The following is a 57,671-nucleotide window of genomic DNA, read 5'->3' as shown; positions in this document are numbered from 1 at the left end:
CGTTATGCAGACGGCCTTCTGTTTCCTCGGCTCCCGACGCAATAGGCTTGATGCCCAGCGTGCGTGCGCCGCTTTGGCTTAGCAAATGAAGTAAGGCGGAACTGACCAGTGTTTTGCCAATCTCCGTGTCCGTGCCAGTCACAAAGCAGGCTTTCATGCGTATTCCCTCAACAACTGACCCAAGCCATTCAGGCAATGCTCCACCTCTTGCGTGCCCCATAAATAGCCGGGCATCAGGTATACCGTATTGCCGATAGGGCGCAGCATGAGTCCTTGCTGCAGGGCAGAGCGGTAAAAGCGTCGGGCAAAGCCCTGGTGATCGTAACGAGCCGGGCCTGTGTCCAGGTCAAAGGCCCAGATCACCCCGCAGCGGCGCAGATGCTGCATCTTGGGAGAGTGCAGTTTCAGCGTGTGCAAGCCTTCATCAAGTGCTTGAGCCAGTGTTTTTTGCAGTTCGTAAACGGGGTATTGCTGGAACAGATCCAGGGTTGCCAACGCAGCGCGGCAGGCCAAGGGATTGCCGGTGTAGGAATGGGAGTGTAAAAACCCGCGGCGCAAATCCGAGTCATAAAACCCTTGATAAATCATGGGGCTGGAGAGCACCACGGACAAGGGCAGCGTGCCGCCGGTAATTCCCTTGGACAAGCACAGCAAATCAGGCCAGATGCCAGCCTGCTCGCAGGCAAAGAAGGTGCCGGTACGCCCGCAACCCACGGCAATCTCGTCCAGAATCAAATGCACCTGATAGCGGTCGCACAGCTCACGCACCCCGCGCAGATAGTCGGGGGAGTGCATCTGCATGCCAGCCGCGCATTGCACCAGCGGCTCCAGAATCACGGCGGCAATGTCGTGATGACTCTCCAGAATCTGTTCCAACGATTGCAGTGCCTTTGCGGTAACCGGGTGGTGTTCGTCCGGGCTATGGGCCTGGCGCAGATCGGGACTGGCTGCCGTGTAGTGCTGGCCCAGTTGCGCACCGTAATTTTCCCGGAACAAAGGCACATCGGTGACGGCCAGCGCGCCCAGCGTTTCGCCGTGGTATCCCTGCGCGATGCCGACAAAACGGTGCTTGTGTTCCTGCCCCTGGTTACGCCAGTAATGCACGCTCAGTTTCAGAGCAATTTCCACGGCAGAAGCGCCGTCGCTGGCATAAAAAGCATGCCCCAGACGATGGCTGCTCAAGGCGGCCAATCGTTCGGAAAGCTGCACAACCGGCTCATGAGTCAGGCCACAGAGCATGATGTGATCCAGTTGCTGAGCCTGATCGCTAATTGCCTGCACCAGATGCGGGTGGCTATGTCCAAACAGATTCACCCACCAGGAGCTGATGGCGTCCAGATAGGCATTGCCGTCGACATCATATAGCCAGGCACCCGAGGCGCGTTTGATTGCCAGCAGCGGCACACCGTGATCGTGATGCTGCATTTGCGTGCAAGGATGCCAGACAGTCTGCAAACTGCGTTGAGCCAAAGGGGGAAAAGAGTTTGAATTCATGACAAATCACCGTAAAGAGTGGGCGGCTTCATGTAATGCCTGAACCAGTTTTTCAATATCGTGCTGCCGGTGGGCAGCAGACAGGGAAATACGTAAGCGGGCTTGATGGCGGGGGACGGTGGGTGGCCGTATGGCCGGTGCCCAAATCCCTTTTTTCAGGAGGCCGTCGGACAGCTGTAAAGCAGGTTCCACCTCGCCCATCAGCAGGCTTTGCACGGGCGTGTCGGACGGCGTCAGACGCCAGGGCAGATCCTGGCTCAAGCTTTGCAGCGTTTGAATGTGTTCTTTCAGCAAAGCCCGCTGGGGCTGGGCTTGTTTGATCAGTTGCAGGCAAGCCAGCAAGGATGCGCAATGTGCCGGAGCTAGCCCGGTGCTATACACATAGCTGCGGGCGGATTGAGTGAGCCAGTCAGCCACGTTGTGGGAGCAGGCAATAAAAGCGCCGCCTTGCCCGGCTGCCTTGCCAAAAGTCCCCAGATAAATCAGGCGCTGACGTTGCGTGCTATTGAGCAGGAAATGCTCTGGCGCGCCGCGCCCGGTTTCGCCCAATACCCCCAGACCATGCGCATCGTCCAGATACAACAGGGCATCGTGGCGTTCGCATAAGGTGATCAGCTCATCGACCGGGGCAACAGTTCCGTCCATACTGAACAGGCTGTCCGAGATCACCAGCTTGAACCCTGTCCTTGGACGACTGAGCAAACCATCCAGACGTGCCATGTCTCTATGGGGATACACGCGTAAACGGGCGCCGGACAGACGGCTGGCATCAATCAGGCTGGCGTGGTTCAGCCTGTCACAGAAGATGGTGTCGCCCGTGCCGACCAGCGCCGGAATCACGCCCAGGCTGGCTTGATAACCACTGACAAAAAGACGGCTGGCCTCAAAGCCGCTCCAGTCTGCCAGCTCTTGCTCCAGTCGCTGAGCCAGCGCATGATGCCCACAAATCAGTGGGGAGGCCGTGGCTCCGGCTACATCTTGTGCTGCCAGCAGTTTGAGTTGCGGGTGCTGGCTAAGGCCCAGATAGTCATTGCCTGCGAAACTCAGCAAGACCTGACCATTGCGCTCGATATGCGCGTCCGGCAAGGGGTGGCAGATTGCTCTTTGTCGCCACAGCTTCCGGGCCTTCAAGGCCTCTAGTTGCTGATCCAGGTGAGCGATAAAAGCACTCATGACGGCATGGCCCGGTAGTGAACCAGCAGGCGGTTCCAGCCCCTGTAGGCGGGAAGCTGAATACGCTCTCTTTGAGCCAATTGCAGGCGAGGCAGCAAAGGCAGGAACTGCTCAAGTACCAATTTGGCCTCCAACTGCACCAAACCCGCACCCAGGCAATGATGAATCCCGTAACCCATGGACAATTCGGCCTGATTGTTGCGGCTGAAGTCCAGGTCGTCGGGATGGGCAAAAACTTCCGGGTCCCGGTTGGCAGCACCCAAGAGCAACAGCAGTAGTTGACCTTTGCGCAAATGCTGACCGTGCCAGTGTTGGTCCTGCATCAAGCGTCTTGCCGTGTATTGAATCGGGCTGTCGTAACGCAGCAGCTCTTTGATCGCTGCGGGAATTTTCTGCGGATTCGACAGCAGGTCCTGCAGCTTGCTGGCGTCGTCAAGCAGCGTTTGAAACAGGGAGCTCAGCAGATGCCGGGAGGTTTCATAGCCTGCAAAGAGCAACATACAGGACTGTGCCAAACGCTCGCGCCTGCCTTGAAGGGAGAGCTGTTCGTCATGCAAAAGTCGCCAGGCCAGCCCACCTTCTTGCAGCTTGGCGCTGTTCCCCAGAAAGTCAGCCATATCCAGCAAGGCGTCCTGCGTATCCATTAACAAAGGTAGGTCCGGCGTGGCTTGCCCAATGAAACGTGCCAGTTGCTCTGACCAGGATTGAAAAACAGCTAAAGGCAGTTGCTGCAAACCGAGCAGATCCATCATGACCAAGGCCGGAAGCGGTCGGCAGACCTGCTCAACCAGATCTGCTGGGCCGTGGCGCAGCTGGTTTGTAAAAGCGCTATGAAGGTGCGTCACGCGATTTTCAATGCTGCGGTCTATGTCCCGCAACGCCTGCGGGCTGAAGGCAGCATTTACAACCCGCCTGACGCGGGTATGACGGGGGCGATCCAGGAAAACCAGCGTCCTGGCCATCAAACCCTTGAAAGCCTGTAGACGAGGGGAGGGAGGGGCTCCTGCCTGAGATACCCACCCGCCAACACGGCGCACACTGAGATCGGGATGGCGCAGAGCGGCCTGCACATCCTGATGTCTGTGAACCAGCCAGGCTCCGCCACAGAAATTCGCATCCCACACCAAGGGCGGACCCTGGCGAAGGCGGGCATAAGCCGCATAGGGAGACGCAAGATTGAAATCGCCAAACATGACACCGTATTCCTGAATACCAAAGCCAGCGCAGGCTAGCATTTGAGCGGGAAAGAGGCAGTCAGGAGATTGTGTCTATTAATTCTTTCAGGGTGTTTTGGGTGAATTAGAAGTCTGTTTGCTGTTGATGGGTGGAATTGCTTTAGCTTGTGTGACTATTTTTTACAATAAACTTGGTCGGTGAGTTCGGGATGATTATCCTCTGCTTGCAGAACCCTTTTTTATTGATTTTGAGATTTTATTTAAAATCAGATGCTTGTGAACTGGGCTGGGAAAAGGGTTTCGGTGGCAGAAAAAGCCATAAGGTAGAACCTGTTTGGCGTTTAGGGATAAACGCTCTAGTTTGCTGCCGTGTAGGCAGCTTAGAAAATCAGGTACAGGGCCCGCACGGCACTTGCAATGTTTGCTGCCTAAGCAGCTTTGAAAAGCTTGTGGGTCACTATCATGCACATGCAAGGTTTTCTGCTATATAAGTCGCTGAAAAGTTTTTTAATTTCAGCAGCTTAGCTGGCTTTGAATAATTGGCTATCAAATGTCCAATTGCTAAGCCGTTGCTGGCGGCGGCCCTGTCGCAAATGCAGGTTAAGACCACAGCCCTAGCCTGCATTCATTCCAATTAGTCACCGAGCATCAGAAGCCGCGGGGACTCCTTCAGTAGCCAGCTTTTCCGTTTTACGCTGCGGCAACGTCCCATTCAAAATGAAGTACGCCAGCAGGCCAATCACCAGTCCCCAGAATGCTCCGCCAATCCCGAACAGGGTGATATTGGCCGCTGAAGCTAAAAAGGTGATCAAGGCTGCTTCACGTGATTTGATATCGGCCATGGCCCCCGCCAGGCTGCCACCTATGGTGCCCAACAGCGCTAATCCCGCCAGCGTGGTGATAAAGGTCGCGGGGAAGGTCATGAATACAGCGGCCAGCGTTAGCCCAAACACACCTACCAGAATGTAGAACACTCCGGCTGCCATGCCGGCTACCCAGCGTTTGGATGGGTCCTGGTGTGCTTCCGGGCCCGTGCAGATGGCCGCGGTAATAGCGGCTACGTTCATGGCGTGGGAGCCGAAGGGGGCCATGATGAGCGAGCCTAGGCCGGTGACCCACACAATTGGGTTGGCGCTGGTACGAAAGCCATCGTTGCGCAAGACCAGCATGCCGGGCATGTATTGGCCGGTCAGCGTGATCAGAAACAAGGGTAAGGCTACGCTCAGCAAGGCATTTAGCGTGAACACCGGCATGCTGAACACGGGCGCGGCCAGCTCCAGTTTCAGGCCGCTCAGGTCGACGCGCTGCTCCAGGAGTAGAAATGTCAGGCCCAGAATCAGAATGCCGACTACGGCATAGCGGGCCGAGAATCGCTTGATGACCAGATAGGCCAGAATCAGCAGACCTGCCAGTTTCGGGTCCAGTGTCATGCTGCCAAATGCGCCAATGCCAAATTGCAGCAGAATGCCAGCCAGCAGACCGGCAGCGATGCCGTTGGGGATCAGACGGATCAGGCGCTCGAAGTAGGAGGACAGGCCCAGGACGACAAACGCCGCTGCCGAGATCAGGTAGGCGCCGATTGCTTCCTGATACGGCGTGCTGGCCAGCGCCGTGACCAGAAAGGCGGCGGCCGGAGTGGACCAGGCGGTGATGATGGGCTCGCGCGAGACCCAACTCAGGAGCAGACCTGTCACGCCCACACCAATAGAAATTGACCAGACCCAGGAGGCAGTCAGCTCGGGGCTGAGGCCGGCGACTTTGGCGGCCTGGAAAACCAGAATAAAAGTGCCGCCGTAGTTGACGATGACCGAGATCAGACCGGCCACAATGGGCGGGATCAAATCGCTGACTAAATAGGATGAGGATGATCGTGAGGTAGACATAGTGCTCTGCGCTTTCCAAAAGGAGAGATGACAAACGAGCACTATTTATAGCGATTAAATGGACTGTTCAGATAGGACGCTTTTTGGTTGTATGGCAGACCGCTTTTGAAGTAGGTGGGTGCCTGACTATACGGACTGGAGTGGCTACGTGATTTTTGGGTGTGGCCCGAGCTGGATTGAAGCTGGGCTGCAAAGCCACTAATGGGGGCTTTATGACGAGTTGCTCGTCTTGTGAATCGCGTTTTTCATAATAGTACTTTTTCTTGTTGTGGGGCGTGAATAATGTTGCCGCAACCGCAACCGCAACCGCAACCGCAACCGCAACCGCAACCGCAACCGCAACCGCAAATAGTGGGCTTTCGATTCTTTGGTGGCTAGAAATAAAAAAGCGAGGCAGCCTGCAAGCTGCCCCGCTTTTTTGCTGAGTTCGCCAGAGCTAGTGGCTCGGTGCTCAGTTTTCCTTGAACTGCAGCCAGCCGTCGTCCAGCCAGGCATTCAGCATTTCCAGTTCGTCCTCATCCAGCTCTGCAAAAGCATCGCCAGAAGTGGGGAGCTCACGCTGATCAGCCAACAATTTCAGCGCTGGGCTGGCAGGACAGGGGGCGACTTCACCGTTGATATACAGCTCATCGCCGCGGTACATCATGCGCGAGCAGCGGTCCAAAGCCAAGCGGCCTTCAGGCAGCGTGGGATCGTGCAGATCCACCGGGTCTTCGGCAATGTCAAACCAGCTATTACTGGGCAATTCGGTCAGCCAGACGCCCAGGAACCGTGAGGCCAGCGATTCATCAAAACGAATGGCGTTCAATGCATCCAGCGACTTTTGAATCAGGTTTTCCGGCAAGGCGGCAGGGGTGGTGCTGGCCTGTGCATCCGGGTCGGTGTAGCGCTGCTGCATGGCCTCGGGCATGGGCATCGGTGGGTCGGCGTACAGGCCAAAGCCTTCGCCGCTGGCAGCGGCTAGTTGATCCGATGCGGCATCCATCAAGCCACGGGCCAGCGTTGCCTGAGTAGGCGAGCGAAAGCCGATGGAAATCGTCATGCAGTCGCCAATCGCAATCCCGTCATGTGCTACGTGCGGGGGCAGATACAGCATATCGCCGGGTTCCAGGGTGAACTCTTCTTCTACCTGGAAATTGCGCAAAATCTTCAAGGGCAGGTCAGGCACCAGGCTTAGGTCTTTTTGCTGGCTGATGCGCCAGTGACGCTTGCCGTGGGCTTGCAGCAGGAACACGTCGTAGCTGTCGAAATGCGGGCCTACGCCACCGCCATCAGAGGCGATGCTGATCATGGCATCGTCCAGACGAGCATCACCGATGAAGCGGAACTGTCGCATCAGCGCGGCAGTATTGTCATCGTGCAAATCCACGCTTTGGGCCAGCGCAGTCCAGTTGGGTTGGGAGGCAGGCGGCAGCTCGTCAAATGGTCCGGTTTCCATTTCCCAGTCCTCACCGTCATGGATAATCAGACGGGACTCGACTTCTTCGCGTGTCACCAGTTCACGGATATTGTCGATGCTCAGCGAGTGCTTGAAATTAGGGATGGCGCCGCGTATCAATAAGGGTTTACGTTGCCAGTAGGTTTGCATGAACTCATGCGCGCTGATGCCGCCCAAAAGGGTCAATGGCTGGTCGATATTCATGGACTGCCCGAACAAGAATTAAGTAAGTCCGTAGCTTAACTGATCCGGTCTGTCCCGGTGTATGGCTAGCCTGCGTATCAGGCGTATCCAGCGCAAAGAATCCAGAGAAATACTCACAAAATAGAGTGATTGATTCACGGTGGGGAGGCTAAGAATGATTGATTGTCGATCTGCTCGCCAACGGCCCTCGGAAAACTGCATAAAAAAGGGAGCTTCTTGGGCTCCCTTCTGGACTGTTTAACCAGCCGCCTTCATCTCTTTTTTCCAGCGATACAGCAGATCCAGGGCATCGCGTGCGCTCAGGTCATCGACATCCAGTTGCTTGAACTGATCGAGCAAGTCCAGTGCTTTTTCTGTAGTCGGGTCAGGCTCGGCGACCGTGGCTTCCGGAGCGCTGCCCGCATTGAACAAATCCAGTTGTGCACTAGGATCGTTTTGCGCTTCCAGGCGGCTTAGCTCGCGGCTGGCCTGGCGTATAACTGCAGAGGGAATGCCAGCACGCTGTGCAACCTGAATCCCGTAGCTGCGGCTGGCCGGTCCTTCCTGGACCTCATGCAAGAACACGATGCCGGAAGCGGATTCCGCGGCGGCCAAGTGCACGTTGGCAGCGGCAGGCAGCTCGTTGGGCAGGCGGGTAATCTCGAAATAGTGCGTGGCAAACAGGGTCAGCGCCTGGTTGTGGCTGAGCAGGCGATGCGCGATGGACCAAGCCAGGGCTAGTCCGTCATAGGTGGAAGTGCCTCGACCAATTTCATCCATCAGCACCAGGCTGTGGGGGGTGGCGCCAGCCAGAATCGCGGCCGCTTCCGTCATCTCCATCATGAAGGTGGAACGGCCGCCGGCCAGATCGTCGGCGGCACCGATACGGGTGAAGATGCGGTCTATCTGGCCGATACGGGCGCGGCTTGCCGGGACAAAGCTGCCGATGCGGGCCAGCAGGGCAATCAGGGCAACCTGACGCATATAGGTGGACTTGCCCCCCATGTTCGGGCCGGTAATCAAAAGCATGCGGCGTTGCGCATGCATTTCGCAATGATTGGGCGTGAAGCGTTCGATGCTGTGCTCCACCACAGGGTGACGGCCTGCTTCAATCCAGATGCCAGCCTGCTCGGTCAGCTCGGGAGCGACCCAATTATTGTCCAGTGCGTGCAAGGCCAGGGAGGACAGGGTATCCAGTTCGGCCAGGGCGCTGGAGCACAAGGCCAAGGGGCCTGCGTAGCTTTGCAGCTTGTCCAGCAACTCATCGAACAGGAACTTCTCGCGGCTCAGGCTGCGGTCCTTGGCGGACAGGACTTTGTCCTCCCACTCTTTCAATTCAGGCGTGATGAAGCGCTCGGCGTTTTTCAGTGTCTGGCGGCGGCGGTAGTCGTCGGGTACCTTGTCGGCCTGACCGCGACTGACTTCAATAAAGAAGCCATGCACACGGTTATATTCGACGCGCAAGGTAGCAATGCCGGTGCGTTCGCGTTCGCGGGCCTCGATCTTCACCAGCACATCGCCGCTATCGCTGGCCAGGCTGCGCAGCTCGTCCAGGTCAGGATCATAGCCATCCGCAATGACCCCACCATCGCGTATCAGCAAAGCGGGCTCGGCGGCGATAGCGGCCTGCAGCAGACGGGCCAGTTCCGGGTCCAGGGCCAGGCTGAGCAAATGTCGATGCAAGTGCTCGGACTGGGCAAAATTGTGTTCCAGCTCCTGACGCAGCTCGGGCAGCGTGGCCAGTGCATCCCGCAGGCTGGCCAGTTCTCGGGGACGTACGCTACGTAGCGATATACGGGTCGCAATCCGCTCCAGGTCAGGGAAGCGACGCAGTGCCTGGCGCAAGGCGCCCAAGGGGTCGCCCGCATTCAGACTGGCGCTTTGCTGGGTCTGGAAAAATAGGGACACCACGTCCTGGCGTTGTTGAACCGTCTGGTTCAAACGCAAGGGGTGATGCAGCCAACGGCGCAGCAAGCGACTGCCCATGGGAGTCTGACAATGATCCAGCGTCGAGAAGAGAGTGGGGCTGGTTTCGCCGCTGATGGTTTCGGTGATTTCCAGATTTTTGCGGGTGATCGCGTCCAGTACCAGAAAGTCCGAGCTGTGCTGCACGCGGATAGCCGTGATATGCACCAGGGACTGGGATTGTGTGCTGCCGACATAGCGTAGCAATGCACCGGCGGCAGCTGTCGCCGCAGGCAGATCGTCCAGGCCAAAACTGGCCAGAGAGTCCAGATCAAAATGATCGAGCAAGGTCTCGCGCGAGCCGTCGGCGGCAAAATGCCAGTCGGGCAAAGTATGGCAACTGGCCTGGGGAAGTTCGGGAGCAGGACGCTGGGACTCGGGATAGACCAGCTCAACGGGGCCGATACGGTTGAGCTCGGTGTCCAGCATATCGGGCTCACACTGGCTGACCAGAAATTCGCCGCTGGCCAGATTCATCCAGGCCAGCCCCACCATTTCCTGACGTTGCACCTTCATGCGAATGCAAGCGGCGATCAGGCGGTCTGCCTTGGGGGGCAGCAAGGCATCGTCCGTCAGTGTTCCGGGCGTGACAACACGCATGATCTTGCGCTCGACGGGGCCTTTGCTGGTGGCCGGATCGCCTACTTGCTCACAAATCGCGACCGACTCACCCAATGCCACCAAACGCGCCAGATAACCTTCCATGGCGTGAAAAGGCACGCCAGCCATGGGAATCGGTTCGCCGTTGGAGGAACCCCGCTTGGTCAGCGTCAGATTCAGCAAACGCGCGCCGCGCTCGGCATCGGCGTAGAACATCTCATAGAAGTCTCCCATCCGGTAGAACAACAGATGTGAACCAGCCTCCGCTTTGAGCTGAAGGTATTGGCGCATCATGGGCGTGTGGGCGGACAGATCGGCAGCAGAAGTCATAGCGCAGTACAGGTCAGGGAATTCAACAACAAGGCCGCCCAGAAGGCGGCTGAGTGGATATTGTAGCGAGGGCGGTCAAGAGGGGGGGAGGGAGCGTGCTGAATTAGTCCCGCGTACTGACACCTACGCTTGCCAATAGTTCGAAAACGGTAATAGAATTCATTCTCATTCAAAATAATAGTCTCCATTTCTGCAGTCAGTGACCGGTCTGTTTGTGTTCGTTGCGTGCTGGGGGATGGTTTTCAACGTTCGATGGACGCACGGCATTATTCCGAGTTGGTCAATTTCTTTGCCCGCTTTCTCAATGACCGGGAGGCGGCACGAGAGGTGGTGCAGGAAAGCTATGCCCGTGTGTTTGCCGGGGTGTCGCCAGCGCGCCCAGCCCGCAATTTGCGTGCTTTGCTGTTTCGTGCTGGCAAGAATATTGTGATTGATGGCGCCAGGCGTCGGCAGGCGGAACAGGTCATGCTCGATACCTTGACCATGATGACGGCCAGGGAGGCTCCCAGCACGGAGTATCTGGTGCAGGTGCGCCAGCAGCTCCAGGCCCTATTGTCTCGATTGGGGGTCATGCCCCGCAAACGGCGCGAGGTATTCGTTCTGGTGCGCATTTATGGTTTTAGCCATCAGGAGGCGGCCAGCCATTTGGGCCTGTCTTTGGCGTCAATTGAAAAACATGTGGTACGGGCGGTGATGGACTGTCTGGACCTGGCCAACGCGTAGTGAGATTTTTTCATGGCGGCACCGGATCGAATCGCGCGAGCGCGCCTGGAGCAAGCCCTGCTATTGCTGGCTCGCCAGCACGGGGGTGATGAGGCCACGGCGCACGCGGCCAAGACGCAGTTTGAGCGGTGGCGTACGCTCAGTGCCGATCATGCAGCCGCTGCAGATCTGGCCCTGCGAGCGTGGGAGAGCACGCAGGGCCAGGGCCTGCAAGACCGGGTGGCTCTGCCCGGCCCATACCGGCAGAGCAAGCCTGCACGGCGGCGGGTATTGGCCATGCTAGGCGTGCTCGGCATTGGCCTGGCGGCAGGTACAGGAGCCCAGTGGTATTGGCAGCAGGCGTTGCAAGTATTGGCGTTGCAGACCGGCCATGGCGAGCAGCGTGAATACGATCTGCATGATGGCTCCCGCCTGTCTCTGGCTCCCCACACCCGACTGGAAGTGCGCATGATGCGTACAGTACGCCAAGTGCAGTTAATGGAAGGGATGATGTATGTGTCGGTGAGTAAAGACCCCACACGCCCCTTTTGGGTAGAGACCCCTCAAGGGCGGGTACGCGTCGTGGGCACGGCGTTTTCTGTCCGGGTCAGTCCTCATGCGTTGCAGGTGGCCGTGGCACGCGGGCAGGTGACGTTTTTCCCCCATCGTGAGCGTGACCAACGAATCGATCTGCAGGCTGGCCAGGCCTTGCGTCTGGATGCTGATACACCCGCGACAAGAGTGGCAGTCAATCCGAAGCAGGTCGGCGCCTGGCGTCTGGGCTGGCTGGTTTTTGATCAGACCCCACTGGACAAGGTGGCTGCTCAGTGGAACGACTATTTGTCCCCGGCGCTCAATCTGGCTGATGATCCGCGCCTGCATGAACTGCGGGTGACTGGCAGTTTCCGTTTGCGCGATCCGCGGGCTTTTCTGGATAGTTTGCCGGGAATATTGCCGGTGCAGGTCCAGCGTGATGCAAAAGGGGCTTGGCAGGTGTCCCTGAAAAAATAATTGTCCGGTAAAGAGGCTCTCGCTCGTCTACACATGCAAAGCCTCTACAAGGACCTCTTGCCATGAAATCCCTTTTACGCCGTTGCGGCGACTGTGTTCGTTCTGTTTATGTGGCCGCTGGCCTGGCCGGGATGGCCTTAAGTGCTCCGGGGACCCCCGTGTGGGCGCAGGCTCGCGGGGCGGCGGCCATCATGCTGGACAGTCGTACACTAGCCGTGCCTGCCCAGCCCTTGAGCGCCACCATCAATACCCTGGCGCATCAGTGGGACGTGGCGATTTTATTGGATGCCACGTTGGCTGCCGGGCGGGCGGCGCCTGCCTTGCAAGGCAGGGTCTCCTTGAATGAAGCACTGGAGCAAGCGCTGGCAGGCACTGGCCTGCTGGCATCGCCCAGTGGCTCGGCTGTAATTATCAGTGTCACGCCTTTGCCACCGACCACCAGCAACAGCGAACAGGCCCAGGAGCTGGCCGCTATTCGGGTACAGGGCAAACGATTGGCGCCCGGGGTCACTGAAGGTTCTGAATCTTACCTGGCCGATTCCAATAGCACGTCTACCCGCCTGAACCTGTCTTTGCGCGAAACTCCACAGTCCGTCAGTGTGATGACTCGACAGCGCATGGATGATCAAGGGCTTACCCAGTTGGCTGATGTGGCAGCCCAGACCCCGGGGCTGGTTTATGTCGCAGGCGGTAACTCTGGCTCGGACAGCAGCATGATTTACGCGCGTGGCTTTGTGGTTGAGAACTACATGGTCGATGGCATGGGCCAGACCTACAGTGGCTATCGTTCGCTGTTTCAAAGCAATGACATGGTGCTCTATGACCGGGTCGAAGTTCTGCGCGGGGCCAGTGGCTTGATGAATGGTGTGGGTGAGCCGGGCGCTACCCTGAACATGATGCGCAAGCGTCCGACGCAGGATTTTCAGTTCAGGGCCAAACTGGAAGGGGGGGCCTGGGATTACTACCGGGGCGAAGCGGATCTGTCCACTCCCTTAAATGAGTCCGGCAGCATGCGTTTGCGTACCGTGGCTGCCTGGCAGGATAACCATTCCTTTATTGATCGTCTGCACGAAAAAAAGCAGATCTTTTACGGTATTTTTGAGGCGGATCTGACGCCATCGACCTTGTTCAGTCTGGGATACACCTTTCAGAAGCACAAGAGTACGAATCATGCCGGACGAGGCCTGCCTCTTTTCTATTCTGATGGAGGGCTGATCGACTGGGACCGTTCTACATCCGGCGCAGCCAGATGGGCCTATTCGTCGCGTCGCAATCAACGCTTGTTTGCTTCCTTGGAGCATCGTTTTGATAATGACTGGACCTTAAAAGGCGTCCTGGATCGCTCCGAGACGCGCTACGACGAGGTACTGGGCTATGCCTCGCAGGGCTTTCCAGATCGTTATACGGGAGCGGGTGTTGGCTTGTGGGCGGGGCGCTGGTCGGGTGAACCCGTGCAGACCAGTCTGGATATCAGTGCCAGCGGGCCGTTCCAATTGCTCGGGCGCGAGCATGAGGCCGTGGTCGGGCTGACCAGCTCACGTACCCGGGATCTGGCGCCAAGCTATACCCTGTGGTGGCACAGGGACTGGAATGCCAGCGTTCAGGATATTTTTAACTGGGACGGTCGCTTCCCCTCGGAACCCGCCAATCCCGCCACCGGCCAGACGCGTTCGGTGGAAAAGATCAACAGCGCTTATGCCACCGTCCGTTTCAAGCCCAGCGACAATCTGGCCGTCTTGCTCGGTGGCCGCATGACCAGTTGGTCGCTCTACAAGAACTCCTTGTCTTACGCCAGTGGCAAACGCACCGAGACAGTGCGTACCGCCAACGACCAGTTCACCCCCTACCTTGGGCTGGTCTATGACTTGTCCGATCACTGGTCGGTGTATGGCAGCTACACCAATATTTTCAAGCCCCAGGAGTATCGCGACGCGGATGGCAATTATCTGGACCCGCGCACTGGCAACAGCATGGAAGTAGGGCTTAAGGGAAGTTATCTGGATGAACAACTGAGTCTGGGCCTGGCCTTGTTCCGTACTCGTCAGGAAAACTTTGCCGTGGTGATTCCCGGCGTATATGGGCCCAGTGGAGATGCCGCCTATGAAGCGGTATCGGGCGCTTTGACCCGGGGGGTGGAGTTGGAGGCCACCGGGCAGCTCAGCCCGCAATGGCAAGCATCGGCCAGTTTTACCCGTGTTCTTGCTCAGGACCGCGATGGCAAGGCATTGCTAACCGGTGTGCCGCAAAACACCTTCAAGTTGTACACCACGTATCACCTGCCCTCGGTGGGACAGGGCCTGACGGTAGGGGGCGGACTGCGTTGGCAAAGTGGTGTGTATGAGGAACAGGCAGGTCCCTTGAAGCAACGTCTGGACCTTCCCAGTGTGGCGGTGTTTGACTTGATGGCCCGCTACACGGTGAACAAGCAGGTCAGCGCCTATCTGAATGTGAACAATGTCTTTGACAAGCATTATCTGACGACCGTCAATACCGCTGTTTACGGTTCGCCACGCGCGATCCGGGCCGGTCTGGATCTCCGGTTTTAAAGGGGACGGTGATGAAGTCCAAAGCAGTGAGGCGCCGCTGGGCGTTCGCCCTGGTGGCGCTGCTGGCGCTCGGTGCGCTGGCAGCGCAGGCGGGGCGTTCGTCAGCGCGGTTTGAAACGGTGTCTGTGAAACAAGGTGATATTCGTGCCACCGTCGCGGCGGTGGGCACCTTAAAGCCCCGTCGCTATGTGGATGTCGGTGCGCAGGTCTCGGGTCAGATTACCGTATTGCCGGTGGCTCCGGGCGATCAGGTTGAGCAGGGCCAGTTGCTGGTGGAAATTGACCCCAGCGTACAGCAGGCTACAGTCGATGCAGGCCGCGCTTCGTTGGCGGCATTTCGCGCCCAGTTGGCTGAGCAACAGGCCCAGCTTTTGTTGGCACGCCAGCAGTTGACACGTCAGCGTCAGCTGGAGCGTCAGCAGGCCAGCCGTCAGGAAGATATACAGATTGCTCAGGCGAACCTGGCAAGCGCGCAGGCCCGTGTGGCTCATGTGCGGGCGCAGATGGAGCAGACCCAGGCCACGCTGAAAGCCGACGAGGCGCGATTGGGCTACACGCGCATTTACGCGCCCATGAGTGGCACCGTGATTGGTGTGCAGGCCCGTGAAGGCCAGACCTTGAACGCCACGTATCAGACTCCCACCATCCTACGCATCGCTGATTTGAGCACGATGACAGTCTGGACCAGCGTGTCCGAGGCGGATATACGCCGTATCAAACCTGGTATGGCGGTTACGTTCACCACCTTGGGCGAACAGAGTGAGCCCCAGGTGCGCCATTGGCAGGCCACTGTGCGCCAGATCATGCCAGCGCCTGAAGGCAGCACCCAGGAAGAAACGACGGCGGCCACGCCTGCCGCGACGCAGGCCATCATGTATACAGTGGTGTTTGATGTGGACAATGCGGACGGCGAATTGATGCCACAGATGACGGCGCAGGTGCTGTTTGAAATTGCTCGTGCCGACCAGGCTTTGCTGGTGCCCGTGGCGGCCTTGCGGCCTGACCTGCAGCGTGGTCCAGACGCCTTTACAGTGCCTGTGCTGGAGCAGGGCAAGCTGCAGGAAAAGCCGGTCAGCCTGGGGGTGCGCAATCGACATCAGGTGCAGGTTCTGGAGGGGCTGGCCCAAGGTGAGCAGATTGTGTTGGCCGTGGTCGCGGCCGAGCGTGGCTGGCGGTGGTTGCAATGGTAGAGGCCGCACCTGCCTTGATTGAGTTGCGCGATATCTGCCGTATTTACGGTGGCTCTCCCAGCACCAAACCGGCTGTGCAGGTTCTGTTCGATGTCAGCTTTCGCATTGAACCAGGCGACTTTGTGGCGATTGTCGGTGCTTCGGGCTCGGGCAAGTCGACCCTGATGAATCTGCTTGGTTGCCTGGACAAACCCAGCAGCGGCACGTATCTGTTTGAGGGCCGGAATGTGGCGCAGCTAGGCCCGGACGAACTGGCCGCCTTGCGACGGGAAACCTTTGGATTTGTGTTTCAGGGCTATCACCTGATCCCGACCGAAACGGCCTGTGAAAATGTGCAGATGCCCGCAATTTATGCGGGTATGGACAAGGCCAGCCGCGCTGAACGTGCCGCGCGTTTGTTGAGCAGTCTGGGCTTGGTGGACAAGCTGGATAACCGGCCTAACCAGTTGTCCGGCGGTCAGCAGCAGCGCGTCTCCATCGCTCGTGCCCTGATGAATGGCGGCCGGGTCATTCTGGCTGACGAGCCTACGGGTGCGCTGGACTCGGCTAGCGGTGCGGAGGTAATGGCACTGTTGCGTGAGCTGTCCGATTCCGGGCATACCATCATTCTGATTACGCACGACCAGAAAGTGGCCGCGATGGCGGACCGGGTCATCGAGATCCGTGATGGTCGTATCCTGTCTGATAGTCGCCCCGATGCAGCGGCCCCCTCGAAGGCCAGGCAGTCTTTAAGGGAGCCGCAACATCGCCGCTCACCCTGGCTCTCGGAAATCAAGGACGCTGCACGCAGTGCCTTGCGTAGCATGTTCCTTAACCGGCATCGCACTGCTCTGACTTTACTGGGTGTGATTATTGGGGTGGCCTCGGTCATTGTCATGCTGGCGGTGGGCGAGGGTGCACGTCAAAGGGTGATGGATCAGATGGGGACGATGGGCACCACCATCATGTACCTGAGCAGTTCCTCTCCACCCCATGGGCTGCCCAAAGGGCAACTGACGCAGGAGGATCTGGAAGCGATTGGAGAGCTGCCTCTGATACGACGCGTGATGCCGGTGATCGGGGACCCGATTACCGTGCGGCGTGGCAGTGTGGACCGGCAAGTGTATGTGTTTGCCGCCAATGAAACCATGCCGGCCATTCACCGTTGGGAACTGGCCCAGGGCCGTTACTACACCGATGCCGAGGACCGTGATCTGGCGCCTCTGGTGGTGTTGGGGCATCGCGCGGCCCAGCAATTTTTTCCCCATGTCAAACACCCTTTAGGTCAGCAGTTGCTGATCGGCAATTCGCCTTTTGAGGTGATCGGTGTGATGCAGGAGCGCGGGGCGGATTCGGGGGCGCAGGACTATGACGATATGGTTTTTGTACCTTATCAGGCGGCCCGGGCACGAGTGTATCAGGCCCAGACGCAGCCTGATTATGTGGTGATTGATGCCCAGGACAGTTCCACTGTTCTGGAAGCGGAACAGAGCATGCGTCAACTGCTGATCCAACGTCATGGCGGGCGAGAAGACTTTTCGATTGGCAATGCAGCTGCGCGGTTGCAGGCCGAGGCTTCCACGCGGCAGGCCATGAGCATGATGCTGGGTTTGATTGCCGCGGTGTCTTTGTTGGTGGGCGGCATTGGTGTCATGAACGTGATGCTGATGACGGTGCGTGAGCGTACGCGGGAAATTGGTATACGTATGGCAACGGGTGCGCGACAAAGCGACATCCTGCGCCAGTTCTTGACCGAGGCGGTTCTGTTGACGATTACAGGCGGTTGCCTGGGCGTGCTGGCAGGTGCAGTTGTGGGCATTGGCTTGATCGTTGGAGGGGGGGATGTGGTGTTTTCCTTGCGGGCGGCCTTGGGCGCCTTTGGCTGCGCCGTGGTGACGGGCATGGTGTTTGGTTATATGCCAGCACGCACGGCGGCAGCGCTGGACCCCGTGCAGGCTTTGGCTGGAGAGTAGACATGGCTCATTACCGATGGATAGCAGGGGTCATGAGCACGCTTGTGCTGCAGGCTTGCAGCTCCTTGTCCTCCGACCTGGACAAAGCCCCACCGACGCTGCCCCAGGCGTATCAACAGCAGGCCAAGGCGACACCCAGCCCTGTACCGGCTCAGGTAGAGCTGCAGTGGTGGCGTGCCTATAACAGCCCCGCCTTGAACAGCCTGATGCAGGAAGCCTTGAAGGATGTGGCGCTGCTGCGTCGGGCCCAGGCCCGGATCTTGCAGGCGCAGGCCCAGGCACGCATTACCGGAGCCAGTTTGCTGCCGGAATTGCAGGGCAATCTGTCTGCGCAACGAGAGGCGCCGGTTTCTTCGTCTCATGGTGAGTCCCGCTCGCACTATGTGACTGGTGTATTCATGAGTTATGAGCTCGATGTGTGGGGGCGCCATCGGGCCCAGGCCGACAGCGCTGTATTCCTGGCTCAGGCGGCGAACTACGAGCTGGATGTGCTGCGTGTCAGCGTGCAGGCGCAGGTGGTGCATTTAAGCCTGCAAGCCTTGGGTGATAAACAGCGGGTGGCAATTGCGCGACAAAACCTGGCTGTTGCACAACGCTTGCTGCGTTTGCTGGAAGCCCGCTTGCAGGCAGGGGCGGCATCTCCTTTGGAGCTGGCACAGCAGCGTCAGTTGCTGGCTGTGCAACAGCGCAAATGGTTGGTGATTGAAGAACAGGCGATTCGCACGCGGGTGGAGTTGGCGACTTTGTTGGGTCGTACTGAAATCCTGCCCGAGCCGCAGGAAGACATTGCCAATTTGCAGGTGCCAGAGCTGGAGGCGGGTTTGCCTTCACAGTTGCTATCGCAACGCCCAGATATTGCGCGCATGGAGGCCCAGTTGTCGGCGGCTCATGCCGATGTGCAGGTGGCTCGCGCTGCCATGTTCCCCAGCCTGACCTTGGGGGCCCGGGCAGGAGCATCGGCTAATCATTGGGAAGAAAGCGTGCGCCATCCGGTCTACAGTCTGATCAGCGGGCTGGTGGCTCCCATCTTCAATGCGGGTCGACTGCAGGCAGACAAGGATTTGAACGAGGCCCGTTTACAGGAATGGCTGGCACAGTATCGCCAGACCATTGTGCAGGCCTATATGGAGGTCGAGGGTGTGCTGGCACAGCTGCAGAGCCTGGATGCCCAGGCACAGACCATGGAACGGGAGTGGGAGCAAGCCAAGCTGGCGTTTCAACTGGCCGAAGCACGTTATCGCTCCGGCTCGGAAACCTTGCTGTCTTTACTGGATGCGCAGCGTACCTTGTACGCCGCTCAGGATGTGCGCGTCAGCTTGCTGCAATCGCGTTTGCAGTCCCGCGCCGCGCTCTTTCGAGCGCTGGGCGGGGGTTGGCAAGCTGGCTCAGGCGGCCTGGCTGATCAGGGGACGGTGGCACAGGCTGGGGTCTAACAGGCTGGCTGCCGCCTCGTCGAGCAGGATATGGGTGTTGGCGTGTTGCTTCAAGGCGGTGAAAGGCAGTTCGGGTGTGATGCCGCCTTGCTGGTAATTGAGCATGGTGCGCGCCTTGTGCTCGCCCGTCACTACCAGGGCAATTTCACGGGCGCTCAGAATATCGGCAATCCCCATGGTGATGGCCGAGGCCGGCACTTCGTCCATGGAGTCAAAAAAACGGCTGTTGTCGATACGGGTCCGCTCGGACAGGGCCACCACATGGGTGTGGCTGTCAAACGGCGTGCCCGGCTCGTTAAAACCGATATGACCGTTGGTGCCTACGCCCAGCAGTTGCAAGGCAACGCCGCCGCTGGCAGCAATCGCTGCGGAGTATTGCTGGCAGTGCTGTTCCAGTTCGGTGGCCAGGCCATTGGGCAGATGCAGACGTGTCGCATCAAAAGGCAGTTGGTCAAACAGGTGCTGGCGCATGTAGTAAGCGTAGCTTTGCTCGTGCGTCGCAGACAGGCCTACATATTCATCCAGATTGAAGCTGCTGATACCCGACACATCCAGCCCGTTGGTGCGTACATCCTGTACGAAACGTGCATAAATGGGCTCCATCGTTCCCCCGGTGGCCAGACCCAGCGTCGCTTGCGGGTCCTGACGGATAATATCCTGAAGGCGGGTGCTCAGGTGTGCTGCAATTGCTGCCGAATCGGGGAAGACTAAAAACATAATCTTGTTCTTCGTAGGGGCGGATTAAGTTGAAAAAAAACTTCGCCGCAAGTACGGCGAAGTTTGATATTCCGAAATTCTAATGGGACAACGATGTAACGTCAGTTTTTTTTTTGCAAGCAAGTGACACCTTTTAATCATCCTGCTGGCGACTCTCCCCCAGAAACCCTCCGCTTTGATGTGTCCACAAACGAGCGTACAGGCCTCCCTTTTGCAGCAGCTCCTGGTGGCTGCCCTGTTCGATGATGCGACCCTGATCCAGCACGATCAGTCGGTCCAGCGCCGCAATGGTAGACAGGCGGTGGGCAATGGCGATCACCGTCTTGCCGTGCATCAGGGTATTGAGGCTTTCCTGAATCGCCGCTTCTACCTCGGAATCCAGGGCGCTGGTGGCTTCATCCAGTAACAGGATGGGTGCGTCTTTGAGCATGACCCGGGCAATGGCGACGCGCTGCCGCTGGCCACCGGACAGTTTCACACCGCGTTCGCCTACATGGGCGTCCAGACCCTGACGACCTTCACGGTCATGCAGCTGCGAGATGAAGTCGGCCGCGGCTGCACGTTCTACCGCCTTGTGCAGGAGCTCGTCGCTGGCCTCAGGGCGGCCATACAAAATGTTGTCGCGCATGGAACGGTGCAGCAGGGAAGTGTCCTGCGTGACCATGCCAATGGCGGCCCGCAGGCTGTCTTGCGTGACGTGGGCGATGTCCTGGCCGTCAATGCGGATGGTGCCGCTGTCCACATCATGAAACCGTAATAGCAGATTGACCAGGGTGGATTTGCCTGCGCCAGAACGCCCGATCAGGCCTACCCGTTCGCCTGGCTGGATCACCAGATTGAGCTTGTCAATCACCTGGCGGCTTTTATCGCGGTAGGCAAAGCTGACATCCTGAAACTCGATTCGGCCTTGCCCGATCCGCAAGGGCTTGGCATCGGGCGCATCTACCACCGTGGGCTTTTGCGTCAAGGTATTGATGCCGTCCTGAATCGTGCCCACGTTCTCGAACAGGTTGGTCAGCTCCCACATGAGCCAGTGTGAATGCCCCGAAAGGCGCAAAGCCATGGCGATGACAGCCGCCACCACACCCGCGCTGGACTGGTCTATCGACCACAGGTAAAGGGCCAGGCCCGCCGAGCTGATCAGCAAGAGGGTGGCCAGCACATGGTTGCTCACCTCAAACAGGCTGATCAGGCGCATCTGGGCGTGGCCGGTTTCCTGGAAACGACGCATCGCGTTTTTGGCATGGTCCGCTTCGCGGCGCGTATGGGCAAACAGCTTGACGGTGTTGATGTTGGTGTAGGCGTCGGTGATGCGTCCTGTCATCAGCGCTCGGGCATCAGCCTGCTCGGCGCCCACTTTACCCAGGCGGGGTACAAAAAACACACAGGCCAGTGCATAGCCCACCAGCCAGAACAGGAAGGGCAGAATCAGCAGACGGTCAAAACTGCCGGCCAGAATCAAAATGCCGATCAGGTAGGCGCTCATGCCCACGACCACTTCCACAGCCATGAACAGGGTCTCACGCACTGCCAGAGCGGTTTGCATGATTTTGGTCGTGATGCGACCTGCAAATTCGTCCGCGTAAAAGGACATGCTCTGGTTAAGCATCAGCTTATGAAACAGCCAGCGCAGGCGCATGGGAAAGTTGATGGCCAGCACCTGATGCATGACTACGGTATGCAGACTGATCAGGACCACGCTGCTCAGCAGGATGGCGGCAATGCCCAGAAGCGTGCTGCCGTGCTGGTTCCAGAACTGGGCCGGTTCGATGGAGGGCAGCCAGTCCACGATATAGCTGAGCAGGGCAAACAGCATGGCCTCGTAGGCCGATAAGCCGATCGAGGTCAGCGTCATCAAGCCAATCCAGGCGCGGGAATGTTTCGTGCAGGCCCAGATGAAGGGGAAAAATCCTTTTGGGGGCGGGGCGACCTGCTGTTCGGGATAGGGATTTAATCGACGTTCAAAAAATGACAGCACCGAAGGGGCTCCAGCGGACGGCTTCAGGGATGACAAGCCGTTTGGACAGATGAAAAGCCGCCCTTTGGGTAAGAGGGCGGCGATTTTTTGATGGTACAGCAGTCATTCTGTGTCACGGATGAAAACCTGATAAAAACACAGTTTTTGTGTCCGGGGGGTGTCAGATCTTGACCACGGTGTACGTTTTTCTGATGGGTGGTGCGTGAGCCCGCTTGGGTAGTGAGTGGCTGCTTGCCGAGCCTTGCGGGGTGTTGTGGGAGGCCGAAGGGATAGGGTCTTGACGCAGGTAGCCCTGCTCCGGTCTGCGGTTTGACGAATGAGAGACGAAGACCAAGCGGGGTTTGGGGTCTGAATAAGATCATCCAGACCCCAATCAGAGAGCGGTTGCGCGCTCTGGCAGGGAGGTGGACTTAGTAGGCCACCACCTGGCCGTCTTTACGCGGGTCGGAGCCGCCCACGTAGTGATTGCCCTGACGCAGAATCAACTGCGCACCGCCAAAGGCAAAGACACCACTGCCTGGTTCGACCAGCACCTCATGACCACGTTCACGCAGAGCTTGAACCAAAGCGGGATCGAATGTGGGTTCCACCGCCACGCCTCGCCCACCGGTGACGCGCCAGCGAGGCGCATCGGCTGCGGCTTGCGGATTCTGGCCGTACAGCAAGACCCGTAAGGCCATTTGCATGTGGCCTTGGGACTGGAAGGGGCCGCCCATCACGCCAAAGGACATTTGTGGCGTGCCGTCGGCATTCATGGCAAAGGCTGGAATGATGGTGTGCGAGGGGCGCTTGCCACCGGCAACCTGATTCACGTGTCCAGGGCGCAGGCTAAACCCATGGCCTCGGTTCTGCAGGCTGATGCCGGTACCTGGCACGACTACGCCGGACCCAAAACCCATGTAGTTGGACTGGATCAGGGAGACCATCATGCCGCTGGAGTCCGCGGCGGTGACATAGACTGTGCCAGAGGGACCGGGCAGGCCATGCTTGGGGTCCCCTGCCCGGTCCATTTGAATCAGGGCAGCACGCTCGCGCAGATAGGCCGGGTCCAGCAAATGCTCTGGATGATGAATCATGTGCTCCAGATCTGCGTGGTGTTCGTATAGATCGGCAAAGGCCAGTTTCATGGCCTCAATGCTCAAATGCACCGTGTCAATGTGATCCAGTGGCTGCTGACCGATGCCTGCCTGCTCCATGATGCCCAGCGCCATCAGCGCGGCAAGGCCTTGGCCGTTCGGTGGAATTTCATGAATGACGGATTGCGCAAACGGATGGCTGATGGTGCCGCACCAGTGGGCACGGTGCTCGGCCAGATCCTGTTCGTCCATGGCGCCGCCATGCTGGCGGGAAAAGTCGGCAATGCGTTTGGCCAGCTCGCCGGTATAGAAGTCCCGACCCTGGGTGGCGGCAATACGCTCCAGCGTGTTGGCCTGGTCCGGATTCTGGTACCACTGTCCGGCAACGGGGGCTTTGCCATCGCGTAAAAAAGCCTCGGCAAAACCGGGCTGATCGCCCAGGCGTTGACGGCCCAGTTCCCACAAGCGGGCAATCACGGGTGAGACAGGAAAGCCGTCACGGGCATAATGAATCGCCGGGGCGGCAACCTGCTCCAGGCTCAGGCGCCCTAGCTTGCTGGACAGCTCGGCCCAGGCAGAGACGGCACCGGGCACGGAGACGCTTTCCCAGCCTTTGTCGGGCATGGCCGTGTGGTCTTTGAATCGATCCGGCGACCAGCCTCGGGGCGAACGTCCGGAAGCGTTCAGGCCATGCAGTTCTTTGCCGTCCCAGACGATGGCAAAGGCGTCACTGCCTATGCCACAACCAGTGGGTTCCACCACGGTCAGGGTAATGGCGGCAGCCAGAGCCGCATCGACCGCGTTGCCCCCGGCTTGCAACATGCGCAGTCCTGCTTGCGCAGCCAGGGGATGGGAGGTGCTGACCATGTTCTGGCCAAGTACGGCAGAGCGGGCGGACGGGTAAGGGTTGTGCCAGTCCATGCCTTTGTCAGTGGTATTCATTGAATCTGTATTCCAGTCAATTTAATCAGGCTTTGCCAGCGTGCGCTGTCTTCGCGTACCAGGGCAATAAAATCTTCCCGGCTGGTGCTGCGAGGTTGGTCCACGCCTAGGGTTTGCAGGCGCGAGCGCACGTTGGGGTCCTGAATGGCATGTGCAAAAGCTTGATAGGCTTTATCACGGATGTCGTCGGGCAGGCCTGCCGGTGCATACAGCCCGAACCAGGTTACCGACTCGTAGCCCGGCAGCCCCGACTCCTGAAAGGTGGGTAAATCGGGAGCCAGCGGCGAGCGCTGTGGACCGGTGACGGCCAGAGCGCGCAACTGACCACTTTTCACATAGGGCATCCCCGTGGGGATCGCATCCAGTAAAACATGGATGGAGCCACCCAGCATATCGTTAATGCCCTGACCGGTGCCACGGTAAGGAACGTGGGACATGACGATATTGGCCTGATTCAAGAAGGCTTCGGTGCCCAGATGCACAATCGTGCCGTTGCCGCTGCTGGCGTAGTTCAACTCATCAGGATGGGCGCGGGCGTAATCAATCAGCTCTGGCAGCGTTTGTGCGGGTACGGACGGGTTCACCAATAAGACGCTGGCGGCATCGCCCAAGTGGGCGATGGGCGTGAAGTCTTTCTCTGCATCGTAGGGCAGGGACTTGTACAGGTGCGGAGCAATCGCGTGGGTGCTGCTGGTGGTGAACAAGAGGGTGTAGCCATCGGGCTTGCTGCGGGCTACCTCGCCAGAGCCAATGGTCCCGCCTGCGCCCGTTCGATTGTCCACCACAATGTTGGTGTTCAGCTCTTTGGCGGCGCTCTCGGCAATCAGGCGGCTGATGACATCGGTGGCGCCCCCCGTGGGGAAAGGCACAATCAGGCGAATGGGGCGCTCGGGCCAATCACTGGCGTGCGCGACCAGGGCGCTGCTCGCCAACAGGGCGCCTGCAAAAGACTGGACAAGCCGCCGCCAGGAACGGCGCGGCGCGGGTAAGGGTTCGGTGCTGGGTCGGGTCATGGCTATCTCCTCAATCAAGAGATGATAGGAAAGGCGATGATGCCGAACCAGCAACAAATAAGCAGGCCAGCGTTGCTGTTTCGGCAAGCCTTAGGGCGCGATTTCAAGCTGTGGCAGCAACTCATCCAGAAAGCGGCGAACAATAGAGGGCAAGCGGCGGCCAGCCAGGGCCTGCACTTCAATTTGACGGTTCAGCAAGCCGCGTTCATGGATGAAACTGGCTTGCAGCAAACCTTGCTCAATCAGGTGACGCGCCGAGAGCAAAGCCGACACGGTCACGCCTGCGCCGGACAAGGCAAATTGATGCAGAGACTGCATGTGGTTGCTGCTGAATACGGGGTCCAGGCTGAGGTTTTGCGCGCTGCATGCCACGTCCATCATTTGCCGCACTGTGGTGTCGGGCCCGGGCAAGGCCAAAGGGTGGGCCAGAAGGCTTTTCAGACTGATGCGTTCTGTCCGGGTGACCGGGTGCCCGGGAACGGCCAGGGCCATGACAGGGGCATCGCGTCGAAACAGCGTTTTAATATCTTTCTCGGCCGTCTGCGTAAATTTGATGCCGATATCAATTTGCCCGCTCAGGAGCAGCATGGTGATACGTTGTGGGGGCAACACGTCCAGCTGAAAACGTATGCCTTGATGCTTTTCACGGAATTGCGCGATGCATTGAGGCAGGAGCTGAGCGGCCAGTCCTTCAGAGGACGCAATCCGTATCAGGCCGGTTTGCAGGCCTTGCAGGGCGGCAATATCGTGCAGGGTACGCTCGGCGTCCAGAGCACTGCGGCGGGCATGAGCCAGCAAAAGCTCGCCCGCCGCTGTCAGGCTCATGCCACGGGCATGGCGTTCGAACAGGGCCATGCCCAGGTTTGTTTCCAGCCCGCTGATCTGACGGCTGATGGCCGAGGTGGCGACATACAGATTGCTGGCCGCCTGCGAGATAGAGCCACAGCGCGCCACTTCCTGAAAGTAGCGCAGTGCGGTCTCTTGGAGATGACGTGGGTTCATCCCAGACTGCCGCGCAACTGGGCGGCAATCTCGTAGGAGCGCAAGCGCTTGTTGTGGTCAAAGATATTGGCGTTGATCATCAGCTCGTTGGCGCCCGTCAGTTCGATGAAACCTTTCATCTGTTCAAGCACTTGCGCTGGATTGCCAATGGCCGTACAGCTGAGCAGGGAGTCCAGAAGATGCTGTGCGGGTGGGCTGCATTGCTCGTAGTAGTCACGCACGGGCGGCGGCAACTGGCCCGGACGACCGCTGCGCAGGTTCACAAAAGACTGCTGCCAGGAGGAGGCCAGCAACTTGGCTTCGTCTTCGGTGTCGGCGGCAAAGACGTTGTAGCCCAGCATGATGTACGGTTTCTCCAGATGGATCGACGGCTGGAACTGACGGCGGTAAACCTCAATAGCATCCATCAACTGGGCAGGTGCAAAATGCGACGCAAAGGCATAGGGCAAACCCAGCGCGGCCGCCAACTGAGCACCAAACAGGCTGGAGCCCAGAATCCAGACCGGCACGTTCAGGCCACGACCGGGCACGGCCATGATGCGGTTGCGGGGCTCGTCAGACATGTAGTCCATCAGCTCGAGCACATCGCGAGGGAACTGGTCCGGGTCGCTGCTCAGATTGCGGCGCAAGGCGCGAGCGGTTTCGGGGTCTGAGCCGGGCGCGCGGCCCAGGCCCAGATCAATCCGGCCCGGGTACAGGCTGGCCAAGGTCCCAAACTGTTCGGCGATCACCAGCGGAGAGTGATTGGGCAACATGATGCCGCCAGCCCCGACCCGAATGCGGCTGGTCTGGCCGGCAATATGGCCGATCAGTACCGCCGTAGCGGCGCTGGCGATACCGGGCATGCCGTGGTGTTCAGCCAGCCAGTAACGGTGATAGCCCCACTGCTCGGCATGGCGGGCAAGATCGGCAGAACTGCGGAAAGACTGCGCTGCAGTGGAGCCCTGCACAATAGGGGACAGGTCTAGGACGGAGAGCGGATAGCTTGGCTTCATGGCATCAGATTCAAATTGGACTCAGGATATAGTCGATCCATCGTTAGGTAGCGTCAAGTAAACCCATAACACAGGCAAGGATGTTCAGATGAAAGAGACCAGTCGTCGCACCGTCAATCATTATCAGGACCATGCGCAGGCGTACCGTGATGGCACCTGGGACCATGATGTCAGCCAGAACCGGGACGCTTTGCTGGCCGCCATCGGCGCAGCCGGGCCGGTGGATATTCTGGATCTGGGTTGTGGACCCGGCCGTGATCTGGTGGCATTTCAGGCCATGGGTCACCGACCTGTGGGACTGGATGGGTGCGCCGCCTTTGTCGAGATGGCGCGCCAGCAAACCGGTCTGACGGTACTGCATCAGGATATCCTGGATTTGAAATTGCCCGCCGCCGCGTTTGACGGCGTGTTTGCCAATGCCGTGTTATTTCACATACCCAGTGCGCAGCTACCGGCTGTGCTGACAAGCTTGCGGCACAGTCTGCGACCCGGTGGCGTGCTGTTTTCTTCCAATCCGCGCGGTCAGGGGCAAGAAGGCTGGAATGGACAGCGCTATGGGTGTTACTACAGTTGGGAGCAGTGGGCGCAGCGCCTGGAGCATGCAGGTTTTGAGTATATCCATCACTTTTACCGCCCCACGGACAAGCCGCCTCAGGAGCAACATTGGCTGGCGTCTTTGTGGCGCGTGCCGGTCTCCTAAGCAGCCAAATGGTGAATCCCTGACCTGGCTACCTATCTTTTTGTTTTGTAATGGGTTTTTTGGCTAATACAGGGGTTTTCCCTATTTTTATGCACATCTTTTGTGGATAAGCCGATCGATAGCATGAAGGACCAGGTCCGGGGAAAAAAATGGTAAAGAATTGTCGATTCTCTGATCGGGTTTGTTAAGCTGTTGAAATTATTGAAATAAATGCACTGATTCACGGTTTATCCTGTGACTTGTCCACATTTTATGGGGATAAGATTGCGGGTGTTGAGGCATTTGGCCGTTTTCTGCTCGCCCGTTTTAAGTGGCTGATACTACGAACGGTTTTTCTGATTTGCCCAGTTTTTCCTATGAGCTATCCACAGTTTTCGTGGATAAGATCACGCGTTTGAGCAGCTTGGGTTCCCCTCAGTCTCAAGGCTATGATGCACACGAGCAATGTTGACCTTTAGCGGCCAGTCCCTTCGGTTCTTTGCCATTTTCTTCAGGAGAGTGAAACGTGGAAAAATTGCAAGTCTGGATGACAGAATTTCCCGCTGTGGTCGCGATTGGGCTTAACGTCGTGATCGCGTTGTTGATTCTGATTATTGGCTGGTGGCTGTCAGCCGTTGCCGGCCGGGCCATCAAGCGAATGGCAGCCAGCTCCCCCCGTGTGGACCCCACCATCGTGCCTATGGCCCAGTCGGTCACGGTCTGGACGATCCGTATTTTTGTACTGATTGCGGTGCTGGCACGCTTTGGCGTCCAGACAGCCAGCATTATTGCGGTGCTGGGTGCGGCTGGCCTGGCAGTGGGTTTGGCCCTGCAGAACACCCTGCAAAACATTGCCGCTGGCATCATGTTGTTGATGCTGCGCCCTTTGCGTGCGGGTGAGTTCGTGTCGGTTGTGGGCAAAGGGGATGGTACGGTACAGGAAGTGGGCTTGTTCTTGACCCGCTTCGAGCAGGTCGATGGCATTCAGTTTACGTTGCCCAACAGTCTGATCTGGGGCAATCCCATCATCAATTACAGCCGCAATACGACTCGTCGTCTGGATTTTGGTGTGGGTGTCCGGTACGGTGACGACCTGGATCTGGCCTTGAAGTTGCTGCAAAACCTGCTGGACGAAAACGACAAGGTTTTGAAGGACCCGGCCCCTCAAGTGATGGTTATGGAGTACAAGGATAGCGTCATTACGGTCAATCTGCGTGCTTGGATCAGTGCCGCTGACTTCTGGGATACCCGCTTTCACTTGTTCCGTCGCGCGATTCAAGTGCTGAATGAAGCTGGTTTGCAAACCCCGGTTCCCGTACGGGAAATCGTGCAATCGGGCGGCGATAAAAAAGCGGCCTGAGCCGGATGGCCGCCGAGGCCGGATATCGAGCCGTTTCAGTGGTCAGGATAGCCACGTCTAGTGTGGTTGCAGATAGCAGCAAAAATGCCCCAAGCCTTGCGATCAGCAGCTTGGGGTTTTTTTTTCGGGTTAGCCTGCATTGGAGGCAGAGAGCGCTTCCTCCATACTGTACGCTTTGCCTGAACGCCACCCCTATCGCTCCCCCACGATGTTTCTGATCGACGAAAAAATTACGGTACGACGTTTGGAAGTTTTGTTGGCCTTTTTGGAGGCTGGCACGATTTCCCGTGCGGCGGACCAGTTGGGTACCAGTGCGGTCAGTGTTCATCGGGCATTGAAAAGCCTGGAAGAAGGCTTGCGGTGCCCCTTGTTCTTGCAGGAGGGGCGTAATCTGGTACCTCAGGACTCCGCCCGTGAGCTGGCCGAGGCAGCCAAAGAAACCATACGCACCTTGCAGCAGGGTATTGATGCCGCGCGTGAGGCCGGGGGCTACTCCTCGGATCAACTGCGCATTGGCTCCATGTATTCACTGACAATCCGGCTCGTTCCCCGTCTGTTGGTGGAGCTGAAGATACACAAGCCGTTGTTGCAGATCGATCTGGTGCTGGACTCCAATGAAAAGCTGCTGCAAAAGTTGCGCAGTGGTCATATTGATGCCGCCCTGATCGAACTTCCGCAGGCCCAGCCTGATCTGGAGTTGCTGCCAATCTTTGATGACGAGCTGATGTTTGCCGCGCCGCTGGGCTGGCACGGTGCGCAAGGGTCGGTCGTGGATTTGGCGCGGTGTTCCAAAGAGCGTTTTGTATCGTTGAGCGATGATTTTGCCACTGGGCGTGATATGCAGCGCATGATGGCCAAGGCCGGGTTCGAGCCCGAGATTGTGATGCGTACCGGCGACATCTTTTCGTTGATGAGTCTTATCAGCGGCGGGGTGGGATGCTCTCTATTGCCTGCCCGTGCCAAAGAGGTGTTTTCTGACAAGATCCAGTGGTTAAGCCTGGAGTGGCCGTATCGGCATTCGCAGCGGATTGGTCTGGTTTGCATGAAGTCGCGCGAACGCAGCCCCAATGTGTTGAGTGTGCTGCGGGCGTGCCGTATTGTGCGCAATCAACTGGAGAAAGAAGGGCACAAGCCGGTTTGATAGGAACGCGATGGCCTTGCTGGAGCTCGGTCAGGAGGGAGGGGCTGCCGCTTCCAGATGCTCAGCTCAAGCCCCCAGCGAGTCTGCCAGGGCAGGAGTACACCTGGTGCTGCAACTGACAGTCAGGCCCATCTGGACAGCCAGCGTTGCACGCCATCCAGGGTTTGGAATTCATCCACGCAGCGTGCAGGGATATCGGGATAGCGTTGGTTCCACAGGGTCGCCAGGCTGCGCCCTGGGCCGATTTCCAACACCACATCGGGCTGACGTTCTTCAATCTGTTCCATGCAGGCATCCCATTGCACGGTCTGCATCAGTTGCGCTGCCAAGGCGTGGGCCGCACTTGCCGCGCTGTGTACCCACACACCGGCATTGCTTGGCCAAGGCACATTGGGGGCCGCCAGCCCACTTTGGTTTAGCTGCTCGTGAAAGGCGTGAGCGGCGCTGCTCATCCAATGGGTATGGGATGCAATAGTCACGGCCAAGGGCGTGCAACGCGCCCCCTGTTCTTGAGCGAATGTTTCCAGGGCCGAAAGTTTGTCGCGTGGCCCCGCACAGACGGCGCTCTCGGGACCATTGCGTATGGCCAGGGCAGCGCCTTGTGCCTGGCACCATTGTTCAATTGACCGAATGGAAACCCCACTGATCGCCAGCATGCTGCTGTCTTGTCCGGCCCCGGCCTGATCCATGAGGGCGGCTCGTTGTCCGGCCAGTGTGACCGTGTCGCTGCTGGAGAGCACTCCCGCGACGCATGCAGCTGCCAGTTCGCCAATGCTGTAGCCAGCCACGGCAGCCAGACAAGGGCTGGGCGCCTGCAGGGCAGGGACTCGTTCCTGCAATTGCTGCCAGGCGGCCAAGGCGCAGGCTGTCAGGACGACCTGGGCATGGGCGTTGGTGCTCGCCCAATTGGCATCGCGCATGGCGCTGCGCCAATCGGCAACGTGTAACTGATCCTGCATCTGCAGCAGCAAGGGATGGGTCGGATTGAGCCAGGGCAGCATGTTCGCGTATTGCATGCCTTGCCCGGAAAACAGCAGGGCGATTTTCATGGTCAGACTCCAATAGGACGACGTTGGCGTGCACGGCCGGGAGCCGTGGCTTGCAGGCGGTCCAGCCAATAGCAGGCCGACAAGGTATCGGCAGCACCTCCAGGGGACAGACGGCGCTGCATAAAGGCGTGATGCAAGGTTTGGGCGCGTTGCACCGCATCCGGGGTAAATGCGCTGCCTGCGTGCAAATACTGTGCGGCGCAGCGGCGCGCGTAGTGCAGCCCCTCCAGTCCGCCACGATGGGCCAGATTGCTATCGTCAAGGACCGCCATCACCGAAAAGAAAGTATGCAAACCCACGGTCTGCAATTGCTGATCGGTAATAGGCGCGCTGTGCGGAGACAAGAGGTTGACAGCGGCTTGCCAGGCGGGCCAGGCCGTTTCAAACAAGGTGGGAAATCCTTGGGCGGCTTCCTGGTTCGCGCCCTGTAAACCATAGCGGCGTACCGCTTGTCCACCCGGCAGTGCGGACGAGGTTTGCTGGCTGCGGGCCTGTAAAGCTGCCCCCCATAATGTTTGAAGTTGGTCCCGAATCGTGGCGGGAGTCAGGGCGCGAAAAGGAAGGCAGGCGCCTGCGGCTGCACACAGCAGGCCGAGCATGAAGATGGCTCCACGGTGCGTATTGATGCCGGCGGTTGCCGCCTGCATGCGAGCCTCCGCTGCCATCCCGCGAGTTTGCAGTTGGCAAAAGGGAGCACGCTGTTGGCCCAGGGCTGCCATGTCAGAAAAATAGTGGCGCAGAGCGAACAGACTGCGGTAGAAGGTGCTGGCGTCCATATCGTCATGGCTGCCGCTGTCGAGCAAGGAAACCAGTCCCGGCTTGGGGGCCAGAATCAGCTCGTCATACAGCGCCAGAACAGCCGCCCGGCCTATGTCCGCACAACGCCAGGAAGGGGATGGGTCCATGCGCTCAGGGGGCGTCGGTGGGGGCGCCCATACCCTTGTTTCAATGGCATCAAGCAGCATGAGAAGACTCCAGGGCAGGGGCGTGCTCAGGCCAGTCCGAGTGCGCCTGAATACGTAAACCATGCGTGTGTTTGATCATGACTTTGCTGCTGGCACCACTGCGCCATTGCTGCCATTCACGCCAGGCGATGGCGGCGTCATCCGGAAACAGCAGCTCGCCATCCAGACGGGGCAAACCCGGCCATTCGCTGGCCGCATGCAAGAGCTGCACCAGACGATCGGCCTGCGTGGCGCACTGCACGGGCAGCAGCAAATCCAGGTCCGAGCCTTCACGCACATAACCTTGCCCCGTGATCAGCTCCCAGCCATAACTGCCATAAACCTGAGCTGTGCAGCCGTGTGCCTGCATCTGCTGGCATAAGCTCAGCCAGTCTTGCGCCAAGGAAACCAGCAGCAAGGTTTGGGCTTCATGGGCAGGGGGGAAACTGCCCCAGGCCAGGCTCCGCGCCTGGGGAACAATCAGGGACAGACGTTGCCGTCCCCAATCGGTCGGTAACGGAATGCCCACTTGCAGCTGCCCGTGACGCAGTTCACCTGGCTGACGGCTGACTACCAGCGGCCAGCCTCGGGCCTGCCATTGCTGCAGGCTCAGACTGGCGTGGCTGCTTGGCTCCAGATCCGCCAGCACCTGATCCCAGGCTGGGCTGTCCAGCGTAATCAGATGGTGACGGCGAGCGGGCAGTGGTGCGGTCATCAGGATGCCTGCAAGACTTGGTCAATGATCTGGGCCGCCAGACGGCGACCACCGCGTTGGGCGCCATCACTGGCACGGCGATCCTGGTGATCGGACTGGGCCAGTGCCGCACGCAATGACGCACGCAGATGCTCAGGCGAACGGTTGTCCCAGACAGCCTGAATACCCCCCATGGCCACATAGTTGTCTACGCCGGGCGCAAAAACCGGATTGGACTGTGCCAGTTCTTCCAGCAGGGCTTCGGGCAGCTTGGTGACGCGGGCCATGGCGGGAATGCGCATGACGCGAATCTCGGCCTCGGGTACGGCATAGCAGGCGTCGGCAATCAGCCCGGAGGTGATGAATCCGCCTGAAAGTGCCTGGTCATAGACCAGTCCAATGACTTTGTGACCTTTGCGTCGGGCCAGATCCAGACACATGCCCAAATGGGCCATGGCGCGGTTGATACCCAGCAGCTCATCGCGGCGGCGCAGTTGCTGGCCTTGGGTATCGACCAAGAGCAGCAGACTGCGGCCAGGATGGTGCCTGATGGTGTCCAGCACCGCCTGAGCCTGGGTCAAAGCCAGGGATACGCCAATAGGCGCGTGTTCGGTGGTTCCAATAACGTTCAGTGTTTGACCCTCAAATTCGGCTGTCCCCTGTAAAAATAAATCCTGTTCGGTGATGGTGTGCTGCGTATCGAACAGCGATTTCACCAGTGCTTCCCATTTCATGACAGCGCCTCCTGGCTGCGTAATGCTTTGACGGCCGCGGCATCCATCTGCCCGACTTGATCGCTGTGCTTCAAACCCAGCGCCTGCCATAAGTGGCGAGCCTGGTTCTCCGTGTGCTCCCATTGTTCGACAGGCAGCAAGGCGGTGCGATGGGCCAGCATCTGGTGTTCCTGTTCCAGTTCTTCCACGGTGACGGGGCCACGGGCTGGTTTTTTCAATCCTTGCACGGCGGCAGCACGGAAAGCTGTCACAGTGTCAGGCACAAGGTCGTCGCAATCGGCGGTCAGCCAGCGATGTTTCCCGCCACTGGTCTGCCAGACCAGCGCACGGTCTTTGGAGTCGTATTCCTCCACACCGTGTGAAGCTTCAATGACTTCGGGGCCGGACATGGCCAGACGGCCTACATCACTCATGATGAGGTGATTGGTGCAGCGAGCCACTATGCCCATGCCGCCAAAACAACCGTTTTGCCCGCCTACCAGGGCAATCACCGGCACCCCGGCATTGCGGGTATCCAGCAGGGCGCGCATCACTTCCGACACGGCGATCAAACCCGCATTGGCTTCGTGCAAGCGCACACCGCCGGACTCCAGTAGCAGCACCACGCCAGCAGGGCGGTCGATCATGGCACGACGCAGCAGGCCCACCAGCTTGGCGCCGTGGACTTCGCCCACACCACCGCCCATGAACTCGCCTTCTTGCGCTGCCACATAAACGGTCTGCCCTTCCAGCAAGGCATGGCCGATGGCCACACCATCATCAAAAGATGAGGGGACGCCCAACTGAGCCAGGTGCGGGCTGCTGATGCGTTGCGCCGGGGGCAACCACTCATGAAAGCTGTTCGCGTCAAACAGAGTCTGGACGCGCTGGCGGGCAGAACATTCCAGATAACTGCTCATGACTGTGTTCCTTGTGCTTGGCTACGTGCCAGCGCTTCGCTGGCGGCCTGGTCCAGACGCAGGCTGACCACGGCCGGGGTGGCTCCCATATCGTTGATGTCAAAGTGAATGCCGGCCAGCGGATGACGCTGGTGAAAGTCCCGTACCACGGCATCCCAGATGGCGGAAAACCCTCGTGCTGAGGTATGAATGTGAATAGTGCAGTCGGGGCTGTCCTTGGGTTCGGCCAGTACTTCCAGATTGCCCGAACCCACGACGCCAATCAGCACGGGCTGGAATGGGCCAATGGGCTCTTGCCCCTGAAAACGGTAGGCCAGGGTCTCCAGGCCGTGAGGATGCTGAGTCATCGTGATCTCCTAATGCAAATAGCGGTGCGGGCCCTTACCAATTACGAAAGCGCGCCGGGGGCTGATACAGGCCGCCCGAGGCGTCAACCAGATCCCGCATGCTGCGTGCGGCCAATAGATTGCGAGTGGCCTGACGTGGGTCTATGCCTAAATCCTGCGGTCGCCGGATGATGCCGCGGTCGCGCAGGTTTTCCACCATGCGCACATCGCGGCCCAGGCCTACGGGCGTATACCCGGCTACGCCGCGTATGGCCTGCTCGCGTTCTTCGTCGCTCCGGCACAGCAACAGGTTGGCAATGCCTTCTTCGGTCAGGATGTGGGTGACATCCTCGCCATACACCATGATGGGGGGCAGATCCATGCCGGTCTGCTCCTGCAGGGTCCAGGCATCCAGGGTGTCCACAAAGGCCGGCGTCATGTGTTCGCGGAACGTTTCCACAATCTGCACCACCAGCTTTTGGCCTCGCGGCGTACCGGCCGCCCCCTGGCGTCCTGCGCGGGCTTGTTGACCTGCTTTGAGCCAGGCGGGGCTGGCGTGGCGCCGGCCACGGGCATCGGCCCCCATATTCGGTGCGCCACCAAAACCGGCAATGCGGCCCAGCGTGGCGGTGGAGCTATTGCCCTGCAGATCGATCTGCAAGGTGGAGCCGATGAACAGATCGCAGGCATAGTGACCCGCTGCCTGACAAAAAGCACGATTGCTGCGCATGCTGCCATCGGGACCAGTGAAGAACACATCGGAGCGGGCGCGCAAGTAATTTTCCATGCCAAGCTCGGAACCAAAGGAATGCACGGATTGCACCCAGCCAGCCTCAATCGCGGGGATCAGGGCAGGATGCGGATTCAAGGCCCAGTGCTGGCAAATCTTGCCTTTCAGGCCCAGCGATTGACCGTAGGTGGGCAAGAGCAACTCGATGGCGGCGGTATCAAAACCGATGCCGTGGTTCAGGCGCTGCACGCCGTATTCCGCGTAGATGCCCTTGATCGCCATCATGGCCATCAAGACCTGTATTTCGCTGATCTGCGCCGGGTCGCGGGTAAACAGCGGTTCGATAAAGTGGGGGCGCGGGGCCGGGATGACGAAGTTCACCCAATCTGCGGGGATGTCCACGCGAGGCAGGCGCGTGGTCTTGCTATTGACCAGCTCATTGACCTGAGCAATCACAATGCCGCCCGAAAAAGCGGTGGCTTCCACAATGGCGGGGGTGTCCTCGGTATTGGGACCGGTGTATAGATTGCCGTGCTCATCGGCGGCCTGAGCGGCGATGAGCGCCACATTCGGAGTCAAATCGACAAAGTAACGCGCAAACAACTCCAGATAAGTATGAATAGCACCGATGTTCAGTCGCCCTGCCGATGCCAGCCGGGCCAGGCGTGCACCTTGCGGGCCCGAAAAGCTGAAGTCCAGGCGGCTGGCGATGCCTTTTTCAAACACATCCAGATGCTGGGGCAAGGCCAGCACGGATTGCACCATGTGCAGGTCATGAATCTGTGTGGGATCGACCCCCACCAACGCGTCAGCCAGAAAATCGGCTTGTTTCTGGTTGTTGCCTTCCAGACATACACGATCGCCTGCCTGCAAGACGGCTTCCAGCAATAAGCTGGCTTTATCTGTGCTGCACAGTTTGCCTTGCAGCGAGTCTCCCAGTGCTCGGCTGGCGCGTTGCAGTCTTTGCTGGCGCGCTTGATTCTTAAGATTCCAGTTGCTGTCCGTCATTAGGTTTCCCTGTCATACCTCTGTCGATGTGTTTCTTTAAAGCCTGTTGCCTGAAGTGTCACGAACGCAGCTCAGGCAGCGCGATGGAGCGGGTGCCCAGGTGATGGGCGATGCGAGTGGCTGCTTCCAGCAGCAGGTCATCCTGCCCGGGCCGGGCGGCCAGTTGCAGGCCCAAGGGAAGCCCCTGGCGGCCAAAGCCAATGGGCATGTTCAGACATGGAATGCCCAACGCTGTCCAGGCCCGACACAGCACCGGATCGCCCGTCGTCTCACGTGTAGGGGCTTCGCCCAAGGCCGAGGCGCTCAGGATCAAATCTGCATCGCCGAAGATCAGCTCGGGCTGGCGTTTGAGCTGATTGACCAGGCCTTGGGCCTGAATCAGTTCAGCCGGCCGAGTCTGCGCACACCGGTCCAGATAGGCCTGCAAAGCGGGTGACAGCAGCTCAAGATGGTGCTGGCGCTCATGGCCTAAATGAATCAGCACTTCAGCGCCCATGATGGCCTGTTGTGCATGAGTCAGCTCACCAAACAGGCTGTCCTTACCGTTACGTTGGATCTCAAACTGGCCGTCGTTGGCGCTCAGATGGGCTATCACCGCCTTGAGTCGGTCCCGCAGATCGTCTGATAGTTCCTCCCACCACGGGGTCTGTAAAAAACTCAGACGCAAGGGGGCTTGCAACAGGCTGGATGTGATTTCCGGGCTGGTGCGCAGCACATTGAACACGCGCTGTATATCTTCCAGGCGCTGGCCCAGGATTCCCACGGTGTCCAACGAGGGACTGATCGTTTTCAGGCCGTTGCTGGGCAGGACCCCAAAGCTGGGCTTGAAGCCGTAGATACCGCAAAAGGCGGCAGGGCGCACGACAGAGCCGGCGGTTTGGGTACCCAAGGCCACAGGCACCACATTGGCCGCTACGGCGGCGGCCGAGCCTGATGATGAGCCGCCGGGCGTGTGATCCGGATTCCAGGGGTTGCGGGTCTTGGGGGGATGGAACAGGGCGAATTCCGTGGTCACGGTTTTCCCAAAGGGCACCGCAGCGGCCGCGCGAAGAGCTTGCACGATGGGCGCGTCCTCACTGGGCCGGTTGTCCCGGTAAATGGGTGACCCGTAAGTGGCCGGCGCATCGGCCGTATTGATCAGGTCCTTGATGCCGATGAGCAGCCCCTTCAAAGGGCCGCTACGGTTTTCCTGCTCCCGGGCCAGGCGCCGTACCTGCTCCTTGTCCAGATGGGCAAAAGCCTGGATCAGATCCTCGGTTTGTTCGTAGCGGGCAAGAGCAGCTTCCGCCGCCTGCTGGCTGGATGTCGTGTTTCGGGTGGCGAACTCATTCACAGACATGGCATGACCTCAGATCGTGAAAGGAGCAATAAGAATAGCAATCGTCAACACGACGGTGCCAATCAGAAAAGCCACGACGGTAAAGCCCATGACCTGCCGCACATTCAAGCGTGCGATGGCCAGCACGGGCAAGAGCCAGAAGGGTTGGATCATATTGGCAACGGCTTCGCCAAACGCCACGGCCATGGACATCAGGCCCAGATAGGCAGAGCTGTCCTGACCGATGGCCAGAGCTGACTGCACGGCGATGGGGCCTTGCACCCCCCAGTGTCCGCCACCGGAAGGGACAAACAGCGAGATGATGATGGAGGCGATAAAGGTCAGGAAGGGCAGGGTGTATTCATTGGCCCCGGTGACCAGCGCGGAGGACAGGATTTCTTCCAGGGCGCGGCCGCCTTCCATGGGGATATAGGCCAGCAAGCCCATAATGCCGCCATACAGCGGGTATTGCAGAATCAGCGGGCCAGCCGTTTTGGCGGACTCGACAAAGGACTTGATAAAGCGGATAGGCGTCCAGTGCAGCAGGGCACCCGTAACGGTAAACAGCATGATCATGGAGGAGATGTTCAACGCAAAACCGCTGCGCACGAAGTAGTACATACCCGCGGCAAAGAACAGCACATTCAGAATCCACAGGTTTTCCAGCTTTTCAGCCGGAGTGCTAGCCTTGGTTTTGGGCAGGTCTTTCTCAATATCGGCAAAGACGGCCGGGTCGGGCGGCAAGGCATGGTCGGGTTCCATGCGCCAGATCGTCAGAAATAGCAGGATGATCAGGGCCAGCACCGGAATCCAGCTGTAGGGCTGAAAGATGGTCAGGCTGAAAGGCACCGTCATGTTGGTCAACTGGTGGATAACATTGATCGGGCTGTTGGGGTCGGTATTGGCCAGCGCAATCGAGCTGGAGAGCCCTTGAGTCCAGAGTAAATAGCCCATATAGCCCGAGGCAATCAGATAGCCAAAGTGCACGTGAGGCAGACGGCGGGCGACCTGACGCGCGACCAGAGCGCCGGCAACCAGGCCCAGGCCCCAGTTCAGCAGGCAAAAGAGGGAACCTACGGCAAAGCACAGCAGCGCACCTTCAACCTGATTGCGGGCACGAGAGGCCAGCCAGATAATGGCGCGTTTTAAGGGCGGCGCTTCGGCAAGCGTATAGCCGGTCACCAAAATCAACACCATTTGCAGGGCAAAGGTGAAAATGCTTTTCGGCCCCCATACTCCACGGTACCAGGCATCCACCATTCCTCCAGGGGTGGCGCCGTCTACAAACAGGGCGATTAAACCGACAACCAGCAAACTCAGAATGACGGCGAACAGATACGGGTCAGGCATCCATTTTTCTACGTAACGCACGCAGATGTTGGTAAAGCGTGTCAGCAAGTTCGGCCTGGGCTTGGCCGTGAGGGTAGCAGTGGTGTTCATGATGAACTTATCCTTGTTTTTGTCTCCCCGACCTGGCTAGTGGGTCGGCTAAGGGGTAGGGTTGCGTGATGCACCGTTTCGCCAGCACGTGCAGCTGGGTCGGGACGGTTGCCTGCATCTCGCTTTCCTCTTTTGGGTGTGCCCTTGGTGGGCTTATCGTTGTGCTGACAAGATAGCGACAGGCTTGGGCGTGGATCAATAAAGCAAATGTCGCTTTATTTACGCAGGGTGAAACGATGCCGCGTTAACCCTAGGGGAAAACAGGGTTAGCGCAGAGCCAAGCAGTTGCTTTAGATATAAAGCGGCTCGGATTTGTGCAGAGAGGATATTTAGCGAAAACGAACGGATCAGACGATCAGATGTCCAGGCCCGCAAGGGGCTGGATGAGTGGATGACCAGGGAGCGCAGGGGCTCAGAGCTTTAAAGGGTCGGAGTCAGCGGGTGGCGAAAAGGGGCGGCTAGGCGGGAAAGCCCGGCGCGAAGGAAAGAAAGCGGTACCCGCTGCTTTCCTTAAAATTTGTCAGCGACTGAATCCAGTGCATCGCGCAACAGACCGGCGATCTCTTTCTGACGCGGTGCGGGCATGCGTTCGGTAATGGCGGTCACGCTCATGGCCAAAATGGGCCGGCCTTTGTGATCGCAGAGCGCACAACCTACTCCCAGAGCGCCGCGAACGGCGTAATTGCCGACCACCGAGTAGCCGCGAATCCGGGTGTTGGTGACCAGTTGGCGCATCTCCCGTTGGGTCATGCCCCCATACTGATCCAGTTGATTAGCGTTGCGTTCGATGATCTGCTCGATTGCCTCGTCTCCCAGTGTGGCCAGATAGGCCATGCCGCCTGAGCCCACTCCCAGAGGCTGACGTTTGCCCACATAAGTCGCCAGTATCTGCACCGGATAGGGGCCGATTTCACGCCACAAGCTGACCGAATCGTCGCCATCGCGTCCCACCAGAAAAACAGCATCCCCCGTCAGCTGCGCCAGCTCCTGCATGATGGGTTGCATGATGGTGACCCTGGGGTCCATGCCAAACAAGCCCTGGTCCTGACGTGTGGCGCTGTAGCGGCGGCTGTGACTGCTGTTTTGCACCAGCCCGTGATCGATCAGGGCGGCCAATAGGCGGTAGATCGTGGGACGCTGCAATTGGGTGGCACGCGATAGATCGGTGACGCTCATTCCTTTGCCTTGATGGTTCTGCAAAGTCTTGAGCACCAGCAGGCCGCGTTGCAAGGTGCGCGGCCCGGCCTGATCCTGCGGTTCTACGGTCTCTGGAGTATTCATGCTTGAAAACGGCCGATGTTTACCAAAACGTAACCTGCTAAGAATATACGCCAGCTCGGAAAGTGTCCACTGTGTGATCGTTCAATAAAGCAAATGCCCGCTGCGTGCAGCGGGCAGGCGGGAGCGACGGCAGCCGTGGCGCAATCAGCGCTGCTCGGGACCGGCGGATTCCTCTTTGCGTTGCTCGGGGATGGGGTGCCCCGCTGCTCTGGCGGTCTTGATCATGGCGGTACACAGGCCCCGCAACATATCCACCTCGTCCAGGCTCAGTTGCGCGCGTCCAAACAAATGCTGCATGCGGGGGACCAGTTTTTTGGGATGCTTGGGGTCCAGGAATTTGACGCTTTCAATGGCCTGTTCCCAATGCTGCATCAGGGCTTGCACTTTGGCCTGGGTAGCTAGCGCTTTGCCAGGGTCCACCTTGCCCTCGGTGTGGGGCAAGAGGGGGGCGCCGCTTTCGGCCAGCAAGGCGTAACGCAACTCCCAGGCAGCCAGTTGCAGTGCCTGGGCAACATTCAGTGAGCTGTACTGGGGGTTGGCCGGAATGTGGCAGACGTACTGGCACTGGCTGATATGATCGTTGGTCAGTCCGACGCGCTCAGTGCCCAGCACGATGGCCACCGTACCGGCGTGTTGACGCAGGTGTTCGCGGCTCAGTTCGGCGGTCTGGCGAATATCGGCAGCCGGGGGGCCCAGATAGCGGGGGCGGGCGGTCAGGGCAAACGCCAGGGTGACCGGTTCCAGCGCATGAGCCAGGGTGGGAACGATACTTGCTTGTTCCAAAACGTCCAGGGCGCCGCTGGCCAGCGAGATGGCCTGAGGGTTTTGTACAACGTCCGGGTCCAGCGGGTCGACCAGACATAAGTCGCCAAAGCCCATGGTTTTGATCGCACGGGCCGCTGCGCCCACGTTTCCAGGGTGGCTGGGTTGCACCATAATGAAGCGAACCCGGTGAAAATTATCATCAAATGCCGATGCTTGCGTCTGAGTCATTTAAAATAGCTACTTTGAAGCTACGCTTCCTGTGTCTGCCCATGCGATTTTGCCCTGCGACAGGGCACGCCAGGCAGGCTCAATTATTGTTAAAAAAACGGAATTTCCATGCACCCGATGCTCAATACCGCCATCAAGGCGGCTCGCCGTGCCGGCACCATTATCTCTCGCGCCAGTCTGGACCTCCAGCACCTGTCGGTTGCGCGTAAAGGCCCTAAAGATTATGTCACGGAAGTGGATCGCGCAGCAGAGGAAGCCATCATTGAAGTGTTGAGCGAAGCCTATCCCGATCATGGTTTTATCGGTGAGGAAACGGGCGAGCGCCCACCGCTGGAGCCTGCAGGTGAAGGCACTCCCGAGTACCAGTGGATTATTGATCCGCTCGATGGCACCACCAACTTTATCCACGGTTTTCCGTGCTACGCGATATCGATTGCGCTGATGCACCGTGGCCAGGCTGCCCACGCCGTTATTTACGATACCAACCGCAACGAATTGTTTACAGCCAGCCGGGGGGGCGGTGCCTTCCTGAATGATCGTCGTATCCGTGTCTCGGGCCAGACCCGTTATCACGATGCCCTGATCGGTGCGCACGTTCCCGATTCGGGCGCGGGTGTAAAACCCACGTCTCCGTTCGCCGACATGCTGGCCGATTGCGCCGCCGTGCGTCGCATGGGGGCAACGGTTCTGGATCTGGCCTATGTGGCGGCAGGTCGTCTGGATGGTTTTTGTGCCGTCAACCTCAAATCCTGGGACCTGGCTGCGGGCACCTTGCTGGTTACCGAAGCCGGGGGCCTGGTGGGCGACTTTGAGGGCGAACAAACCTGGAAAGAAACAGGAAATGTGATTGCCGCCAGTCCGAAGATCTTTATTCAGATGCTGTCGCACCTGCAAGATTAAGAACCTAGACCCCGGCATCGCCGGGGTGTTCTTTTAATCACAGCGCCAAGGAGCTGAGATGGAGTGGTTGATGGACCCGACCGTCTGGGTTGGGTTGCTCACACTGGTAATTCTGGAAATTGTTCTGGGCATCGATAATCTGGTGTTCATTGCAATTCTGGTGGACAAGCTGCCGCCGGCACAGCGTGACCGGGCGCGTGTGCTGGGTCTGTCATTGGCCTTGCTGATGCGTCTTGGCCTGCTGACCGTGATGTCTCACCTGGTGCAACTGACAGACCCTCTGGTCTCTGTCATGGGTCTGGCTTTTTCAGGTCGAGACCTGATCATGATCGTGGGCGGATTCTTTCTCTTGCTCAAAGGTACGCTGGAACTGCACGAGCGTATCGAAAACCGCAGCGCGCATGCCTCCGGCTCGCGCATGTATGCCAGTTTCTGGGTCATTGTGGCGCAGATCGTGGTGCTCGATGCCGTGTTCTCCCTGGATGCGGTCATTACCGCGGTGGGCATGGTCGAGCATTTGCCCATCATGATGGCTGCTGTGGTCATCGCCATTGGCATCATGCTGGTGGCCTCCAAGCCGCTGACCGCCTATATCAATAGCCGTCCGACGGTGGTGATCCTGTGCCTGGGCTTTTTGCTCATGATTGGTTTTTCGCTGCTGGTCGAAGGTTTTGGCATACATGTACCCAAGGGTTACCTGTATGCAGCCATTTCCTTTTCCATCCTGATCGAAATGTTCAACCAGTTGGCGCGTCGCAAGCTGCGTCTGTTGCAAGCGGGGCGTCCGATGCGCGAGCGCACGGCCGAGGCGGTGCTACGCATGCTGGGTAAGCGTCCGGACTCGGGCGATGCGGCGATCGGTCCCGATCTGCCGGGTGTGGCAGCGCAGACCGTGTTCGGTCAGGAAGAGCGCAATATGGTCAGTGGCGTGCTCACCTTGTCCGAGCGAACCGTCCATTCGGTCATGACGCCACGCAATGCCATTACCTGGGTCAACATTCAAGACGATGTCCAGGTCCTTCGCGAGAAAATGACACAGGAGCCTCACAGCATGGTGCCTGTGTGCCGTGGTTCGCTCGATGAGGTGATTGGTATCGGTCGAAGCAAAGAGTTACTGGCAGATTTGCTGATTCATGGTCATATCCGTCTGGACCAGTTGCGTCAGCCGGTGTTTGTGTATGAATCCATCGGAATTTTGGATCTGATGGAAACCATCAAGCAAAGCCGTGGCCAACTGGTTATGGTGACCGACGAGTTTGGGACGATTGAAGGATTGGTGACGCCGCTGGATATTTTCGAGGCGATTGCGGGCGACTTTCCCAGCGAAGATGAAAGTCCCGATATTGTTCAGGAGTCCCAGGATCATTGGTTGCTGGATGGCTCGACGGACTTGCATCATCTGGAGCAGATGCTGGGTGTAGACGGCCTGGTCGATGAGCAGGAAGAGTATGCGACCCTGGCGGGCTACCTTCTGACACGTTTCGGACAATTGCCCAAGGTGGGTGATGTCTGTGAGCTTGAGCAACGCGATGCCGTGTATCGCTTCAAGGTTCAAGAGCTGGAAGGGCGTCGCATTTCCCAAGTCAGCCTGGAGCGTCTGCCCTACGATGAAGAACAAATTGATCCGTTCTTGAACACTTAATTTTTATTGGCGTTGATTGACACAACATGACCGAGCAAACTCTCTATTTGTTGAAAGCCCTGTTTCTGGGGATTGTTGAAGGCATAACGGAATTCATTCCTGTCTCCAGTACCGCGCATTTGTTGATTCTGGGGTCCTGGATTGATTTTTCCTCGGGCGATGCCAAGGTGTTCGAGGTCGTGATTCAGTTCGGTTCGATCCTGGCGGTTATCTGGATTTTTCGCGCCCGCCTGATTCAGCTGATTATGGGGACCTTGCGCGGTGATCGCACGGAGCTGATGTTCACGCGCAATCTGCTGATCGCCTTTTTACCTGCCGCTGTTATTGGTGCCTTGACGATTCAGTACGTGAAAGCCTTGTTCCATCACCAGATTGTGTTTGTGTTCACGCTGGTATTGGGGGGGTTATTGATGCTGTGGGTCGAGCGCAAGCCGCAGTACGCAAAAAATACCTCTGAGCTGGATCAGGGTGAAACTGCCACCTCGCAAAAGGCCACGGCCTTTGCCCTGGAGGAGATCACCTGGAAGCAGGCTTTGGTGGTGGGTTTCGCTCAGTGTATTGCCATGGTGCCCGGTACTTCGCGTTCGGGGGCGACGATTATTGGTGGCATGCTGGCCGGTATTCAGCGCAAGACGGCCACGGAGTTTTCTTTCTTCCTGGCGATGCCAACCATGTTGGCTGCCACGGTTTATGACTTGTACCGCAACGGCGCTTCTTTAAGTTCGGATCAGAGCACCGCAATTATCGTGGGCTTTGTGGCTGCCTTCTTTAGCGCACTGTTTCTAGTGAAAGCCGTGCTGCGTTTTGTGTCCAGCCGTACTTATCGTCCTTTTGCCTGGTATCGGATTGCGTTGGGCGGGGTATTGTTTGTGTGGCTGATGACGTAGACCTTTGCCGCCTAAGATGTTTTGAAATCCCCGCTTGGCTTGTTGGCCAGCGGGGATTTTTCTTTTCAGTGAGGCTCGGTCAATGTCGTCTTTGCACGCACCTACTTTACCTACCTACTTATCTATCTATTTATCGGTCTGTCTGTCTGTCTGTCTGTCTGTCTGTCTGTCTGTCCGCTTATCTAGCGATGTACCAACTTGATATGCGCGTTTTTGGTGACTATTGTGTTCAAGGGTTTGTTGGCAAATAGCGGGTTTGTCGCCCGTTGTTTGGTCTGGCATGGCTTGTCTTGGCTTCGATACGCTGCTGCTTATTGAAGGGAGCTTGGTCTCAGCAAGGCGCCTCTCGGTTCGTCTGCCCCGGTATCCGGGCTGACTACTTGCCGGTGCTGTGCACCGGTACCCTTGTCGGTGTTCGGATACGGGCGCGCCCTTAACTCGCGGGGTGTCTTGTCCACCGGACAAGACACAAGTGCCCCGCTCAAACAGAAGGGCGCTTGCACCCCGTATCCGAACACCGCTTGCGGCAAGCAGTCTGAACCGCCCCGGATACCGGGGCAGACGAACCGAGAGGCTCACAGTGAGGAGGGGACAAGCAGCTTTGCTGCTCATGGTGCTAAGAGTCGGTGTTCGGACACGAGACCAGCTTTCGGTGATTCTCTTCAGTAGCCGCGAGTGAAAGTATCTTGCTGGCAAAAATCACGGTCTCTTTTGCGTTTTTGAGGGGGTAGTTGGGCTCGACGGGCGAGTCAGGGCTCTTGCCGTATCCAGGATGCAAGCCCTTTGCTGTTTGAGCGGGGTGCTTGTGGTTCGTCCGGGGGACGAAGGACCCCGCGAGTTCACAGGGCGCCTGGATACGGCAAGAGACCAGGGAGCTCGTGCGCAGCACGGGCCGGAGACCCGCCAAGTCGAGCCCAACTGCCCCCTCAAAAATGCTCATGCAGCCACCTTGATTCCTGCCACCAGCACCGTGTGAAGAAAAACAGGTTTTATCGTAAGAAGGTATAAAAAGACGGGGAGCTTAAACCTGGCTGGCTGTAGGTGAAGTCACTCTTACTAAGGTCCCAGTGTCTGGCACTGATCCTCTTTACCCCATTGGTGTAAACAAAGCTGTGTGCCTTCAATACTGATATAGCCGCCACGGCGTCCTCCTTGCGAGGAGTCCGCCTCCCAATCCGGTAGCACCCATCGGCGTACCGGCTCAAAGCCGGGAATGTCATGCACTGCAGGGCGATGTGTATGACCATGAATCAGGGCCTGCACAGGATGGGCCTGGCAGGCAGCAATAATCGCCGCAGGCTGCACATCCATAATCTCTTTGGACTTGTATTGCTTGCCGCGCTGGCTACCGGCGCGGGCCGAGTCGGCAATACGTTGGCGCAGGCTTAAAGGGCAGGCCAGATAGAGCTTTTGCAGCCAGGGTTTGCGTACCCAGTAGCGAAAGCGTTGGTAGTCCAGATCATCCAGACAATACTCATCGCCGTGTGACATCAGAATCAAACCGGCCGAGGTGTCCAGGATGACTTGATCCGGCAATAGCGTGGCGTGGACATGGCGGGCGTAGGTGTTACCCAGCAGAAAGTCGCGATTGCCGCGCATTAGATAAAGCGGATGCTGATGCGCAAACGTGCGCAGCGCCTCACTGACTTGAGCAAGCCAGGGGGCAGGGCGGGAAATTTGATCGTCACCAATCCAGGCATTGAAAATATCACCGCCCAGAATCAAGACCTGTGCCTGATGCTGGGCGGAGTGCAGAAACTGCAGAAAATCCCGGAGGGTGTCTGGATTGTCCGGACCCAGATGCAGGTCCGCGGCAATCCAGATCTTGCCGGTCAGCGTGAGCTTATTCGACAATCGTGGCTTTTTCCAGAATGACGTCATCAACAGGTACGTCTTGGTGAAAGCCTTTGTTGCCGGTGCGCACGCCCTTGATCTGATCGACCACCTCTGTGCCTTCAATCACACGGCCAAACACGGCGTAGCCCCAGCCGTTGGCGGTGGGCGCGGTGAAGTTCAGGAAATCGTTGTCGGCCACGTTGATGAAGAACTGAGCGGTCGCCGAGTGTGGATCGGAAGTGCGAGCCATGGCCAGGGTGTATTTGTCGTTCTTCAAACCGTTGTCGGCTTCGTTCTTGACGGGCGCATTGGTCGCTTTTTGCTTCATGTCGGCCTCAAAGCCGCCGCCTTGGATCATGAAGTTGTTGATCACACGGTGAAACACGGTGCCATCGTAAAAACCGCTGGTAACGTAGTCCACAAAGTTGGCCACGGTATTGGGGGCTTTTTCTGCGTTCAGCTCGACCAGGATGGTGCCGTAATTCGTCTGCAGTTGGACGCGTGGAGAGGTGCTCATAGAAGTGCCTTCAGAAGAAGTGGAAGAATCTGCTGCCATAGCCGGACTGCTCATCATAGGCATAGCCATACAGGCAGCAATAAGCAGGGTGCGCAAGCCGCGAGCCTGATCACACCATTGAAATGTGCTTGCAAACATAAGATAGGGGCAATCCCGTCAAATAAAAATCTTATTGTTGCAGAATTTGGCCAGTTTGTTGTGCGCGTTGGGCTGCTTTGGGCACACCGCTGGCGGCCGCCTGCCGGTAGGTGTCATTGGCCAGCATGAGCTGGACTTCACCCATATTGGCGCGTGCCAGCGCATAAGACGGATCAGCGGTCAGAGCCATCTTCAGGGCCTCCAGAGCCAGCTCCAGCTTGTCTTGCGCAATGTACTCAGCCGCCAGATTATTCCAGGGCTCGGGAAGCTCTGGATAGTAGGTGGTCATGTCCTGATAAATGCGGATGGCGCCATTGTGATCGCCGCTGGCCGACAGTGCACGCGCCTTCAAAAACAGCAACTGCACATTGGCACCCGGTTCACCCCGGTCCTTGCGTTGCTCCAGCTGTTTCTCGATGGCCTGAAGGGCATCGGCATGACGGCCTTGAGCAATCAGGGTGCTGATGCGCTGGCTGATTTGTGCGCCACTCAGAGGCAAAGCGGTATCGACGCTGGGAGCCAGTACGTCCAGCGCGCGAGCCAGACCCTTCCAGCCACGTTCAGGTTCGGGAGCGATATCCAGCAAGGGATCGTTTACCCGCGCACTGGGCGGGGGCAAATCGGGCAGGGATTGGGCGCTCACGGTGTGGCCCAGGGCCAGCAAAAGGGCCAGGGAGCAAGGAGCGAGAAACCGAGTCCGTCTAGATGTACTGAACACAGAGGGGGCGCCTATAAAATCTGGCTTGAAGACCAGGAAGGTTGGTAGATTGCTGCCTTTAACGAGGTCTGCTTGCTATACTTATTGACCATCATTCTAACCTTGCCTCTTGCCGGGCGGGAAATACGGAACCTCATCCAAGGGCAATTGTTCTGGCACAAGGTTCCGATTTTATGACGATTACAGGCCATGTTGCGCATTTATAACTCGTTGTCACGCTCTAAAGAGGTGTTTTCTCCGGTTGAACCGGGCCACGTACGTATGTACGTCTGTGGCATGACGGTCTACGACTTCTGTCACCTGGGGCACGCGCGAATGCTGGTCAGTTTTGACATCGTGCAGCGCTGGTTGCGAGCAAGTGGTTATCGCGTCACCTATGTGCGCAACATTACTGATATCGACGACAAGATCATCCGTCGCGCCGTCGAGCGCAAGCAGCTCATGTCTGAAGTCACGGACTTCTATATTGACGCCATGCACGCTGACGAAAAGGCCCTGGGTGTGCAAAGTCCGGATTCGGAGCCCCGTGCGACCCAGCACGTGCCTGACATGCTGGGCATTATCGCCAAGCTGGAAGAAAACGGCCTGGCCTATCAGTCTGAAGATGGGGACGTGAACTACGCGGTGCGTCAGTTTCCCGGTTATGGCAAATTGTCAGGCCGCTCTTTGGATGATTTGCGGGCGGGCGAGCGCGTTGCCCTGAATTCTGCCAAGCGTGATCCTCTGGATTTCGTACTCTGGAAATCGGCCAAAGACGATGAGCCGGCCGAGTCCAAATGGGAGTCCTCGTACGGTCTGGGTCGACCAGGCTGGCACATCGAGTGTTCGGCCATGAGCAAGGCGCTGCTGGGTCTGCCCCTGGATATTCACGGCGGTGGCCCGGACCTGAAATTTCCGCACCACGAGAACGAAATCGCCCAAACGGAAGGGGCCTTTGGCGGCCAGTTGGCCAATGTCTGGATGCACTGCGGTCCCCTGATGGTGGACTCGGAAAAAATGTCCAAGTCCCTGGGCAACTTCCGTCGCATTCGCGATACCGTGGCTCCCGAGGGCCTGGCCGACGACCAAAGCAGCTATATCGCCAATCCGCGTGAAGCGGAAATGCTGCGCTTCTTTATTGTGCGCAATCATTACCGCAGCCTGCAAAATTACGCGCCGGACAATCTGCGCGATGCCCAGCAGGCTCTGGATCGTCTGTACCAGACCCTGCAACACGTTCCTGCTGCCGACGTTCAGATCGACTGGACGCAAGGCCCCGCCTTGGCGTTTGCCGAAGCCATGAACGACGATTTCAATACGGCTGGCGCTATTGCCGTTCTGTTTGAACTGGCTGGCCAGGCCAACCGCGACAAGGATGCGCAGGCCGCTGGTCTGATGCGCGCCCTGGGGGGCGTGATCGGCCTGTTGCAAGTGGACCCGGCCGTCTACTGGCGCGCCAGCACACGTTTTGGTCAGGCAGCCAGCGTGGCCGGTGCCGATTCCTTGAGCGACACCCAGATTGACGAGCTTCTGGCTGAGCGCAGCCAGGCCAAGCAGAACCGTGATTTTGCGCGTGCCGATGCTATTCGTGAGCAGCTCAAAGAGCAGGGCGTAGAGCTTGAGGACCGGCCAGGTGGAGCAACACAATGGCGCAGGGCCTAAGCGGCGTTCAATCCGGCCCTCAAGTGCGTTTGGTGGGCAAACCTGACTACTGGGACGACGCGTGCGCCCAGTTGATGAAGCGCGATCGTATCTTGCGCAAGCTCATCCCCCAGCATGGCGATTACTGGTTGCAACATCAGGCGCCGGCTTTTACTACATTGGTGCGCTCCATCGTGGGCCAGCAACTGGCCTCGCGTACAGCAGACCAGTTGTGGGCGAAGTTGCTGGAGGGCTGCGGTCAGGCGCTGTCGCCCCAACTGATTTTGGAGCTGGGCTACGAGACCTTGCATGGATTGGGTTTACCCAAACGCAAGGCCGAATATATCGTTGATTTGGCGACGCACTTCGATGCTCGTAAAATCGACCCCCAGGCATGGCAGTCCCTGTCTGACGAAGCCGTTATTGCTGACCTGTGCGCCATTCGTGGCGTCGGTCGCTGGACGGCGGATATGTTTCTGATTTTCAACTTGCACAGACCCGATGTTCTCCCTTTGGACGATGCGGGTCTGCTCAAGGCAATCTCTCAGCACTATTTCAGCGGCGAACCGGTGTCCCGGTTCGAGGCGCGTGAAGTTGCTCAGGCGTGGGCGCCGTGGTGTACGGTGGCTACCTGGCATCTGTGGCGCAGTCTGAACACAGTTGCGGTACGATATTAAATTAGGCCTAAACCTTAAGAACCGACATGCGAAATACATTCCTGGAATTTGAGCAGCCTTTGGCCGAGCTCGAAGGCAAAATCGAAGAGCTCCGCTATGTGCAATCTGATTCCGCTGTGGATATTTCAGAGGAACTCAGCCGTCTGCAGCAAAAAAGCCAGACGCTGGCCAAAAATATTTATGCCAAGCTCACGCCTTGGCAAACGGCCCTGGTTGCTCGCCATCCACAACGTCCATATACCCTGGACTATGTAAACCAGATTTTTTCGGACTTTCACGAGCTGCACGGCGACCGCATGTATGCGGACGACCTGGCGATCGTGGGGGGGCTGGCACGATTCAATGGCACCCCCTGCATGGTCATTGGTCACCAGAAGGGGCGCGACACCAAAGAGCGTGCCCGTCGCAACTTTGGCATGCCTCGCCCGGAAGGGTATCGCAAGGCCTTGCGACTGATGCGCCTTGCCGAGAAATTTGGTATTCCCGTGTTCACCTTCGTGGATACTCCTGGCGCGTATCCTGGCATTGGCGCCGAAGAGCGGGGTCAGTCCGAGGCAATCGGTCACAACCTGTTTGCCATGGCCAAGCTGCGTGTGCCTATCATCTCCACCATTATTGGTGAGGGCGGCTCGGGCGGTGCCCTGGCCATCGCCGTGGGGGATGTAGTCTCCATGCTGCAGTACTCCACGTATGCCGTGATCTCGCCGGAAGGCTGTGCCTCGATTCTCTGGCGTAGCGCCGACAAGGCTCCCGTCGCTGCCGAGGCTCTGGCCATTACGGCGCCCCGTCTGAAAGAGCTGGGTCTGGTCGATCGCGTGATCAATGAACCGATCGGCGGCGCGCATCGCGACCCCACGATGATGGCTCGTCAGTTGGGCCGTGCCCTGGCCGACGCCTTGCGTCAGGTGTCGGGTCTGACTACCGAGCAATTGCTGGCGCAACGCATGGAACGTCTCCTGGCCTATGGCCGCTATCAGGAAGTACGTGCCTGATCCATTGCCTTGCAGTCCGCTGGGGGGCTTTAGCCCCTCGCCTGCGCTGCTAAAGGCGCTTGACCACCACCTGAGTTTTACAAGCAGCGATAGCATCGCTGTCGCCCTGAGTGGTGGCGCGGACTCGGCTATGCTGGCGGTACATGCCCATTTTTGGGCCAGCCGCCGCAAAGTCACACTTCATTTTTTCCATATTCATCACGGCCTGCAAGCCTTTGCCGATCAGTGGCAAGCGCATGTGCATGACTTGGCGGCGCGTTTGCAGCGACCCTGTCACAGCTTGCGGGTCCAGGTGCAGTTCCGCCGTCTCAGCGCGGATGGCATGGAATCCGCCGCACGTGATGCCCGCTATCAAGGTCTGGCTGAACTGGCGCATTTTGTTGGCTTGCAGCATGTGCTGCTGGCCCATCATCAGGACGATCAGGCTGAAACCGTTTTGATGCGTTTGCTGCGAGGCACGGGCACAACCGGCTTGGGTGCGATGGCACCCCATATGCAGCGTGATGATCTGAGTTACTGGCGACCCTGGCTGGAGCAGCCCAGGGCACTCATTCTTCAAGCCAGTGAACATTTTACGGCGGCCACAGGCTGGCACGCAGTACAAGACCCCACCAATACCAATCCTGATTACACCCGTGGCGCGGTGCGTGACTTGCTCACGCCTGTGCTGGATGCACGCTGGCCCGGTTGGCAAAGCCGTTTGCAAAGACAGGCCCACCTGAGCCGTGAAACGCAGGAGGTCCTGGACAGTGTGGCGCGTCAGGATTGGCTGGGTCTGGAGCCGGATGAAACCGGCCGCAGCTTCAGTTTGAGCGCCTGGCGCGGTCTGGAACCGGCCCGGCAAAGCATGGTGATCCGTTATTGGTTGCAGGAGCAGGGCGCCGGTTTGCCCACGCATGCCCGTCTGGCAGAGCTGCTGCGCCAGCTGCGTGGCGTGCATGCCCAGGGTCACGACAGAAATTTGATGTGGAAGCATGGACCAAACCTGATCCGCTGTGTTCGTGGTCGGGTGCTGATCGAATCTGCCGGTTCAGGCGGGCAGCAAGCCGGCCTGAAGGCCGATCAAGCAAGTAAGTAGTTTTGGGGTGGCCTGTGGCAGGAGCGTGGGCTATGGTGTTGAGTCGACAAAGTATGTGTTTTTTTGCGTGCGCATGTGGTAGAGCCTGCGCTTGGGGCACAGAAAGTCGTTAGAATAGTTGGGTTTTGTGTCTATCCCAGACCTTAGCCCTTTGATGCAGAGTAAAAGATGTCCCTGATCGTACATAAATATGGCGGCACGTCGATGGGCTCGATCGAGCGCATCCAGAATGTGGCGCGTCGGGTTGCCAAATGGCATGCCGCCGGGCACCAGGTGGTGGTGGTTCCTTCGGCCATGTCCGGCGAAACTAACCGCCTGCTAGGCCTGGCCAAAGAACTGAGCGTTCAGCCTGATCCGCGTGAGCTGGATATGCTGGCAGCCACGGGCGAACAGGCCAGTAGCGCCCTGTTGGCCATGGCCCTGGCGGCCCAAGGCGTACCTGCCCGCAGCTATACCGGCTGGCAGGTTCCCGTAAAAACTGACAACGCCTACACCCGTGCTCGCATTCGTTCTATCGACGACACCCGCATCCGCCAGGATCTGGACGCAGGCCGTGTGGTCGTGGTGACCGGTTTCCAGGGTGTGGATGATGAAGGCAATATCACGACCCTGGGTCGTGGTGGCTCGGACACCTCGGCGGTGGCGGTGGCAGCGGCCATGAAGGCCAGCGAGTGCCTGATCTACACCGATGTGGACGGTGTCTACACGACCGACCCGCGCGTCGTGCCGGAAGCCCGTCGCATGAAAGTGCTGTCTTTTGAAGAAATGTTGGAAATGGCCTCTCTGGGCTCCAAGGTTCTTCAAATCCGGTCCGTGGAATTTGCCGGCAAGTACAAGGTGCCCGTACGCGTCTTGTCGTCCCTGACCGACCCCATGATTCCGCTCGAAGAAGAAATGTCTTCGGGCACGCTGATTACTTTCGAGGAAGACCAAAAAATGGAAGCTGCCGTTGTCTCTGGCATCGCCTTCAGCCGTGATGAAGCCAAGTTCACCCTGCGTGCCGTGCCCGACACCCCTGGCGTGGCCTATTCCATTCTGGGCCCCATTGCCGCCGCCAATATTGAAGTCGACATGATTTTGCAGAACCTGTCGGTTCAAGGCACGACCGACTTCTCCTTTACGGTCAGCCGCAATGATGCACTGCGCACCAAGGAATTGCTGACCAATCAGGTTGGCCCTGCCGTGGGCGCTGGTGAAATCGTGTTTGACGAAGCCGTTTGCAAAGTCTCCATCGTGGGCATCGGCATGCGTAACCACGCCGGTATTGCCAGCTCGATGTTCCGTGCCTTGTCCGAAGAGGGCATCAATATCCAGATGATCAGCACCAGCGAGATCAAGACCTCTGTGATTATTGCCGACAAGTACATGGAATTGGCTGTGCGTGCCTTGCACAAGACTTTCGAGCTGGATCAGGAAAAATAATCTCTTTTGCTATTTGCATTGGTTTTTTATAAATGCTATAGTAGCTTCTTTCCTAGAGCTGGAGACGTGGCCGAGAGGTTGAAGGTACTCCCCTGCTAAGGGAGCATACGGCTTATACCCGTATCGAGGGTTCGAATCCCTCCGTCTCCGCCAGCTGGAATTAAATTAAGCCCTTGTTTTCAAGGGCTTTTTTTATTGCCTGCTGTTTTCTGACGATATGTCGGCCCCTTAATGGCCGGCAGTCACCAGATACTTGCACCACTTTTTTTTGCATCCGCCACGCGGATTGCGCTGTGTTCACTCCGTTCCCGTGATACGTAAAAAACAATAATTGTTACCTTTCCCTTGCTTCATCCGAATCAGTTGCGGATCTGGGAAGGAGGGATGTTTCAAACAACACGGATTGCAAAGAGTGCAAGACTTTTCAAACAAAGACACTTGAAGAATGAAAAGGCTGTGTCGTTTTTGGCACAGGCCAAGTAAAGCAGCGGGTCTCGTGCTTACAATCAAACAAAGTGTTTTGCGTCGTTCAAGACGGCAGTCTTGTTTTTTAGGGCGAGCGATGATTAAACGAGTCCTCTGTATCTGTGGCATAGCCTTGATGGGCTTGCCGTTTTTGGCGTCTTCAACTGAGCTGGCATTAGATGAGCAGGTGGTGACTCGTTACGTGCAAAGCCTGCGCGATATTTTGCCCGTGCTCCAAACGGTGGAGCGCAGCGAGCCCGTGTGGGACGGGGGGCAGCCGGATGGCTTGCCGCCTGTACTGGAACTTGAGCAGGTGGAGCGCGGCTCGGACTTGTACCGCCAGTTAAATAGTCTGACGCAAAAACATGGCTTCTCCGGACTGGAGCAATGGGACGCCGTGGGCCAGCAGATCTGGCTGACCCGTCTCTATATCCAGGAGCGTGAAGATCTGGATTCGGTCTATGAGCAGCTGGATGTACTGGAAGCCGCTTTGCGTGATAACGCCCGCCAGTATTCCACGGCCGAGCTCGAGCAGTTAATGCGCACGTTCCAGGACAGCAAAAATCATATTCTGCGTTTGATCGCAACGCGCAGTGATGTCCCCCCCGTACAGGCACATATGGCTGATCTGGATGCCGCACTGGCTTCGCTGGAGTAACGAGGCGGCTGTCAGGTACGGGGCAGCACGATGCAATGGTGCTCGTTGGGAATGGATTCCCCGCAATTCGGGCTAGTTGTCATATTTTGACGCTTCTTTTCTGAGCATGACAGAAGGAATCGGGGATAATTGCCGTCTTGTTGAAAACTAGTGGGAAGACTGAAGCGTCATGCGTATCATCTTGATTTTGTTGGGGGCTGCGGTATTGGCCTACCTGATTGCCAAAGGCATACGGCAACTGATGGTGGAACGGCGTCAATTAAAAGACCAGACGCGACAGCCACGCCCAGGAAACCGTGATGAGCACTGATAAAAATCCATTTACTAAACTGGCTGCGAAAACAAAGTCTGAAGGTGGCGCCAATTATTCCAAGGGACTCGGTTTCCTGGGGGCTGCGCTGCTTATTTTCCTGATCCTGATTGTGGCCTCCATGGGCTCATTTCTGCAGGTTGACCAGGGGGAGCGGGGTGTGGTGCTGCGCAACGGCAAGCTGGTGCGCGTGGCCGAACCGGGCCTGGACTTCAAGGTACCGTTCTTTGATACGGTGCGCAAAATTTCGGTGCGTGACCACACAGTTCGCATGCAGCTGGAAGCCTATAGTTATGATCAGCAGTCTGCCTCGATGGTCGCATCGGTCACGTATCGCGTGCCAGAAACCGATGTGGCCCAGCTGTATTCCGAATATGGTTCGCTGGAGGCGTTGGAAACGCGCTTGCTCGAACGCAAGGCGCTGGACGTGATCAAGAACGTGTTTGGTAAATACACGGCCGCCCAGTCGATTCAGAATCGTGAAAAGCTCGGGGCCGATATCAACGAAGCCATGCGGGTGACGCTGGAGTCTGCGCCTTTGCAGATGATGGGCGTGCAGGTTGAGGAAGTGTCCTTCTCCAAGGCTTACGAGCAGTCGATCGAAAACCGTATGCTGGCTCAGGTTCAGATCGAAACCACTCGCCAACAGAAGGAAACCGCCTCCATCCAGGCGGAAATCGAGGTGGTTCAGGCTGAGGCTCAAGCTCGTGCTCAGCGTGAACGGTATATGGCCGAAGCCGACGGCATTCGTTTGCGCGGGGAAGCGGAAGCCAAGGCTATTTCGGCCAAGGCACAGGCACTGGCGCAAAATACGAATCTGGTCAATTTGAATGCCGTGGAGAAGTGGGACGGCAAATTGCCAGAGAGTCTGGTGCCTGGTTCGGCCATGCCTTTTATCGGGTTGCGCTAAGGCAGGGGCTGGCCTGAATGGGCTTTCTTCGGTAGCGTTAGGACAAGCATGACGCTACCGATTGTGTTTCCAAGGAGTGATGGATGAATGAAGAAATGAACCCTGTCCCACAAGGTGGGGGTAGCAATCAACTGGTCAGTCTGCGTAATCTGACACTCATCAATTACGCGCTGTATATCTTGTCCATGTTTGGCGGCATTACCGCCCTGGTTGCCATCATCATCAATTACATCAAACGCGATGAAGTGCGCGGCACGTATCTGGAGTCGCACTTTGACTGGCAAATCCGCACCTTTTGGTGGGGCTTGGCTGGTGTGGCCCTGTCTTTCTTGCTGATGGCGATTCTGATCGGTTTTGTGACGATCGTCATCGTGAGCGTCTGGATCTTGTACCGTCTGATCAAAGGCCTGCTGGCCCTGAATGACGGCAAGGCGATTGCCTGATCAGCCAGTCATCAAGCGTGGTTGAGAAAGGGCTCGCATCGCTTCGCGGGCCTCTTTGGGCGGTACCCCAAAATGCTGTCGAAAGGCACGGCTGAAATGCGCGGAGCTGCTAAATCCCCAGTGGTAGGCAATCTCGGTAATGGTTCGCTTGTGATGAGCCAGGCGGCGCAAGTCTTGCTCAGCCCCTTGCAGGCGCATGGACCAGATCCAGTTTGTCAGTGAAGTCGCCTCGCCGTCCCAGGCGCGGTGAATCGTGCTGGCGGCCAGCCCCAGACGCTGGGCGATCTTGCCAACGCACAGTTCAGGATCGCGCAGGTTTTCCAGCACATAGGCTTTGATTCGCTCGCGTCGCTGCGAGGCCGTGTGGTCTTTCAAGGGCAGTGTGCTCAGATTGTCAGCCAGTGCCGCCACCAAAATACCCACCAGACTGTCCGCCAGCGAGCGGTCTACCAGATCCCCGCGGGACGGCGGGCTGTTCATCAGCTCGGACACCATATGCGATAGCAGGCGTGCCGTACCGGATTGGGCGCTGCTCATCGTGCAGGCGGTCATGTCTTCGGCATGGTGCAAGCGTTTGCGCAAGATGGAACCGGGCAAGGAGAGCACATATTGCTCAAAATCCTGGTCAAACAAAAGCTGGTAAGGGCGGGTGGAGTCGTACAGGGCCAGATCTCCAGGCTTGAGATGGGCCGTTTTTTGGTCCTGAATCAGCTGCCCGGTGCCCGCGACCTGAATGCTGAGCAGAAAAATATCTTCAGAGGCGCGGGAGATTTGCAATGGCGTGCGCAATACGGTTTGCGTGGTCGAGGTGATTCGGGACAGATTGACGGCGGCCAGTTCGCGACGAGTAATGGCGCCAAAGAAGGGAGCCGTGGAGCGGGAGGGAACGGCACATTCCAGTTGCACATAGGCTTTGTTGACGGCTTCCATCCAGTAAGGGGCGCGCCGTGCGGGGGGAATTGTCGTCGTAGACCATTGCTCCATGGAAGACCTCATCGTCTCAGAACCAGAGGCAGATAGCAAACGCTGCCATCAGCCGAACTGGCTAAGTATCCGGTATGTTC

49 protein-coding genes and 1 tRNA gene (1 of these 50 cut by a window edge) are annotated in these 57,671 nt (G+C 58.1%); 22 read left to right on the top strand and 28 right to left on the bottom strand.

Annotation, left to right across the window (positions count from 1 at the left end; all coding sequences use genetic code 11):
• The 7 genes from bioD to mutS form a co-directional block, all read right to left on the bottom strand.
• Nucleotides 1-157 carry the start of a dethiobiotin synthase gene (gene bioD / locus V6936_RS09025; protein ID WP_336579758.1) on the bottom strand. The gene continues 644 nt to the left of window position 1, outside the view, so only the first 157 of its 801 coding nucleotides appear in the window; its start codon is at nt 155-157; its stop codon lies beyond the left edge, outside the window.
• Entirely contained in the window at nt 154-1,494 is a 1,341-nt protein-coding gene (bioA, locus tag V6936_RS09020; RefSeq protein ID WP_336579757.1) for an adenosylmethionine--8-amino-7-oxononanoate transaminase, read from the bottom strand. Before bioA ends, bioD begins: the two co-directional genes overlap by 4 nt.
• 6 nt (nt 1,495-1,500) lie before the next feature.
• The gene (locus tag V6936_RS09015) at nt 1,501-2,667 is read right to left on the bottom strand and encodes an aminotransferase class I/II-fold pyridoxal phosphate-dependent enzyme (protein ID WP_336579755.1); all 1,167 of its coding nucleotides are present in this window, start codon (nt 2,665-2,667) and stop codon (nt 1,501-1,503) included.
• On the bottom strand, nt 2,664-3,902 hold the full coding sequence (locus V6936_RS09010) for a cytochrome P450 (RefSeq protein WP_336579753.1): 1,239 nt from the start codon (nt 3,900-3,902) through the stop codon (nt 2,664-2,666). Before V6936_RS09010 ends, V6936_RS09015 begins: the two co-directional genes overlap by 4 nt.
• A gap of 578 nt (nt 3,903-4,480) precedes the next feature.
• Nucleotides 4,481-5,725, bottom strand: coding sequence for a benzoate/H(+) symporter BenE family transporter (locus tag V6936_RS09005; protein WP_336579752.1), 1,245 nt, complete (start codon nt 5,723-5,725; stop codon nt 4,481-4,483).
• A 451-nt stretch (nt 5,726-6,176) separates the two neighbouring features.
• On the bottom strand, nt 6,177-7,367 hold the full coding sequence (locus V6936_RS09000; RefSeq protein WP_336579751.1) for a JmjC domain-containing protein: 1,191 nt from the start codon (nt 7,365-7,367) through the stop codon (nt 6,177-6,179).
• A gap of 237 nt (nt 7,368-7,604) precedes the next feature.
• The gene (gene mutS, locus V6936_RS08995) at nt 7,605-10,241 is read right to left on the bottom strand and encodes a DNA mismatch repair protein MutS (protein WP_336579750.1); all 2,637 of its coding nucleotides are present in this window, start codon (nt 10,239-10,241) and stop codon (nt 7,605-7,607) included.
• Nucleotides 10,242-10,493: 252 nt separating this feature from the next.
• On the opposite strand from mutS, the gene V6936_RS08990 reads away from it, so the two are divergent.
• The 6 genes from V6936_RS08990 (at nt 10,494) to V6936_RS08965 (ending at nt 19,075) form a co-directional block, all read left to right on the top strand.
• Complete coding sequence (locus tag V6936_RS08990; RefSeq protein WP_003802702.1) at nt 10,494-10,964, top strand: RNA polymerase sigma factor; 471 nt, start codon at nt 10,494-10,496, stop codon at nt 10,962-10,964.
• 12 nt (nt 10,965-10,976) lie between these two features.
• On the top strand, nt 10,977-11,954 hold the full coding sequence (locus tag V6936_RS08985) for a FecR family protein (protein WP_336579749.1): 978 nt from the start codon (nt 10,977-10,979) through the stop codon (nt 11,952-11,954).
• A gap of 62 nt (nt 11,955-12,016) precedes the next feature.
• Nucleotides 12,017-14,500, top strand: a complete 2,484-nt coding sequence (locus tag V6936_RS08980; protein ID WP_003802698.1) for a TonB-dependent siderophore receptor — start codon at nt 12,017-12,019, stop codon at nt 14,498-14,500.
• Between the two features lie 11 nt (nt 14,501-14,511).
• Complete coding sequence (locus V6936_RS08975) at nt 14,512-15,690, top strand: efflux RND transporter periplasmic adaptor subunit (RefSeq protein WP_003802697.1); 1,179 nt, start codon at nt 14,512-14,514, stop codon at nt 15,688-15,690.
• Nucleotides 15,684-17,642 (top strand): ABC transporter permease, encoded by a 1,959-nt coding sequence (locus tag V6936_RS08970; protein WP_336579748.1) that lies wholly within the window; start codon nt 15,684-15,686, stop codon nt 17,640-17,642. The genes V6936_RS08975 and V6936_RS08970 overlap by 7 nt, the downstream gene beginning before the upstream one ends.
• Nucleotides 17,643-17,674: 32 nt before the next feature.
• Nucleotides 17,675-19,075, top strand: coding sequence for an efflux transporter outer membrane subunit (locus V6936_RS08965; RefSeq protein WP_336579747.1), 1,401 nt, complete (start codon nt 17,675-17,677; stop codon nt 19,073-19,075).
• On the opposite strand, the gene V6936_RS08960 is transcribed toward V6936_RS08965, so the two are convergent.
• The 6 genes from V6936_RS08960 to V6936_RS08935 all read right to left on the bottom strand — a co-directional run bounded on the left by V6936_RS08960 (nt 19,028) and on the right by V6936_RS08935 (nt 26,798).
• Nucleotides 19,028-19,792, bottom strand: coding sequence for a glucosamine-6-phosphate deaminase (locus V6936_RS08960; protein WP_003802691.1), 765 nt, complete (start codon nt 19,790-19,792; stop codon nt 19,028-19,030). The two genes, V6936_RS08965 and V6936_RS08960, sit on opposite strands and share 48 nt — an antisense overlap.
• 133 nt (nt 19,793-19,925) lie before the next feature.
• Nucleotides 19,926-21,770: an ABC transporter ATP-binding protein gene (locus V6936_RS08955; RefSeq protein ID WP_003802689.1), complete on the bottom strand. Its 1,845-nt coding sequence runs from the start codon at nt 21,768-21,770 to the stop codon at nt 19,926-19,928.
• A gap of 410 nt (nt 21,771-22,180) precedes the next feature.
• Entirely contained in the window at nt 22,181-23,788 is a 1,608-nt protein-coding gene (locus V6936_RS08950) for a gamma-glutamyltransferase family protein (protein WP_240209035.1), read from the bottom strand.
• A complete protein-coding gene (locus V6936_RS08945) occupies nt 23,785-24,801 on the bottom strand; it encodes a Bug family tripartite tricarboxylate transporter substrate binding protein (RefSeq protein ID WP_059318742.1) in 1,017 nt (338 codons plus the stop codon). The genes V6936_RS08950 and V6936_RS08945 overlap by 4 nt, the downstream gene beginning before the upstream one ends.
• Before the next feature lie 90 nt (nt 24,802-24,891).
• Nucleotides 24,892-25,803 carry a LysR substrate-binding domain-containing protein gene (locus V6936_RS08940; RefSeq protein ID WP_131071372.1) on the bottom strand — a complete coding sequence of 304 codons (912 nt, stop codon included), beginning with the start codon at nt 25,801-25,803 and terminating at the stop codon, nt 24,892-24,894.
• Nucleotides 25,800-26,798 (bottom strand): MsnO8 family LLM class oxidoreductase, encoded by a 999-nt coding sequence (locus V6936_RS08935; protein WP_059318744.1) that lies wholly within the window; start codon nt 26,796-26,798, stop codon nt 25,800-25,802. The genes V6936_RS08940 and V6936_RS08935 overlap by 4 nt, the downstream gene beginning before the upstream one ends.
• Before the next feature lie 88 nt (nt 26,799-26,886).
• On the opposite strand from V6936_RS08935, the gene V6936_RS08930 reads away from it, so the two are divergent.
• From V6936_RS08930 to V6936_RS08920, 3 genes are all read left to right on the top strand, one after another.
• Nucleotides 26,887-27,498: a class I SAM-dependent methyltransferase gene (locus V6936_RS08930; protein WP_059318745.1), complete on the top strand. Its 612-nt coding sequence runs from the start codon at nt 26,887-26,889 to the stop codon at nt 27,496-27,498.
• A gap of 526 nt (nt 27,499-28,024) precedes the next feature.
• Nucleotides 28,025-28,837 (top strand): mechanosensitive ion channel family protein, encoded by an 813-nt coding sequence (locus V6936_RS08925; protein ID WP_039943581.1) that lies wholly within the window; start codon nt 28,025-28,027, stop codon nt 28,835-28,837.
• Between the two features lie 208 nt (nt 28,838-29,045).
• Nucleotides 29,046-29,978, top strand: a complete 933-nt coding sequence (locus V6936_RS08920; protein ID WP_059318812.1) for a LysR substrate-binding domain-containing protein — start codon at nt 29,046-29,048, stop codon at nt 29,976-29,978.
• A gap of 122 nt (nt 29,979-30,100) precedes the next feature.
• Here the strand turns inward: V6936_RS08920 and V6936_RS08915 are convergent, their stop codons facing one another.
• From V6936_RS08915 to V6936_RS08865, 11 genes are all read right to left on the bottom strand, one after another.
• On the bottom strand, nt 30,101-31,027 hold the full coding sequence (locus V6936_RS08915; protein ID WP_336579744.1) for an acyltransferase domain-containing protein: 927 nt from the start codon (nt 31,025-31,027) through the stop codon (nt 30,101-30,103).
• Nucleotides 31,028-31,029: 2 nt separating this feature from the next.
• Nucleotides 31,030-31,992, bottom strand: coding sequence for a triphosphoribosyl-dephospho-CoA synthase (locus V6936_RS08910; protein ID WP_336579743.1), 963 nt, complete (start codon nt 31,990-31,992; stop codon nt 31,030-31,032).
• A complete protein-coding gene (gene mdcG, locus V6936_RS08905; RefSeq protein WP_336579742.1) occupies nt 31,982-32,686 on the bottom strand; it encodes a malonate decarboxylase holo-[acyl-carrier-protein] synthase in 705 nt (234 codons plus the stop codon). The genes V6936_RS08910 and mdcG overlap by 11 nt, the downstream gene beginning before the upstream one ends.
• Nucleotides 32,686-33,399 (bottom strand): biotin-independent malonate decarboxylase subunit gamma, encoded by a 714-nt coding sequence (gene mdcE, locus V6936_RS08900; RefSeq protein WP_059318748.1) that lies wholly within the window; start codon nt 33,397-33,399, stop codon nt 32,686-32,688. Before mdcE ends, mdcG begins: the two co-directional genes overlap by 1 nt.
• Nucleotides 33,396-34,298, bottom strand: a complete 903-nt coding sequence (locus V6936_RS08895) for a biotin-independent malonate decarboxylase subunit beta (protein ID WP_003802667.1) — start codon at nt 34,296-34,298, stop codon at nt 33,396-33,398. Before V6936_RS08895 ends, mdcE begins: the two co-directional genes overlap by 4 nt.
• Nucleotides 34,295-34,645, bottom strand: a complete 351-nt coding sequence (mdcC, locus tag V6936_RS08890) for a malonate decarboxylase acyl carrier protein (RefSeq protein WP_003802665.1) — start codon at nt 34,643-34,645, stop codon at nt 34,295-34,297. Before mdcC ends, V6936_RS08895 begins: the two co-directional genes overlap by 4 nt.
• A gap of 34 nt (nt 34,646-34,679) precedes the next feature.
• Nucleotides 34,680-36,362, bottom strand: a complete 1,683-nt coding sequence (gene mdcA / locus V6936_RS08885) for a malonate decarboxylase subunit alpha (RefSeq protein WP_131071377.1) — start codon at nt 36,360-36,362, stop codon at nt 34,680-34,682.
• 58 nt (nt 36,363-36,420) lie between these two features.
• Nucleotides 36,421-37,701, bottom strand: a complete 1,281-nt coding sequence (locus tag V6936_RS08880) for an amidase (protein ID WP_131071378.1) — start codon at nt 37,699-37,701, stop codon at nt 36,421-36,423.
• A 9-nt stretch (nt 37,702-37,710) separates the two neighbouring features.
• Complete coding sequence (locus V6936_RS08875) at nt 37,711-39,120, bottom strand: short-chain fatty acid transporter (protein ID WP_336579741.1); 1,410 nt, start codon at nt 39,118-39,120, stop codon at nt 37,711-37,713.
• A gap of 510 nt (nt 39,121-39,630) precedes the next feature.
• Entirely contained in the window at nt 39,631-40,401 is a 771-nt protein-coding gene (locus V6936_RS08870) for an IclR family transcriptional regulator (protein ID WP_059318751.1), read from the bottom strand.
• Nucleotides 40,402-40,545: 144 nt separating this feature from the next.
• Nucleotides 40,546-41,394, bottom strand: a complete 849-nt coding sequence (locus V6936_RS08865) for an RNA methyltransferase (RefSeq protein WP_003802655.1) — start codon at nt 41,392-41,394, stop codon at nt 40,546-40,548.
• 108 nt (nt 41,395-41,502) lie between these two features.
• Here V6936_RS08865 and V6936_RS08860 point away from each other — a divergent pair, with 108 nt between their 5' ends.
• Genes V6936_RS08860 through V6936_RS08850 form a run of 3 tightly spaced genes read left to right on the top strand, consistent with a single transcriptional unit; the run spans nt 41,503 to nt 44,823 of the window.
• The gene (locus tag V6936_RS08860; protein ID WP_003802652.1) at nt 41,503-42,294 is read left to right on the top strand and encodes an inositol monophosphatase family protein; all 792 of its coding nucleotides are present in this window, start codon (nt 41,503-41,505) and stop codon (nt 42,292-42,294) included.
• Nucleotides 42,295-42,352: 58 nt separating this feature from the next.
• Complete coding sequence (locus V6936_RS08855) at nt 42,353-43,936, top strand: TerC family protein (RefSeq protein WP_301606914.1); 1,584 nt, start codon at nt 42,353-42,355, stop codon at nt 43,934-43,936.
• Nucleotides 43,937-43,962: 26 nt separating this feature from the next.
• A complete protein-coding gene (locus tag V6936_RS08850; RefSeq protein ID WP_003802649.1) occupies nt 43,963-44,823 on the top strand; it encodes an undecaprenyl-diphosphate phosphatase in 861 nt (286 codons plus the stop codon).
• A gap of 1,056 nt (nt 44,824-45,879) precedes the next feature.
• Here the strand turns inward: V6936_RS08850 and V6936_RS08845 are convergent.
• The 3 genes from V6936_RS08845 to V6936_RS08835 all read right to left on the bottom strand — a co-directional run bounded on the left by V6936_RS08845 (nt 45,880) and on the right by V6936_RS08835 (nt 47,957).
• Complete coding sequence (locus V6936_RS08845) at nt 45,880-46,677, bottom strand: UDP-2,3-diacylglucosamine diphosphatase (RefSeq protein ID WP_336579738.1); 798 nt, start codon at nt 46,675-46,677, stop codon at nt 45,880-45,882.
• Nucleotides 46,667-47,176 carry a peptidylprolyl isomerase gene (locus V6936_RS08840; RefSeq protein WP_039943527.1) on the bottom strand — a complete coding sequence of 170 codons (510 nt, stop codon included), beginning with the start codon at nt 47,174-47,176 and terminating at the stop codon, nt 46,667-46,669. Before V6936_RS08840 ends, V6936_RS08845 begins: the two co-directional genes overlap by 11 nt.
• Before the next feature lie 169 nt (nt 47,177-47,345).
• A complete protein-coding gene (locus V6936_RS08835) occupies nt 47,346-47,957 on the bottom strand; it encodes a tetratricopeptide repeat protein (protein ID WP_230406263.1) in 612 nt (203 codons plus the stop codon).
• Nucleotides 47,958-48,221: 264 nt separating this feature from the next.
• On the opposite strand from V6936_RS08835, the gene cysS reads away from it, so the two are divergent.
• From cysS to V6936_RS08785, 10 genes are all read left to right on the top strand, one after another.
• Nucleotides 48,222-49,673, top strand: a complete 1,452-nt coding sequence (cysS, locus tag V6936_RS08830; protein WP_059318754.1) for a cysteine--tRNA ligase — start codon at nt 48,222-48,224, stop codon at nt 49,671-49,673.
• Entirely contained in the window at nt 49,658-50,329 is a 672-nt protein-coding gene (locus V6936_RS08825; RefSeq protein WP_003802640.1) for a DNA-3-methyladenine glycosylase family protein, read from the top strand. Before cysS ends, V6936_RS08825 begins: the two co-directional genes overlap by 16 nt.
• 26 nt (nt 50,330-50,355) lie before the next feature.
• Nucleotides 50,356-51,321 (top strand): acetyl-CoA carboxylase carboxyltransferase subunit alpha, encoded by a 966-nt coding sequence (locus tag V6936_RS08820; protein ID WP_003802638.1) that lies wholly within the window; start codon nt 50,356-50,358, stop codon nt 51,319-51,321.
• Between the two features lie 130 nt (nt 51,322-51,451).
• Nucleotides 51,452-52,399, top strand: coding sequence for a tRNA lysidine(34) synthetase TilS (gene tilS / locus V6936_RS08815; RefSeq protein WP_442892607.1), 948 nt, complete (start codon nt 51,452-51,454; stop codon nt 52,397-52,399).
• 168 nt (nt 52,400-52,567) lie between these two features.
• Nucleotides 52,568-53,821 (top strand): aspartate kinase, encoded by a 1,254-nt coding sequence (locus tag V6936_RS08810; RefSeq protein WP_003802636.1) that lies wholly within the window; start codon nt 52,568-52,570, stop codon nt 53,819-53,821.
• 60 nt (nt 53,822-53,881) lie between these two features.
• A tRNA-Ser gene (locus V6936_RS08805) sits at nt 53,882-53,974 on the top strand.
• Between the two features lie 409 nt (nt 53,975-54,383).
• Nucleotides 54,384-54,944, top strand: a complete 561-nt coding sequence (locus V6936_RS08800; RefSeq protein ID WP_230406265.1) for a hypothetical protein — start codon at nt 54,384-54,386, stop codon at nt 54,942-54,944.
• Nucleotides 54,945-55,113: 169 nt separating this feature from the next.
• On the top strand, nt 55,114-55,254 hold the full coding sequence (locus V6936_RS08795; RefSeq protein ID WP_162829359.1) for a hypothetical protein: 141 nt from the start codon (nt 55,114-55,116) through the stop codon (nt 55,252-55,254).
• Nucleotides 55,244-56,164 (top strand): prohibitin family protein, encoded by a 921-nt coding sequence (locus V6936_RS08790; RefSeq protein WP_131071381.1) that lies wholly within the window; start codon nt 55,244-55,246, stop codon nt 56,162-56,164. Before V6936_RS08795 ends, V6936_RS08790 begins: the two co-directional genes overlap by 11 nt.
• Before the next feature lie 83 nt (nt 56,165-56,247).
• Nucleotides 56,248-56,607: a DUF4870 family protein gene (locus tag V6936_RS08785; protein ID WP_003802631.1), complete on the top strand. Its 360-nt coding sequence runs from the start codon at nt 56,248-56,250 to the stop codon at nt 56,605-56,607.
• Here V6936_RS08785 and V6936_RS08780 read toward each other — a convergent pair whose 3' ends face one another.
• Nucleotides 56,608-57,591, bottom strand: coding sequence for a helix-turn-helix domain-containing protein (locus tag V6936_RS08780; RefSeq protein WP_039943525.1), 984 nt, complete (start codon nt 57,589-57,591; stop codon nt 56,608-56,610).
• Nucleotides 57,592-57,671: the final 80 nt, after the last annotated feature.

Origin of the sequence: Alcaligenes sp. CHO6, from assembly GCF_037120595.1 — a bacterium.
Classification (GTDB): Bacteria; Pseudomonadota; Gammaproteobacteria; order Burkholderiales; family Burkholderiaceae_B; genus Alcaligenes; species Alcaligenes ammonioxydans.
This window is presented reverse-complemented; position numbering and strand designations above follow the sequence as displayed.

Excerpts from the sequence above, each read along its gene's own strand:
- bioA (WP_336579757.1), bottom strand. The coding sequence starts at position 1,494 with ATGAATTCAAACTCTTTTCCCCCTTTGGCTCAACGCAGTTTGCAGACT.
- V6936_RS09015 (WP_336579755.1), bottom strand. The coding sequence starts at position 2,667 with ATGAGTGCTTTTATCGCTCACCTGGATCAGCAACTAGAGGCCTTGAAG.
- V6936_RS09010 (WP_336579753.1), bottom strand. The coding sequence starts at position 3,902 with ATGCTAGCCTGCGCTGGCTTTGGTATTCAGGAATACGGTGTCATGTTT.
- V6936_RS09005 (WP_336579752.1), bottom strand. The coding sequence starts at position 5,725 with ATGTCTACCTCACGATCATCCTCATCCTATTTAGTCAGCGATTTGATC.
- V6936_RS09000 (WP_336579751.1), bottom strand. The coding sequence starts at position 7,367 with ATGAATATCGACCAGCCATTGACCCTTTTGGGCGGCATCAGCGCGCAT.
- mutS (WP_336579750.1), bottom strand. The coding sequence starts at position 10,241 with ATGACTTCTGCTGCCGATCTGTCCGCCCACACGCCCATGATGCGCCAA.
- V6936_RS08990 (WP_003802702.1), top strand. The coding sequence starts at position 10,494 with ATGGACGCACGGCATTATTCCGAGTTGGTCAATTTCTTTGCCCGCTTT.
- V6936_RS08985 (WP_336579749.1), top strand. The coding sequence starts at position 10,977 with ATGGCGGCACCGGATCGAATCGCGCGAGCGCGCCTGGAGCAAGCCCTG.
- V6936_RS08980 (WP_003802698.1), top strand. The coding sequence starts at position 12,017 with ATGAAATCCCTTTTACGCCGTTGCGGCGACTGTGTTCGTTCTGTTTAT.
- V6936_RS08975 (WP_003802697.1), top strand. The coding sequence starts at position 14,512 with ATGAAGTCCAAAGCAGTGAGGCGCCGCTGGGCGTTCGCCCTGGTGGCG.
- V6936_RS08970 (WP_336579748.1), top strand. The coding sequence starts at position 15,684 with ATGGTAGAGGCCGCACCTGCCTTGATTGAGTTGCGCGATATCTGCCGT.
- V6936_RS08965 (WP_336579747.1), top strand. The coding sequence starts at position 17,675 with ATGAGCACGCTTGTGCTGCAGGCTTGCAGCTCCTTGTCCTCCGACCTG.
- V6936_RS08960 (WP_003802691.1), bottom strand. The coding sequence starts at position 19,792 with ATGTTTTTAGTCTTCCCCGATTCGGCAGCAATTGCAGCACACCTGAGC.
- V6936_RS08950 (WP_240209035.1), bottom strand. The coding sequence starts at position 23,788 with ATGAATACCACTGACAAAGGCATGGACTGGCACAACCCTTACCCGTCC.
- V6936_RS08945 (WP_059318742.1), bottom strand. The coding sequence starts at position 24,801 with ATGACCCGACCCAGCACCGAACCCTTACCCGCGCCGCGCCGTTCCTGG.
- V6936_RS08940 (WP_131071372.1), bottom strand. The coding sequence starts at position 25,803 with ATGAACCCACGTCATCTCCAAGAGACCGCACTGCGCTACTTTCAGGAA.
- V6936_RS08935 (WP_059318744.1), bottom strand. The coding sequence starts at position 26,798 with ATGAAGCCAAGCTATCCGCTCTCCGTCCTAGACCTGTCCCCTATTGTG.
- V6936_RS08930 (WP_059318745.1), top strand. The coding sequence starts at position 26,887 with ATGAAAGAGACCAGTCGTCGCACCGTCAATCATTATCAGGACCATGCG.
- V6936_RS08925 (WP_039943581.1), top strand. The coding sequence starts at position 28,025 with ATGACAGAATTTCCCGCTGTGGTCGCGATTGGGCTTAACGTCGTGATC.
- V6936_RS08920 (WP_059318812.1), top strand. The coding sequence starts at position 29,046 with ATGTTTCTGATCGACGAAAAAATTACGGTACGACGTTTGGAAGTTTTG.
- V6936_RS08915 (WP_336579744.1), bottom strand. The coding sequence starts at position 31,027 with ATGAAAATCGCCCTGCTGTTTTCCGGGCAAGGCATGCAATACGCGAAC.
- V6936_RS08910 (WP_336579743.1), bottom strand. The coding sequence starts at position 31,992 with ATGCTGCTTGATGCCATTGAAACAAGGGTATGGGCGCCCCCACCGACG.
- mdcG (WP_336579742.1), bottom strand. The coding sequence starts at position 32,686 with ATGACCGCACCACTGCCCGCTCGCCGTCACCATCTGATTACGCTGGAC.
- mdcE (WP_059318748.1), bottom strand. The coding sequence starts at position 33,399 with ATGAAATGGGAAGCACTGGTGAAATCGCTGTTCGATACGCAGCACACC.
- V6936_RS08895 (WP_003802667.1), bottom strand. The coding sequence starts at position 34,298 with ATGAGCAGTTATCTGGAATGTTCTGCCCGCCAGCGCGTCCAGACTCTG.
- mdcC (WP_003802665.1), bottom strand. The coding sequence starts at position 34,645 with ATGACTCAGCATCCTCACGGCCTGGAGACCCTGGCCTACCGTTTTCAG.
- mdcA (WP_131071377.1), bottom strand. The coding sequence starts at position 36,362 with ATGACGGACAGCAACTGGAATCTTAAGAATCAAGCGCGCCAGCAAAGA.
- V6936_RS08880 (WP_131071378.1), bottom strand. The coding sequence starts at position 37,701 with ATGTCTGTGAATGAGTTCGCCACCCGAAACACGACATCCAGCCAGCAG.
- V6936_RS08875 (WP_336579741.1), bottom strand. The coding sequence starts at position 39,120 with ATGAACACCACTGCTACCCTCACGGCCAAGCCCAGGCCGAACTTGCTG.
- V6936_RS08870 (WP_059318751.1), bottom strand. The coding sequence starts at position 40,401 with ATGAATACTCCAGAGACCGTAGAACCGCAGGATCAGGCCGGGCCGCGC.
- V6936_RS08865 (WP_003802655.1), bottom strand. The coding sequence starts at position 41,394 with ATGACTCAGACGCAAGCATCGGCATTTGATGATAATTTTCACCGGGTT.
- V6936_RS08860 (WP_003802652.1), top strand. The coding sequence starts at position 41,503 with ATGCACCCGATGCTCAATACCGCCATCAAGGCGGCTCGCCGTGCCGGC.
- V6936_RS08855 (WP_301606914.1), top strand. The coding sequence starts at position 42,353 with ATGGAGTGGTTGATGGACCCGACCGTCTGGGTTGGGTTGCTCACACTG.
- V6936_RS08850 (WP_003802649.1), top strand. The coding sequence starts at position 43,963 with ATGACCGAGCAAACTCTCTATTTGTTGAAAGCCCTGTTTCTGGGGATT.
- V6936_RS08840 (WP_039943527.1), bottom strand. The coding sequence starts at position 47,176 with ATGAGCACCTCTCCACGCGTCCAACTGCAGACGAATTACGGCACCATC.
- cysS (WP_059318754.1), top strand. The coding sequence starts at position 48,222 with ATGTTGCGCATTTATAACTCGTTGTCACGCTCTAAAGAGGTGTTTTCT.
- V6936_RS08825 (WP_003802640.1), top strand. The coding sequence starts at position 49,658 with ATGGCGCAGGGCCTAAGCGGCGTTCAATCCGGCCCTCAAGTGCGTTTG.
- V6936_RS08820 (WP_003802638.1), top strand. The coding sequence starts at position 50,356 with ATGCGAAATACATTCCTGGAATTTGAGCAGCCTTTGGCCGAGCTCGAA.
- tilS (WP_442892607.1), top strand. The coding sequence starts at position 51,452 with ATGCTGGCGGTACATGCCCATTTTTGGGCCAGCCGCCGCAAAGTCACA.
- V6936_RS08810 (WP_003802636.1), top strand. The coding sequence starts at position 52,568 with ATGTCCCTGATCGTACATAAATATGGCGGCACGTCGATGGGCTCGATC.
- V6936_RS08800 (WP_230406265.1), top strand. The coding sequence starts at position 54,384 with ATGATTAAACGAGTCCTCTGTATCTGTGGCATAGCCTTGATGGGCTTG.
- V6936_RS08795 (WP_162829359.1), top strand. The coding sequence starts at position 55,114 with ATGCGTATCATCTTGATTTTGTTGGGGGCTGCGGTATTGGCCTACCTG.
- V6936_RS08790 (WP_131071381.1), top strand. The coding sequence starts at position 55,244 with ATGAGCACTGATAAAAATCCATTTACTAAACTGGCTGCGAAAACAAAG.
- V6936_RS08785 (WP_003802631.1), top strand. The coding sequence starts at position 56,248 with ATGAATGAAGAAATGAACCCTGTCCCACAAGGTGGGGGTAGCAATCAA.
- V6936_RS08780 (WP_039943525.1), bottom strand. The coding sequence starts at position 57,591 with ATGGAGCAATGGTCTACGACGACAATTCCCCCCGCACGGCGCGCCCCT.